53 protein-coding genes and 1 other annotated feature (1 of these 54 running past the window's edge) are annotated in these 57671 nt (G+C 38.1%); of the genes, 38 read left to right on the top strand and 15 right to left on the bottom strand.

Annotated features, from left to right (window positions below):
* The 16 genes from M3600_RS17900 to M3600_RS17825 all read left to right on the top strand — a co-directional run.
* A protein-coding gene (locus M3600_RS17900) for an alpha-mannosidase (RefSeq protein ID WP_251646946.1) crosses the window boundary here: on the top strand, nt 1-965 show its 3' end. The gene continues 2146 nt to the left of window position 1, outside the view; the window shows 965 of its 3111 coding nt (coding positions 2147-3111); its start codon lies beyond the left edge, outside the window; its stop codon occupies nt 963-965.
* 183 nt (nt 966-1148) lie between these two features.
* A complete protein-coding gene (locus M3600_RS17895) occupies nt 1149-2078 on the top strand; it encodes an ABC transporter permease (RefSeq protein WP_233315549.1) in 930 nt (309 codons plus the stop codon).
* 48 nt (nt 2079-2126) lie between these two features.
* A complete protein-coding gene (locus tag M3600_RS17890) occupies nt 2127-3116 on the top strand; it encodes a carbohydrate ABC transporter permease (RefSeq protein WP_233315548.1) in 990 nt (329 codons plus the stop codon).
* 23 nt (nt 3117-3139) lie between these two features.
* The gene (locus tag M3600_RS17885; RefSeq protein WP_233315547.1) at nt 3140-4594 is read left to right on the top strand and encodes an ABC transporter substrate-binding protein; all 1455 of its coding nucleotides are present in this window, start codon (nt 3140-3142) and stop codon (nt 4592-4594) included.
* 209 nt (nt 4595-4803) lie between these two features.
* Nucleotides 4804-6258, top strand: a complete 1455-nt coding sequence (locus tag M3600_RS17880; RefSeq protein WP_233315546.1) for an ABC transporter substrate-binding protein — start codon at nt 4804-4806, stop codon at nt 6256-6258.
* A gap of 96 nt (nt 6259-6354) precedes the next feature.
* Nucleotides 6355-8139, top strand: a complete 1785-nt coding sequence (locus M3600_RS17875; protein ID WP_233315545.1) for a sensor histidine kinase — start codon at nt 6355-6357, stop codon at nt 8137-8139.
* The gene (locus M3600_RS17870) at nt 8132-9640 is read left to right on the top strand and encodes a response regulator transcription factor (RefSeq protein ID WP_251646944.1); all 1509 of its coding nucleotides are present in this window, start codon (nt 8132-8134) and stop codon (nt 9638-9640) included. Before M3600_RS17875 ends, M3600_RS17870 begins: the two co-directional genes overlap by 8 nt.
* Nucleotides 9641-9660: 20 nt before the next feature.
* Nucleotides 9661-11046: a glycoside hydrolase family 1 protein gene (locus tag M3600_RS17865; RefSeq protein ID WP_251646943.1), complete on the top strand. Its 1386-nt coding sequence runs from the start codon at nt 9661-9663 to the stop codon at nt 11044-11046.
* Nucleotides 11047-11050: 4 nt separating this feature from the next.
* Nucleotides 11051-11965 carry an ROK family protein gene (locus M3600_RS17860; RefSeq protein WP_233315542.1) on the top strand — a complete coding sequence of 305 codons (915 nt, stop codon included), beginning with the start codon at nt 11051-11053 and terminating at the stop codon, nt 11963-11965.
* A 444-nt stretch (nt 11966-12409) separates the two neighbouring features.
* Nucleotides 12410-15406 carry an endo-beta-N-acetylglucosaminidase gene (locus tag M3600_RS17855; protein ID WP_251646941.1) on the top strand — a complete coding sequence of 999 codons (2997 nt, stop codon included), beginning with the start codon at nt 12410-12412 and terminating at the stop codon, nt 15404-15406.
* 26 nt (nt 15407-15432) lie between these two features.
* The gene (locus tag M3600_RS17850; RefSeq protein ID WP_251646938.1) at nt 15433-18558 is read left to right on the top strand and encodes an alpha-mannosidase; all 3126 of its coding nucleotides are present in this window, start codon (nt 15433-15435) and stop codon (nt 18556-18558) included.
* A 14-nt stretch (nt 18559-18572) separates the two neighbouring features.
* Entirely contained in the window at nt 18573-20855 is a 2283-nt protein-coding gene (locus M3600_RS17845) for a glycoside hydrolase family 3 N-terminal domain-containing protein (protein WP_251646936.1), read from the top strand.
* A 377-nt stretch (nt 20856-21232) separates the two neighbouring features.
* Nucleotides 21233-22474, top strand: a complete 1242-nt coding sequence (locus M3600_RS17840) for an MFS transporter (protein ID WP_233315538.1) — start codon at nt 21233-21235, stop codon at nt 22472-22474.
* Between the two features lie 174 nt (nt 22475-22648).
* On the top strand, nt 22649-23233 hold the full coding sequence (locus M3600_RS17835; protein ID WP_251646933.1) for an AAA family ATPase: 585 nt from the start codon (nt 22649-22651) through the stop codon (nt 23231-23233).
* Nucleotides 23234-23246: 13 nt separating this feature from the next.
* A complete protein-coding gene (locus tag M3600_RS17830) occupies nt 23247-23759 on the top strand; it encodes a GrpB family protein (protein WP_251646931.1) in 513 nt (170 codons plus the stop codon).
* Nucleotides 23760-23801: 42 nt separating this feature from the next.
* Nucleotides 23802-24404 carry a hypothetical protein gene (locus M3600_RS17825; protein ID WP_251646930.1) on the top strand — a complete coding sequence of 201 codons (603 nt, stop codon included), beginning with the start codon at nt 23802-23804 and terminating at the stop codon, nt 24402-24404.
* Nucleotides 24405-24472: 68 nt separating this feature from the next.
* Here the strand turns inward: M3600_RS17825 and M3600_RS17820 are convergent, their stop codons facing one another.
* Complete coding sequence (locus M3600_RS17820) at nt 24473-26107, bottom strand: alkaline phosphatase (protein WP_251646927.1); 1635 nt, start codon at nt 26105-26107, stop codon at nt 24473-24475.
* A 210-nt stretch (nt 26108-26317) separates the two neighbouring features.
* A complete protein-coding gene (locus tag M3600_RS17815) occupies nt 26318-26668 on the bottom strand; it encodes an avidin-fold protein (RefSeq protein ID WP_237944073.1) in 351 nt (116 codons plus the stop codon).
* A gap of 170 nt (nt 26669-26838) precedes the next feature.
* On the opposite strand from M3600_RS17815, the gene M3600_RS17810 reads away from it, so the two are divergent.
* The 5 genes from M3600_RS17810 to M3600_RS17790 all read left to right on the top strand — a co-directional run bounded on the left by M3600_RS17810 (nt 26839) and on the right by M3600_RS17790 (nt 29691).
* Nucleotides 26839-26985 (top strand): hypothetical protein, encoded by a 147-nt coding sequence (locus tag M3600_RS17810; protein WP_233315532.1) that lies wholly within the window; start codon nt 26839-26841, stop codon nt 26983-26985.
* 122 nt (nt 26986-27107) lie between these two features.
* Nucleotides 27108-28067 (top strand): LacI family DNA-binding transcriptional regulator, encoded by a 960-nt coding sequence (locus tag M3600_RS17805; RefSeq protein ID WP_251646925.1) that lies wholly within the window; start codon nt 27108-27110, stop codon nt 28065-28067.
* 120 nt (nt 28068-28187) lie between these two features.
* Nucleotides 28188-28646, top strand: a complete 459-nt coding sequence (locus M3600_RS17800) for a YrvL family regulatory protein (RefSeq protein ID WP_233315530.1) — start codon at nt 28188-28190, stop codon at nt 28644-28646.
* A gap of 84 nt (nt 28647-28730) precedes the next feature.
* Complete coding sequence (locus M3600_RS17795) at nt 28731-28982, top strand: hypothetical protein (protein ID WP_233315529.1); 252 nt, start codon at nt 28731-28733, stop codon at nt 28980-28982.
* A 250-nt stretch (nt 28983-29232) separates the two neighbouring features.
* Nucleotides 29233-29691, top strand: coding sequence for a hypothetical protein (locus M3600_RS17790; RefSeq protein WP_233315528.1), 459 nt, complete (start codon nt 29233-29235; stop codon nt 29689-29691).
* Nucleotides 29692-29976: 285 nt separating this feature from the next.
* Here M3600_RS17790 and M3600_RS17785 read toward each other — a convergent pair whose 3' ends face one another.
* Together M3600_RS17785 and M3600_RS17780 are read right to left on the bottom strand one after the other, a co-directional pair.
* A complete protein-coding gene (locus tag M3600_RS17785) occupies nt 29977-30345 on the bottom strand; it encodes an MmcQ/YjbR family DNA-binding protein (protein WP_251646923.1) in 369 nt (122 codons plus the stop codon).
* Nucleotides 30346-30477: 132 nt separating this feature from the next.
* Nucleotides 30478-31239 carry an MBL fold metallo-hydrolase gene (locus tag M3600_RS17780; protein ID WP_233315526.1) on the bottom strand — a complete coding sequence of 254 codons (762 nt, stop codon included), beginning with the start codon at nt 31237-31239 and terminating at the stop codon, nt 30478-30480.
* A 127-nt stretch (nt 31240-31366) separates the two neighbouring features.
* Here M3600_RS17780 and M3600_RS17775 point away from each other — a divergent pair, with 127 nt between their 5' ends.
* The 3 genes from M3600_RS17775 to M3600_RS17765 are packed head-to-tail and all read left to right on the top strand — an operon-like array spanning nt 31367 to nt 32276.
* On the top strand, nt 31367-31780 hold the full coding sequence (locus tag M3600_RS17775; protein ID WP_251646921.1) for an Lrp/AsnC family transcriptional regulator: 414 nt from the start codon (nt 31367-31369) through the stop codon (nt 31778-31780).
* 36 nt (nt 31781-31816) lie between these two features.
* Nucleotides 31817-31975, top strand: a complete 159-nt coding sequence (locus M3600_RS17770; protein WP_251646919.1) for a DUF2691 family protein — start codon at nt 31817-31819, stop codon at nt 31973-31975.
* A gap of 4 nt (nt 31976-31979) precedes the next feature.
* On the top strand, nt 31980-32276 hold the full coding sequence (locus M3600_RS17765; RefSeq protein WP_251646971.1) for a DUF2691 family protein: 297 nt from the start codon (nt 31980-31982) through the stop codon (nt 32274-32276).
* Between the two features lie 75 nt (nt 32277-32351).
* Here M3600_RS17765 and M3600_RS17760 read toward each other — a convergent pair whose 3' ends face one another.
* The gene (locus M3600_RS17760) at nt 32352-34070 is read right to left on the bottom strand and encodes a glycoside hydrolase family 2 protein (protein WP_251646917.1); all 1719 of its coding nucleotides are present in this window, start codon (nt 34068-34070) and stop codon (nt 32352-32354) included.
* A 157-nt stretch (nt 34071-34227) separates the two neighbouring features.
* On the opposite strand from M3600_RS17760, the gene M3600_RS17755 reads away from it, so the two are divergent.
* From M3600_RS17755 to M3600_RS17735, 5 genes are all read left to right on the top strand, one after another.
* Nucleotides 34228-35064, top strand: coding sequence for an AraC family transcriptional regulator (locus M3600_RS17755; RefSeq protein ID WP_251646969.1), 837 nt, complete (start codon nt 34228-34230; stop codon nt 35062-35064).
* 107 nt (nt 35065-35171) lie between these two features.
* Nucleotides 35172-35765, top strand: a complete 594-nt coding sequence (locus M3600_RS17750; protein WP_251646915.1) for a hypothetical protein — start codon at nt 35172-35174, stop codon at nt 35763-35765.
* A 59-nt stretch (nt 35766-35824) separates the two neighbouring features.
* On the top strand, nt 35825-36007 hold the full coding sequence (locus M3600_RS17745) for a hypothetical protein (RefSeq protein WP_251646913.1): 183 nt from the start codon (nt 35825-35827) through the stop codon (nt 36005-36007).
* Between the two features lie 55 nt (nt 36008-36062).
* Nucleotides 36063-36563: an NUDIX hydrolase gene (locus tag M3600_RS17740; RefSeq protein ID WP_251646911.1), complete on the top strand. Its 501-nt coding sequence runs from the start codon at nt 36063-36065 to the stop codon at nt 36561-36563.
* 51 nt (nt 36564-36614) lie between these two features.
* A complete protein-coding gene (locus M3600_RS17735; protein ID WP_237942405.1) occupies nt 36615-37040 on the top strand; it encodes a stage III sporulation protein AH in 426 nt (141 codons plus the stop codon).
* A 25-nt stretch (nt 37041-37065) separates the two neighbouring features.
* Here M3600_RS17735 and M3600_RS17730 read toward each other — a convergent pair whose 3' ends face one another.
* On the bottom strand, nt 37066-37938 hold the full coding sequence (locus M3600_RS17730) for an AraC family transcriptional regulator (protein ID WP_251646910.1): 873 nt from the start codon (nt 37936-37938) through the stop codon (nt 37066-37068).
* 167 nt (nt 37939-38105) lie between these two features.
* On the opposite strand from M3600_RS17730, the gene M3600_RS17725 reads away from it, so the two are divergent.
* Both M3600_RS17725 and M3600_RS17720 read left to right on the top strand, forming a co-directional pair.
* Nucleotides 38106-39257: a DUF2264 domain-containing protein gene (locus tag M3600_RS17725; RefSeq protein WP_282581455.1), complete on the top strand. Its 1152-nt coding sequence runs from the start codon at nt 38106-38108 to the stop codon at nt 39255-39257.
* Nucleotides 39258-39305: 48 nt separating this feature from the next.
* Nucleotides 39306-40484 (top strand): glycoside hydrolase family 88 protein, encoded by a 1179-nt coding sequence (locus tag M3600_RS17720; protein ID WP_251646909.1) that lies wholly within the window; start codon nt 39306-39308, stop codon nt 40482-40484.
* Nucleotides 40485-40528: 44 nt separating this feature from the next.
* On the opposite strand, the gene M3600_RS17715 is transcribed toward M3600_RS17720, so the two are convergent.
* Genes M3600_RS17715 through M3600_RS17705 form a run of 3 tightly spaced genes read right to left on the bottom strand, consistent with a single transcriptional unit; the run spans nt 40529 to nt 41567 of the window.
* Nucleotides 40529-40801 (bottom strand): hypothetical protein, encoded by a 273-nt coding sequence (locus M3600_RS17715; RefSeq protein WP_233315517.1) that lies wholly within the window; start codon nt 40799-40801, stop codon nt 40529-40531.
* Between the two features lies 1 nt (nt 40802).
* Nucleotides 40803-41192, bottom strand: coding sequence for an SHOCT-like domain-containing protein (locus tag M3600_RS17710; protein ID WP_233315516.1), 390 nt, complete (start codon nt 41190-41192; stop codon nt 40803-40805).
* Nucleotides 41193-41567: a DUF2089 domain-containing protein gene (locus M3600_RS17705; protein ID WP_233315515.1), complete on the bottom strand. Its 375-nt coding sequence runs from the start codon at nt 41565-41567 to the stop codon at nt 41193-41195.
* Between the two features lie 274 nt (nt 41568-41841).
* On the opposite strand from M3600_RS17705, the gene M3600_RS17700 reads away from it, so the two are divergent.
* Complete coding sequence (locus tag M3600_RS17700; RefSeq protein WP_251646908.1) at nt 41842-42333, top strand: HIT family protein; 492 nt, start codon at nt 41842-41844, stop codon at nt 42331-42333.
* A gap of 72 nt (nt 42334-42405) precedes the next feature.
* Nucleotides 42406-42537, top strand: coding sequence for a YuzL family protein (locus M3600_RS17695; protein ID WP_233315513.1), 132 nt, complete (start codon nt 42406-42408; stop codon nt 42535-42537).
* Between the two features lie 39 nt (nt 42538-42576).
* On the opposite strand, the gene M3600_RS17690 is transcribed toward M3600_RS17695, so the two are convergent.
* The gene (locus M3600_RS17690) at nt 42577-43413 is read right to left on the bottom strand and encodes an STAS domain-containing protein (RefSeq protein WP_233315512.1); all 837 of its coding nucleotides are present in this window, start codon (nt 43411-43413) and stop codon (nt 42577-42579) included.
* Between the two features lie 146 nt (nt 43414-43559).
* Entirely contained in the window at nt 43560-44381 is an 822-nt protein-coding gene (locus M3600_RS17685) for an STAS domain-containing protein (RefSeq protein WP_233315511.1), read from the bottom strand.
* 189 nt (nt 44382-44570) lie between these two features.
* Here M3600_RS17685 and M3600_RS17680 point away from each other — a divergent pair, with 189 nt between their 5' ends.
* Nucleotides 44571-46496: a beta-glucoside-specific PTS transporter subunit IIABC gene (locus M3600_RS17680; protein ID WP_251646907.1), complete on the top strand. Its 1926-nt coding sequence runs from the start codon at nt 44571-44573 to the stop codon at nt 46494-46496.
* A gap of 22 nt (nt 46497-46518) precedes the next feature.
* Nucleotides 46519-47928, top strand: a complete 1410-nt coding sequence (bglH, locus tag M3600_RS17675) for an aryl-phospho-beta-d-glucosidase (protein WP_251646906.1) — start codon at nt 46519-46521, stop codon at nt 47926-47928.
* Nucleotides 47929-47973: 45 nt separating this feature from the next.
* On the opposite strand, the gene M3600_RS17670 is transcribed toward bglH, so the two are convergent.
* Nucleotides 47974-49080, bottom strand: coding sequence for a GGDEF domain-containing protein (locus tag M3600_RS17670; protein ID WP_233315508.1), 1107 nt, complete (start codon nt 49078-49080; stop codon nt 47974-47976).
* Between the two features lie 505 nt (nt 49081-49585).
* Nucleotides 49586-49810 (top strand) — a binding site (T-box leader).
* 40 nt (nt 49811-49850) lie between these two features.
* On the opposite strand from M3600_RS17670, the gene argS reads away from it, so the two are divergent.
* The 3 genes from argS (at nt 49851) to M3600_RS17655 (ending at nt 52607) form a co-directional block, all read left to right on the top strand.
* Nucleotides 49851-51533, top strand: coding sequence for an arginine--tRNA ligase (gene argS / locus M3600_RS17665; RefSeq protein WP_251646905.1), 1683 nt, complete (start codon nt 49851-49853; stop codon nt 51531-51533).
* A 109-nt stretch (nt 51534-51642) separates the two neighbouring features.
* Entirely contained in the window at nt 51643-51942 is a 300-nt protein-coding gene (locus M3600_RS17660; RefSeq protein WP_251646903.1) for a hypothetical protein, read from the top strand.
* 338 nt (nt 51943-52280) lie between these two features.
* Nucleotides 52281-52607 carry a hypothetical protein gene (locus M3600_RS17655; RefSeq protein WP_233315505.1) on the top strand — a complete coding sequence of 109 codons (327 nt, stop codon included), beginning with the start codon at nt 52281-52283 and terminating at the stop codon, nt 52605-52607.
* Between the two features lie 143 nt (nt 52608-52750).
* On the opposite strand, the gene M3600_RS17650 is transcribed toward M3600_RS17655, so the two are convergent.
* The 3 genes from M3600_RS17650 to M3600_RS17640 all read right to left on the bottom strand — a co-directional run.
* Complete coding sequence (locus M3600_RS17650; protein ID WP_251646901.1) at nt 52751-54232, bottom strand: glycoside hydrolase family 30 protein; 1482 nt, start codon at nt 54230-54232, stop codon at nt 52751-52753.
* A gap of 93 nt (nt 54233-54325) precedes the next feature.
* The gene (locus M3600_RS17645) at nt 54326-57034 is read right to left on the bottom strand and encodes a beta-glucosidase (protein ID WP_251646898.1); all 2709 of its coding nucleotides are present in this window, start codon (nt 57032-57034) and stop codon (nt 54326-54328) included.
* Between the two features lie 469 nt (nt 57035-57503).
* Nucleotides 57504-57671 (bottom strand): IS3 family transposase (locus M3600_RS17640; RefSeq protein ID WP_251646968.1); only part of this gene is annotated, 168 nt, incomplete at its 5' end.

Genomic DNA, 57671 nt, shown 5'->3' with positions numbered 1-57671 from the left:
GCCAAATGACGTCCATATTTGACAAGGAAGCAGGTCGTCAAGTGCTCAGCAGCAGGCAAAACGGGAACGTACTGCAAATTTTTGAGGATAAGCCGCTTGCTCATGATGCGTGGGATATCGATATCTTCTATCAAGAAAAAATGGAAGAAATCCGGAATTTATGCTCATTTGAAGTCGTGGAAAATGGCGAATTGGTATTTACGATTCTGGCGAAGTGGACCTATCATCATTCGGAAATTTCCCAGCGCATCATCTTTTATCATAATGATCGCAGAATAGATTTCGATACAACGGTCGATTGGCATGAAAAGCATAAGCTGCTTAAAAGCGCCTTTCCTGTCGAAATCCGTGCAACGGAGGCAACATATGATATTCAATATGGAAATGTGAAGCGTCCGACCCATTGGAATACTAGCTGGGATATGGCTAAGTTTGAAGGTGTTGCCCACCAGTGGGCTGACTTGTCAGAACCAGATTACGGGGTGAGCTTGCTGAATGATTCCAAATACGGCTATGATATTAAAGATAAAACAATGCGAATCTCCTTATTAAAAGCAGCGACACATCCTGACCCGCAAGCAGATCAAGGAAGACATTCGTTTACTTATTCTCTTTATCCGCATATGGGTGATTGGCGCCAAGCTGGTACAGTGGAGAAAGCATGGGATTTGAACGACCCTGTTGCCGTTTTTAAAGGAGGATGGACAAAGGCAGCGTCCTTCCTAGAAATTGACTCAGACCATGTTTGGGTAGACGCGATTAAACCAAGCTTCGACGGCAACGGAATTATTATCCGCTTGCATGAATATGAAGGCCGAAGAGGAAAGGTGAATCTTTCTGTCTTAAAGGATAGCACATCATGGGTGGAAACCAATTTGATGGAGGAACCGCTTGGAGAAGAGTCTGCCTCACCGATTCAGTTTGAAATAAAACCATATGAGATAAAAACCTTTAGAGTTTTGTAGAATAAAGATGACCGGAGAGCAACACTTTCCGGTCTTTTTTGCGCTTTGTTGACTAATTTCCGCTAATTTTTTATAATTCTAAGATTTTTGCACTTAATCCTAAATTAGTCAACTATAAATAGGGGGCGTTTTACTATAAGATAGATGTATGGAAGCGCTAACATTAATGAGAGGAGGAGAATAATGAAAAGGGTAGTAAAGGATCTTTATAAAAATCGAATTTGGCTGCTGATGGTTTTACCTGGAACAATCTGGTTGCTGTTATTTTCCTATCTGCCGATGTTCGGACAAGTGCTGGCCTTTAAGAAATTCCGGATTGATCCTGATGGTTTTTTTGCCAGCGTAATAAACAGTGAATGGGTTGGCTTTGATAACTTTAAATATTTGTTTAGTACGAATGACGCGTGGGTCATCACAAGAAACACGATTCTTTATAATCTAATTTTTATCGTACTAGGTCTTGTTACAGCAGTCGCAACAGCTGTTTTGCTTAATGAGTTAATCAATAAGAAGCTGTCAAAGGTTTATCAGACATCTATCTTGTTTCCTCACTTTATTTCATGGGTAATTGGCAGCTACTTTGTGTTTACGTTTTTAAGTACAGAACATGGTTTGTTAAATCTAATTCTTGGCTGGTTTCATGTTGACTCTATTTCCTGGTATAACGAATCAAAATATTGGCCGTTTATTCTCGTCCTTATGAGTATTTGGAAGGGTGTAGGATATGGCAGCATCGTTTATTTAGCATCTATTGTCGGAATCGACCGAACATATTATGAAGCTGCCATGATTGACGGAGCTTCGAAATGGAAGCAGATTAAGCATGTTACGCTGCCAATGCTTAAGCCACTGATGATTATCTTAACCATCATGAATATCGGGCGCATATTTAACTCCGATTTCGGCTTATTCTATCAAGTGCCTAGAGATTCAGGTGCTTTGTATGGCGTAACAAATGTTATTGATACATTTGTTTACCGCGGACTAATGAATTTAGGAGACATCGGCATGAGCACTGCAGCAGGGCTGTATCAATCAGCTGTTGGCTTTATCCTAGTTATCATCACAAACTATGTTGTGAGAAAAGTAGATGAGGAAAGTGCATTGTTTTAATGCCATTCCAATACGAAGGGAGGAAAAGTCGCCCGTGCGGCTAAGTGTATGCCAAATTTAGAACAACCGCAGCCAACACCTGCTGTTCCAAACCCAATCGATAAAGTTAAAGAGGGGAAGACGAAAACCTCCAGAAAAAAGTATCGGGATCCCCAACATTTGCATCCAGCCGCAAATGCTGTTATTAGCATACTGCTTGGGGTCCTTGCGTTTACGTGTATCTTTCCTTTTATCTATGTCATTATCATCTCCTTTACAAATGAAGAAAGTATTGTCAGGAATGGTTTTGAACTAATCCCAAAGGAATGGAGCATTGATGCTTATAAGTATTTATGGAGTATGAAGGAGACTTTATTCCGCTCCTATGGTGTCACCATTTTAATCACCATTTTGGGGACTGTTATCAGTGTGTTTATGATTACCTTTTACGCATATGCAATTTCAAGACCGCAATTTAAATATCGTCGATTTTTCACCTTTTTAGCATTTTTCACAATGCTGTTTAGCGGAGGTCTGGTGCCGACTTATATCGTTGTTACTCAATTTTTACATTTGAAGAATTCGATTTGGGCTTTAATCCTGCCTCTAGCGATGAATGCATTTTACATCATCATAATGAGAACCTTCTTTCTGAAGTCTGTTTCTGAATCTATTTTAGAATCAGCAAGAATGGATGGAGCCAGTGAATGGCGAATCTTTTTTCAGATTATCTTTCCACTTTCCTTACCGGGAATTGCCACAATTGCCTTGTTTAGCACACTCGGTTATTGGAACGACTGGTTTGCAGCATTGCTGTATATCGATAATCCCAATCTCGTGCCGCTTCAAGCATTGCTGATGAAAATAGAAGCAAATCTTGAATTTATGAGAAAGAATATGGATGTTGCTATCTTGCAGAAGAGCTTATTCGATACGATTCCGCAAGAATCAGCCAAAATGGCCATGGTAGTAATCGCCACATTGCCGATTGCAGTTTCTTATCCGTTTTTTCAAAAGTACTTTATTAGCGGACTGACAATTGGCGGCGTTAAAGAATAACTAATAGAAAGAGGAGAAAAGGTATGAAGAAAAAGAAGCTAAGTGTTATTCTCGCAGCTGCTTTGGCAGCAGGTACTCTTCTGTCTGCCTGCAGCAAAGACAGCTCCACATCAGAAAACGGCGGCAAAGATGGTCAACCATATGAAATTAAATGGTACACGATTGGAACGCCGCAAAAAGATACAGATAAGGTTTTTGAAGAGGTTAATAAGTATACAAAGGAAAAAATCAACGCCACTGTAAAGATGACACAGATTGACTGGGGCGATTGGGACCAAAAATCTCAAGTGATGATCAATTCAGGGGAAGCAATTGATATTATCTTTACAAATGGCACGTCATATGTTCAAAATGCCCAAAAAGGTGCATTCCTGGCTATAGATGATTTGTTAGATAAGGAAGGTAAAGCACTTAAAGAGGTTATTAACCCTGACCTGCTGGAAGGAAATAAGGTGGACGGAAAACTTTATGGTATCCCTTCAAACAAAGAGGTTGCCAGACAGGATGTTTATACGTTTAACAAACGCCTTGCAGATAAATATAAATTTGACCTTTCAAAAGTGAAAACATTGCAGGACCTTGAACCTATGCTAAAAACAATTAAAGAAAATGAATCTGGAATTACTCCAATGGCAACATTTAAAGCACCTTTACGCTACGACTATGTGTTCAATAATGAAATGCCGTTTGCCTTCCCGTTTGAAGGAGAGACAGACAAAGTCATTAATCCATTTGACACAGAGGATGCTATGAAACAATACACAACGATGCGAGAATACTATAAAGCAGGCTATCTGAAGGAAGATGCCGCAACAAGCAAAGACAGCTGGCCGATGGATGTGGAAAACTGGTTTGTCCGCATGGGGGGTTCCCAGCCGTATGCAGATTTATTATGGTCTCGCTCTGCTAAGTACGAAGTAGTGTCAGTTCCTGCTGAGCAGCCGACCATTATTAATGATTCTGTATCTGGTTCCATTCAGGCGATTTCTGCCACATCACAAAATCCGGAAAAAGCCATGGAATTTTTAACACTGCTTAATACAGATCCATATCTTCGCAATCTTGTCGATAAAGGGATTGAAGGAACGCATTATAAGAAAAATGATGATGGCACTATCGAGGACCTTCCAGCTCGTATTGACGGATACAATATGCCATCCTACTCTTTAGGAAACCACTTTATTTTAGATTTGTATAAAGATGATCCAAAGGATAAATGGGAAAAATTCAAAGAGTTTAATGCCTCAGCAGTAAAAGCACCATCACTTGGCTTTAAGTTTAACAGTGATCCTGTCCGCTCTGAGCTTGCGGCCATTACGAATATTTCTCAGGAATTCTACCCAGCTTTGGCAACAGGTTCTGTTGATCCAGAAGAATATTTGCCAAAATTCAATGAAAAGCTGAAAGAGGCTGGTGTGGATAAGGTATTAACCGAAATTCAAAAACAATTTGATGACTGGAAAAGCGCCCAGCAATAAGCAACCAAGTCAAGCTGGATCTTCTCTTCCAGCTTGACATTAACTATATTTTTTTCGATCTCTTCCATTGAATAGACTTAAAACGGTAAACATTGCATACCGAAGGGATTGAAATTGGTAATACAGTCTTATATAAGTTTTCCAAACTTATATGTCGGTCTGACAATTGTTGATCGTTTAAAGTAATCAATAAAGAAGAGGAGAAAAAAATGAAGAAAGCGAAGTTAAGTCTTATTCTCGTAACTATTCTCGTCCTTGGAACGATATTGTCTGCTTGCAGCAAAAACAGTGCCACACAAAGTAACGATGGTAAGGATGAAAAGCCTTATGAAATCAAATGGTACACACTTGGAACACCACAAAAGGATACGGATAAAGTCTTTGCAGAAGTGAACAAATATACAAAGGAAAAAATTAACGCGACCGTGACAATGACACAAATTGACTGGGGAGATTGGGACCAGAAGTCTCAAGTGATGATCAATTCAGGCGAAGAATTTGATATTATCTTCACCTTTGGGAACCCATATGTTCAAAATGCCCAAAAGGGTGCATTTATCGCGGTAGATGATCTGTTAGAAAAGGAAGGGAAAGCACTTAAAGAGCTGATTAACCCTGTTCTGCTGGAAGGAAATAAGGTCGATGGAAAACTTTATGGTATTCCTGCAAATAAAGAGATTGCCAAACAAAATGTTTATACATTTAACAAACGCCTTGTGGACAAATATAACTTTGATCTTTCAAAGGTAAAAACATTGCAGGATCTCGAGCCAATGCTGAAAACAATTAAAGAAAATGAGCCTTCAATAACACCGATTGCTTCATTTAAGGCACCTTTACGCTTTGACATTGTCTTTAATGGTGAAATGCCCTTTGCATTTCCATTTGAAGGGGAAACAGACAAGGTGATTAACCATTTTGAAACAGATACTGCGATGCAACAATTCAAAACGATGCATAAGTACTATAAATCAGGATTTCTTAAAGAAGATGCGGCCACAAGCAGCGAAAACTGGCCATTGGAAGTAGAAAACTGGTTTGTGCGCATGAACTATTACCAGCCGTATGCAGATTTATTATGGTCTCGTTCAGCTAAATATGAGGTAGTATCCATTCCTGCCGAACCGGCTGCGATTGTCAATGATTCTATATCTGGATCGATTCAAGCAATTTCCGCTACCTCAAAAAATCCACAAAAAGCCATGGAATTTCTGACACTCCTTAACACAGATCCATATCTTCGCAATCTTATCGATAAAGGGATTGAAGGAACTCACTACAAAAAGAATGATGATGGTATGATTGAGGATTTGCCTGCGCGTATTGACGGCTATAATATCCCATCCTACACATTAGGCAACAACTATATCCTCGATTTATACAAAGGTGACCCAGAAGATAAATGGGAAAAGTTCGAGGAATTTAATGAATCTGCAGTAAGGGGACCTTCACTAGGCTTTAAATTTAGCAGTGACCCAGTTCGTTCAGAACTCGCAGCCATCACTAACATTACGAAAGAATTCTACCCTGCTCTTGCAACAGGCTCTGTTGACCCAGAAGAATATTTGCCGAAGTTCAATCAGAAATTGAAAGAGGCGGGAGTTGATAAGGTATTAAAGGAGATTCAAAGTCAATTTGACGAGTGGAAAAGCGCTCAAAAATAAGAGTACTAGTAACTTACAAGGTATATTAGCTCATCTTCGATCCTTTCCATTGTGTTAAACTAAAAAAGGTAAACTATCATATTTGAGGGATTGAAAATGAAATTAAAACAAACAGGCCGCTTTCAGCAAAAGATGTTTAATAAGCTTTTTTTAACGTCCTCTATTACGATAATTGTAACCGTTATCATTTTGATTGTAACTATTACAAACTATTATTCTGAAATCATCATTCAGAAGGAAGTGAATGTGAATACAAGGACGATAGAACGGGTAGAGGATTATTTTTCTGCCAAGGATTCAGATGTAAATAAAGCAATTAGAGATATTTATGTTCAAGGAGATCTCATTGATGATATCTCCTTTGCCCTTCATAACGGATATGGAAAATATTTGGAGTATCGCCTTAATCGCTTTACAGAGGACCATTCTTATTTTCCTAGCAATCTAGATACTTATTTTAATGGTTTTTTTAGTCAAGATAGTGATATTAATGCAATCAGTCTCCGCTCATTGGATAGTCACAGTGTAGAATATTTGCTTATCAATAATTATCTTCGCTGGAATGAAAGCATGAAGAACGCAGAAGTAACGGAGAACAAACCTGAAGCAAATTTAAGGAGTGCCGGCCTGCCGAAAGGGCGGAGATTAAAGGATACCATCACCAAAAAGGTGGTCATAAATAATCCTGTCACACTGGAGAAAATAGGTGAAATTTCCATCTTTTACTCGACTGAACATTTAGATAAGATGGTCCAAAAGGATGAAGGCGCACCAGCCTCTTTCTTTTTATTGGATGCTGAAGGCAAAACCATTTATTCTCATAATGAAGGTGTGCCATCAGCAATAATCCAGCAATTTAAACAAGAAACGAATGAAACGAAGCTAAGTTATAAATCAAAAAAATTTTACATTAATACAGTTGCCAATAAGGGTGATTATACATTTGTCAGTGTCATAACGAATGAAGGCTGGCAGAAGCTATCGATTGTCAGGGGAACGATGTGGGTCGTCATAATTCTCCTTATAGTCGCAGCCATTTTGATGTCTTATACATTTATGCAAAATTACTCACGCCGCATTAACAAAATAGTATCGACCATTCGTCAAGTGGAAAAGGGAAACCTGGCTGCACGGATTCCTGCATCTGATGAAGAGGATGAATTAGCGAAGATTGCCTTTAATATAAATTCCATGCTCGATGAATTAAATAATTATATTGCCCAATTTTATTTACTTAACTTAAAGCAGCAGCAGGCAGAATTGAAGGCGCTTCAAGCACAGATTAATCCGCATTTTTTATTTAATACGCTTGAAGCCATCAGAATGGTGGCAATGTTGGAGGGTTCTAAAACTTCCAGTAAGATGACCTTTCATTTATCAAAACTGTTCCGCTATTCACTGGAATCGAAAGATATTGTCCCATTATATACCGAGATTGAATATGTTAAACAATATTTAACATTAATGCAGTTTAAACATCCCGATAAGCTGGAGGTTCAGTTTCATTTAGCAGAGGAAGTAGAGCAAACACCTGTGCAAAAATTAATCCTTCAGCCGATTATTGAAAATTACTTTGTACATGGCTTTAAAAAGGATCGAACTGACAATCTCTTAACAATTAGCGGCGTTAAACTTGGCGAAAAAATTGAAATCAGGATTGACGATAATGGGAAGGGCATGTCAGAAGAAAAACTGTCCCAAATTGTTCATCATATTAATTGTGAAGAGGGCGATGAAATGAAATCAATTGGATTAAGAAATATTCATCAGCGTTTAAAGCTAAAATATGGAGACCAATACGGGCTCTCGGTAAAAAGCAGTCCAGCAGTAGGAACAACCGTTATTTTAACCATTCCAGTTCAGGGGATTTACCATGTTTAAAGTACTGTTGGCAGATGACGAACCGATTATTACAAAAGGACTTTCAGCGATTTTGGATTGGGAAGATTACGGATTTGAGATAGTACATACAGCAGAAAGTGGCGAGGAGGCACTCTCTTATATAAAAGAGAATCCGATTGATATTCTCATTTCGGATATTTTAATGGGAGAAATGTCCGGTCTTGATTTAATCCAAGAGGTTAAAAGCATTCGGTCTGACACAAAGAGTATTGTTTTAACAGGTTATCAGGAGTTTGACTATATAAAACGAGGGTTGTTATTAGGGATTGAAAATTATTTAGTTAAGCCTGTTGATGAAGAGGAATTATTAAAAACACTGCAATCTGTCGGACAGAAATTAAAGGTTGCAACTGCTGGCAGCCACCAGACAAAAGACTCAACTACCATGCTGGATAATACATTATGGGGCTTTCTGACAGGGGAAGTTAGCCAGCATGATTGCTTGGAAAGATTAGCATTGTATAACATTGAATTTAATAAGCCGTTTTATAATGTTTCTATCTTAAATATTGAACATTTTCAGCAGTCTGAAGTTGTAAATCACATCCGTCATTATATTGAAACAAAGTACTCTGCCTTATGTCTCCATAATCCGAATCAAGAGATCATCATTATATTTGACGGTTCAAGTGAAGAGGAACTAATAAAGCAAAACCAGCGTCTAGTGACTGACCTCTGCAATGAACAAAAAAGAATAGGCTTATTTTATTTGGCAATGGGCAAACCAGTTCAAATGCTGGATGAATTAAATGAAAGCTTTACGATGGCAAGAGACTGCAGCGCCATGCAGTTATATTTAGAACCTAATGTGCTGATTACAGATAAACAGGCATTAGATCGGCATGATGAACAGAAACAGCAGCAGGAATTCAAAGATTGCCTTGTGAAAATGCTTATGAATGCGGAGGAAGAATCGCTAGCTCTAGTTGATTTATTTTTTAAGAATTTAACAGAAAAAGACAATCTTATCTCGCCGCAAGTAGCGAAAAAATATACATTTGATTTAATCTCTTATATTCATTATTCAGTGCGTCCAGATGATCTTTGTCTTTATACAGCTGTTGTGGAACGGATTGTCTATAGTTCGGATATTGAGCAGATGAGGGACATTTTGACTGAATATTGCTATGAACTGATTCTGACTGTTCATAATCATGTTCATTTGCGAAGTCCAATTGTCCAAAATGTTCTTACCTTTATTCATGCTCACTTTGACCAAGGCTTGTCCTTAAAAACACTAGGGCAGCAATTTCATGTTAATGCTATTTACTTAGGTCAGTTATTCCAAAAGGAAGTAGGAGTTGTCTTTTCAGAATACCTTAATCGTTATCGCTTGGAAAAAGCGAAGGAATTATTGAAAGCCACTCATTACAGGGCAGGCGATATTGGGAAAAAAGTAGGTTATTCTGATACGACTTATTTTTATAAGCAATTTAAGAAAATGGTTGGCACAACTCCGAGTGAGTGGCGGAAAATTTAAAAAAGGAAGCGGTGATAAATTTGAAATATCTTTTTCCTGAAAAATTTTGGTGGGGAAGTGCGGCATCTGGTCCGCAAACAGAAGGAGCAGCTATGATTGATGGCAGAAAGGAAAGTATGTGGGATTTTTGGTATAGCCAAAATCCTGAATGCTTTCATCATGGCGTCGGACCGACCCATACATCAGATTTCTATCATCGATTTAAAGAAGATATTCAGTTAATGAAAGAAACGGGTCATAACTCTTTTCGCACATCTATCCAATGGTCACGGTTAATCCCAAATGGAACCGGGGAAGTAAACGAGAAGGCTGTTGATTTCTACAATCAGGTCATTGATGAGCTGCTGGCCAATGATATCGAACCATTTATTAATTTATACCACTTTGATATGCCAATGTGCATGCAGGAAATAGGCGGCTGGGAGAACCGAAACGTGATTGATGCCTATGTGAACTATGCTACTACCTGTTTTCGGTTATTTGGAGGTCGTGTGAAGTATTGGTTTACCTTCAATGAACCAATTGTGCCTGTCGAGGCTAGTTATTTATATGATTTGCATTATCCTAATGTAATTGATTTTAAGCGGGCGGCCATCGTTGCCCATCATACCATTGTCGCTCATGCAAAAGCCGTCGAGGCATTTAGGAAATTAGAGTTAGCTGGGAAAATCGGCATTATTCTTAACTTAACACCCTCTTATCCAAGAAGCGAGGACAAAGAGGATAGGGCAGCAGCTCATATTGCAGATGTATTCTTTAACCGCAGTTTTCTCGACCCAGTCACAAAGGGGGTATATCCTCGTGAATTGGTTGAAATTTTACAAGCAAGAGAGTTGCTTCCGCCTGTTGAGGCCGATGATTTGGAGGTAATCCGCAATAATCCGATTGATATTTTAGGAGTGAACTACTATCAGCCTCGCCGCGTAAAAGCGAAAGAAACCCAAGAATCAGAAAATGCTCCGTTTATGCCTGAACATCTATTTGATCCTTATATTATGCCAGGCCGAAAAATCAATCCCCACCGCGGCTGGGAGATTGCAGAGGAAGTAATTTACGATATTATGATTGATATTCGTGATAATTATGATAATATACCTTTTTTCATCTCAGAAAATGGTATGGGGGTTGAAGGGGAGGAAAAGTTCCGCAATGACGCAGGATATATTGAGGACGATTACCGAATTGAGTTTGTGAGAGAGCATTTGCAATGGGTGCATAAAGGTATACAGGAAGGAGCCAATTGCCTTGGATACCATATGTGGACATTTATGGATAACTGGTCATGGACAAACGCTTATAAGAACCGCTACGGATTTGTAGAGGTAGATTTAAAGAATAGCCTGAAACGTACTGTGAAAAAATCAGGGCGATGGTACAAGCAGCTGGCAGAAAATAACGGATTTTAACAGAATGGAGAGTGAAATTCTGATGGAAGCCTATATGGTATTCGATATTGGCGGCACCTTTATCAAATACGCAGTAATGGATGAGTCTGCCAGAAAACTAAGAAGTGGCAAGCTGGCAACACCTAAGGATGGACTGGACAGTTTCTTGCAGACCATACAAAGAGTAGCAGAGGAAAATGCTGCTGACTTTGAGTTGCAAGGAATAGCAGTAAGCTCACCAGGGGCGGTCGATATAAAAACAGGTTATATTGGCGGAGCGAGCGCTATCCCCTATATACATGGGGTAAACATGACAGCACTCATCAGAGAAAAGACCGGACTTCGGACAGTAATAGAAAATGACGCGAATTGTGCAGCCTTGGCAGAAGGCTGGTTAGGAGCAGCCAAAGCAACAGATTACTATATTTGTATTGTAATAGGAACAGGAATAGGCGGCAGTATCGTCCTCAATCAAACCATTTTACGCGGCGCCACTCTTCACGGCGGAGAGTTCGGCTGCATGATAATGGGAGCACCAGCACAAGAGCCACTACAAGGCACATGGAGCCTTGCAGCTTCCACGAATGCTCTAGTAGAGGAAGTAAAAAAGAGAAAACAGCTAGAAGAAGGAACATTCGATGGAGAAGCTGTATTCCGCTTAGCAAAAGAAGGCGATTCGATTGCCAAAGAATGCATTGCTGAATTTTATAAAAGGCTTGCCATCGGTATATATAATTTGAAATATGCCCTCGACCCTGAAAAAATCCTAATTGGCGGCGGAGTCAGCAGCCGTCCAGAAGTAATAGAGGGAATTAACCGTGAATTACAGCAGCTGCGAAATGATGTTTCTACATTACAAATAGAAGTGGAAGCTTGTCAGTTTGGAAATGATGCAAATTTAGTCGGAGCGTTGTTTCATTTTCTTAATACCAAGTATTGATAATTGCCCACCTATATTAAGTGCTGAAATGCACTTGAATATAGGTGGGTTTTATTTTTTATGGAGATATTTAGATAATGAACCTATTAGTTAACCAAAAATAAAGGAAGAGAAAGGGAATCTAGAACACGATAGTGCGTGCAGTGACTTTTCCGGTTGGCATGTTGCCTACTGCTCCCAGCAAAAACAGTTCTTTATTTTAACCAATGAATCTATGCTTTTACCAATAGGATGAGAAGTATAGTCCTGATAAAATTATGTAAGGGTTTACATTTTATTTAGGCATCTATTGAAAATAACGTCACAAAAGGGGGGAGAGTAGCACTTATTCCAAACATGGACGAAATACGTGGTGAGTACTTTGCAGAAATGGTTAAACAAAAAAGCGTTCACTTAACTTCTTTTGTTATCACATACAGTAGTAAAAATAAAGGAGGACAATGGATGTTTTCGCGATTCGGAAAAACTAAAAAAACACTAATCGTCACAGTTTCGTTGCTTTTTACTTTGCAAACAGGCTTGTCTACAGCTTTGGCGGGAGATACTTTGCCATACACAGGTGACAGTGCAACTGGATTAAATCAGCCAACTCAACACGGTTATACAGCGAATGACATTTTAGAATGGACACCTGAAGCGGATAAAAATGCGGAAATGCTGCGGTCACGAGTTCCTTTACAAGAACGTAATCAGGCATTTTCTGCTACACAGGCTAACCCAAATGTAAGCTCTGAGACACAAATGTTAAATCTTGCTGGTGATTATGGCAATGCTTTTATGGACAGCACAGCGTATACGAATAAATTCGGTCAATATACATTCCCGTACTGGCAGTATATTGACTATTATTCTTATTGGCATGGTACAGCGTCAGCTGATGTGCCGAATTACTTATATAATCCGAGCCTGCCATGGTATGAAAGATGGTTTGAATTTGGAGTACTTAATATTCCGAATCCTGCTTATACAAATGCCGCACATAAAAACGGGGTTAAATCTCTGGCGGTTATTTTTTTCTCGAGCAATGACAGGGGACCGCAAACGTATACACAAATGCTGGTAAAGGATAAGAAAGGTAACTTTCCTGTTGCTGAAAAGCTGATAGAGATGGCTCAATATTATGGTTATGACGGTTATTTCTTTAACCAGGAAGAAGCTAGCTCAGGGGTAGCTGTGAAGGATATACCTGTTTATAAAGAGTTTTTAAAGGTGTTAAGAGACAAAGGATTGTATGTGCAATGGTACGATTCTGTTCATAATACTACTGGCAAAACGAGGTATGAAAATGAATTTACGGCAGTTAATAGTCCGTTTGTAAAGGATGAGCAGTATGGTGATTTGGCTAACTCGATTTTCTTAAATTACTTATGGAACAAACAAAAAATGGTGAATTCTAAAGCACACGCCGAAAGTCTAGGGTTAGATTCATTGAAGACAGTGTTTGCTGGAATTGAAGCGGGCGGCGACAGGTTTAATAAACAGCGTAATGATTTGCGAAATAATTTGGACAGCAACGGAAAGCCGTTAAATAGTATTGCTATGCTGGGGTCTGATTTTACGCATCACGGCTTGGATGAAGATCTTGGCGGGGAAGATACAAATCGACGCAATGACAGTGATTATCAATGGATGTCATTTATCCGTGATCGTGCTTGGTGGTCAGGACCAAATTTGGACCCGACGAAAACGGGAAGAAACGCAAATGCACAGCTTTCAGATGTAGCAGCCAAAGGCGATAACTGGGATGGTGTTGCGGCATATATCGCTGAGCGCAGCGTGATTCAAGGTGCCAATTTTGTGTCTGATTTTAATATGGGCCGCGGTCAGGCTTATTATGTCAATGGCAAGGTAAGCAATGCAGAAGAATGGTCCAATATTAATATTCAAGATATTCCAGTGACATGGCAGTGGTGGCTGGAAACAACAGGTACGCCGCTTCAGGCTGATTTTGATTTTGGTCCTGAGTATAATGCAGGTTCAAGATACAGCTATGAAAAAGTCGGTGCCTTTAATGGCGGCAGCTCGCTAGTCGTAAATGGCGCACTAGATGCGGATAACTTCTTACACCTTTATAAGACTGATTTGCAAGTTAAACAGGGCTCAGAATTTTCCCTTACTTATAATAAAACATCGCCAGACGATTCGTCTGAAATGAGTGCCGGCTTCATTTTCAAGGACAATCCAGACAAGGTTGTGAAAGTAAAAGTTCCTGATTCCGGCAAGAAAACAGCAGGATGGGTAACCGCTAAGCTTGATTTAGCTGATTTTGCTGGCAAAGAAATTGCAGCCTTTGGCATCCATTTTGCTAACGGCGATAAAAAAATCGATGATTATCAAATGAATATTGGGCAAGTGAAAATAAGTGACGGTTCTATTAAGAAACCGCAGGCACCAACAGGGCTAAAAATTACAAAAGCTTTACGGGACTCCAATGAAATGAATATTTCATGGGATATGGAAGCTTACGATAATGTGAAGCAATACAATGTCTATAATAATGGAGTTTATGTCGGCGGCATATACGATGAAGTCTTTTACATGAAGAATTTGCAAAGTCTATCTGGTGAAATTACGTTGACGGCTGTGAGTCAGGACGGTCAAGAAAGCGACCCTGCAGCAGTGCATTACGACTTAACAAAAGGTGTAAGTAATATTAAAACCGTGCAATCAGATAACGGCGATATGGTAGTGTCCTGGAAAAATCCAATGGACATAGACGGTAAGATTTCTATCAATATTGCTACAGAGTACGACTATGCGAAGAAAGTAAACGAAACAGTCACTGTGAAAAACGGCAAAACAGAAGTGAAACTGCCTGACATGCCAATTAACGGTGATAAATATCTTATTAAAATAAAAGTCGGCAGCAATGACTGGATTAGCTACAGAGGCACGTTCTTTGATAAATCCATTGAAGCTTATTCAGCAGAAAAAGTGACGATAGAAGGGAATTCTGTTACATGGGGACTACCTGAATCAAGGGATTGGCACTATCTGTATGTCTATGAAAATGGTGAAGCGAAAACATTTGATACTACCTACAGTCAAGGACACAAACCTTATATTGTCCGCGGCCGCACACATACGAAAGAGCTCACCTTTGAAACGGAAGCAACAGACAGCAGTTTAGAATTTGTGCTGGAAGATTATTCTGGCAACAAAGCCAGTACTGTTATTAGAACCACATTAGATAATCTTTACAGTATGATTAATGATCTTGTTGAAAGTGGAGAATTGAATAATAAGTCAGGTGAGCAGCTGACAAAAACCTTAACTGCTGCAAAGAAACATTATGACGGCGGCCGTTTAAAGCAGGCAGCAACCAGCCTTAATAAGTTTAAGGATGAATTAAACGATAAAGAAATGAAAAATGTTTCAGAAGACACGAAGAATAGGTTAAAAGCTAATGCTGATTATTTCCTAAGAAATTGGAAGAAGTAAGAGTGATAGATTAGGAGGGAAAGATTTTGACATTACAAAGGGTTCAGCGTTTTATTCAACATTTATCGAATTATGTGCTTTTGGAATCTATTTCGATCAATGATTGGCAAGCAAAGCGCGGCATCTATGTTAAGCCGGGAGAGTATGAATTTGAATCAGACGATACTGTTCTTATAAATGAAGGTGACTGGTTGATTAATGCAGGCGCCACAATGCTTTTGGAAAAGGAGATAACCATTCCAGCTGATTGGCAGAATCGGCCGTTTGGACTTACATTCCTTTCTGGTGCAAAGGACCGCCGGACTCTTCATGAAGGGTTAGTTTCATTAAACGGCATGCCACATCACGGTATTGACCGCAACCGATGCTATGTTCCGTTTCCAGAGGAGGTTCGCGGGAAAGAAAAGGTTAACATAAAAATTGAACTATATAATTACGCTGGCCAAACACTCGATGAGTTAAATTATCAAAATGAACCAGCAGAATTCGACCCGCCGCCCTTGAATCTTTTAAAAGCCAGCCTTAGTTTAATAAATACAGGTGTTCAAAGTTTACTGGCTACTGTGAAATGCTACTATGAAACTGCAAAATTACTGCCGGAAGATGATAGTGATCGAGTTAAAATCATCGAGGCATTGCAGGAAGCTGAAAAAAGAATTCTGTCAGAAAAGCCGGAAGCATTTACGAATCAGTTATTAATTGCTGACATGGAGGCTGACTTACAGAAAAAGTTAAATATGTTGACGAGCAGTACGGCAGGTCAAATGCTGATGGTAGGTCAGTCTCATATTGATTTGGCATGGCTATGGCCTGTGAAGGAAGCGATTCGTAAATGCAGCAGAACATTTTCAACAATGAGCACCTTGCTTGATGAGAATCCGAGCTTTACTTATGCTCAAAGCCAGCCTCAAGCCTATGCTTTCGTAAAGGAGCATTACCCTGAAATCTATGAAAGGGTTAAAAAGCAAATTGCTGATGGGCGCTGGGAAGTCGTCGGCGGGATGTGGGTAGAGCCTGATTTAAATATGCCGTCTGGTGAATCATTAGTTCGTCAGCTTCTCTATGGAATGAAGTTTTACAAGGAAGAATTCAGCAAACAGCCAAGAATTGAGTGGCTCCCAGATACATTTGGCTATTGTGCATCACTGCCGCAATTGTTAAAAAGTGCTGGCATTGACTATTTCATGACATCCAAGATGAATTGGAATGATACCAATCCATTTCCTTTCGATTTATTTTACTGGGAAGGAATTGATGGGACGCGCATCCTTTCCTTCTTAAATCATGGCTTAAATGAATATACCCATCCTGAAGAAATCAAGACACATTGGGATAGTTATAAGCAAAAAAATCTCCATTCAAAGCAGATGCTGCTATACGGCCATGGAGATGGGGGCGGCGGTGTTACCCAAGAAATGATTGATTATATTGATCGGTCTTCGTCTTTGCCTGGCTTGCCAGCCGTCGTAAACAGCACAGCCCATGAATTTTTCGATGAAATAACGAAGTCCAATCCGTCCTTGCCGACATGGGTTGGTGATATGTATTTGGAGCTCCATCGCGGAACATACACGACCCATGCCAGAAATAAGAAATGGAACCGAAAGGCAGAGGTGCTGTACCGGGATGCGGAAATTTGGGGAAGCGCAGCTATAAACTTCGCCGGAGTGAAGCTAGCTTCGTCATTGGAACAAGGCTGGAAGCAGCTTCTTTTCAATCAATTTCATGATATTATCCCTGGATCTTCCATTCCTGAGGTGTATGTTGATTCTGAGGCTGACTATAAGGAAATCTTTGCCTGTGGTGAAAAGGTGCAACAAGAAGCTATCCATGTGCTGGAACAGCAAATAGACACAGAAGGTGATGGAATACCAGTTATTCTCTTTAACAGCTTGTCCTGGAAAAGGTCGGAGACAGTGAAAATATCAGGTGGACTAGAATTGGCAGGAAAGGGAGCAGTAACTCGGGATGGTGAAGAGCTGCCCACAGACATTATTCTATTAGAAGATGGTCGCATAGAGTTATCTGTTTACGTTCCAGAAATCCCAGAAATGGGTTATCAAGTGATTTGGTTAAAAGATTTGGAGAAACAGGGAAGTAAAGTAGAAGAGGCGAACGTTCGCCAATGGGAGACGGAATATTATCATATAGAGTGGAATGAGCAAGGAGAAATTTCCCGTTTATACGATAAAAAGGTCAAGCGTGAAATCTTGCCTAATGGTGCTTTCGCCAATCAATTGCAGCTGTTCCATGACCGCCCGATGCTTTGGGATGCTTGGGATATCGACCCTGAATTTGCAAATCAGCCGGCAGAAACGGTTACTCTGTTAGAACAAAGCATCCGAAAAGGAGCAACAAAGGATATCATTCACTTTAAATGGCAGCTTTCACAGTCAACTATTGAACAAGAGCTGATTTTATATCACCACAATCAACGAATCGATTTTCAAACTAGGGTCGATTGGCAGGAGCAGCACAAATTATTAAAGGTTGCATTCCCTGTTGATGTAATGAGTAACAAAGCTACGTTTGAAATTCCGTTCGGCTCAGTAGAAAGAGCCACACATACTAATACAAGCTGGGAGAAAGCCCAGTTTGAGGTGTGCGGCCATCGCTTTGCCGATCTCTCCGAATCTGGTTATGGTGTCAGTTTGCTGAATGACTGCAAGTACGGCTATGATGTAAAGCAAAATGTGTTGCGTCTGTCCTTGCTGCGGGCACCTAAATGGCCAGATAAAGGGGCAGACATTGGTTATCATGAATTCACTTATTCGTTTTTCCCACATAAAGGCGACTGGAGAGAAGGGGCCGTTGTTAAGGAAGGATATGAGCTGAATCACCCTGCTGTTATTTACCGTGCTTCTGCCCATCCAGGAACTTTGCCTAGTTGCTCTTCTTTTATAAAAACAGAATCCAGCCACGTCATCCTTGATACAGTTAAACAGTCAGAGGACGGCAAGAGTCTCACTTTAAGAATGTATGAGTCAAGCGGCGGCAGAGGGGAGATTCATGTATCATTTGCTCGGAATATTCTCTCGGCATATGAAACAAATCTGCTGGAAGAGAAACAGACAGAAATCTTTGTACAAGAGAACAGGCTGTCTTTAAACTTAAAGCCATTTGAAGTAAAAACGATCGTCGTTAATTTATAACGGTATTGAGGGGGATGAGTCATTCTAATATGGAGAATGAGACAATCAATCATGAAATAGAAGCATTGTTAGCAAACATGAGTTTAAAGGAGAAGGTCGGTCAGGTTAATCAGAAGCTGTATGGCTGGGAAGTATACGAGAAAACTGACACAGGTTATATCCTCACAGAGAAGTTTAAAGAGCATGTTCGCATATGGGATGGAGTCGGAGTGCTTTATGGGTTATTCCGATCCGACCCTTGGTCAGCTGTCCATTTTGACAATGGCATTACAAAGGATGCAAGTGCTGATGTAGCCAATATGATTCAGAAATATGTAAAGGAGCATACAAGGCTGGGCATTCCTGTCCTGCTTTCGGAGGAATGCTCCCACGGCCATCAAGGCTTAGACAGTCTGATTACGCCTGTTAATTTAGGAATAGGTGCGACATGGAACTCAGAGCTGCATGAAAAATTAATGGCAGCAGTGGCAGAGGAAGTTCGGGCAAAAGGCGCCCATTTAGCTTTAGTTTCCACATTAGATATTATTCGTGACCCAAGATGGGGCAGATCTGAAGAGTGCTTCAGTGAAGATCCTTATCTTGCATCCCGGTTAACAGAGGCCGTTGTATCAGGGATGCAAGGAGAGAAAAGTGAATTTATTCCCGCTGGAAAAATGGCTGTTGTTTTAAAGCATTTTGCCGCACAAGGTAACGGACTAGGTGGGAAGAACGCTGCTCCGGCATCAATCGGTGAAAGAGAATTACGAGAAATTCATCTGCCGCCAATGATAGCTGCCATAAAGTATGGAGCTCTAGCCTGTATGGCAGCTTACAATGAAATTGATGGAATTCCCTGTCATGCCAATGGCTATCTCCTCAATCAGATTCTGCGCAAGGAATTTGGATTTAAAGGAGCGGTAATGGCGGATGGCTGTGCTCTTGACAATTTAGTCTCATTAACGGAAAGCAAAGAAAAAGCAGCTGCTTTAGCACTTGAAAATGGAGTGGATATAAGTCTTTGGGATGATGTGTATCCCACTTTAGAAGCTGCCGTTCAAAGGGGGCTAGTCAGTGAAGAAAAGCTGAATGATGCGGTAAGAAGGGTTTTAACTCTCAAATTTAAAATGGGGTTATTTGATAAACCTTATATGAATCGTGCACAAAGCAAGACGAAGGAGAATAATGAGAGAATTAACCTGGAATCTGCTCGGCAGTCGATTGTGCTGTTAAAAAATGAGGGAATTCTGCCTTTTAAAAAGAATATTAGTAAAATTGCTGTAATCGGCCCTAACGCAGATTCTGTCTATAATCAGCTTGGCGATTACACACCGTTTCAACGAGAAGGCAGTGTGATAACAGTCCTGAAAGGAATAACTGCGCTAATGAAAGAGGCAGAGGTTGTTTATGAACAAGGCTGCGGTATTCGTTCTCATGATGAGGAAGGAATAGAAAGAGCAGTTGATTTAGCGAAAGCTTCAGATGTAGCAATAGTTGTTGTAGGCGGATCAAGTGCAAGAAATTTTGATGCCCAATTTGACGTAAACGGAGCGGTTATCGATACAACTGGCGAGGAAGAAATGGATTGCGGAGAAAATGTGGATACAGCTGATTTAGAGCTGGGAGGGCAGCAGATGCAGCTCCTCAAAAAAGTGATGGAAACAGGCACACCGGTTGCGGTGGTGCTCGTTCAAGGCAGGCCTCATGCTATTTCCTGGATAGCAGAACACGCTAAGGCAGTCATAAGTGCTTGGTACCCTGGACAAATGGGTGGTCAGGCGATTGCAGAGATTTTATTTGGGGATGTCAATCCGAGCGGTCGTTTACCTGTTTCTATCCCAAGGTCGTCTAAACAGCTGCCAGTTTTTTATAACTACAAAGAAGGAGGATACAAGAAAGACTATTTTGATATGTCTGGCAGTGCCTTGTATCCCTTTGGCTTTGGCTTATCTTACACACAATTCGACTACAAAAATCTGCAAGCAGAAAGACAAATGCTGTCAGTCAGTCAATTATCAGCAGGGGAGAAATTCTCCCTAACTGTAGACGTCACTAATAAAGGAGAACGAGCCGGATATGACGTAATACAGCTTTATATAAAGGGAAAGGGCTCTAGTATTACGCGAAGGGTAAAGGAATTAAAAGGCTTTAAGAAGGTCTGGGTTGACGCTGGGGAAACAAAAGAAGTTACGTTTGAACTTGGGAAGGAAGAATTACAAGTTTTCAGCAGTCAAAACATCTATAAATTGGAACAAGGATCATGTGAAATTGAGGTTGGCAATCCTGTTACTTGCTTAAGTTTAGACTTGAGTATCTGCTGATTGAACAGATATAAAAGAGGACTGACATTAACTGGTTAGTCCTCTTATTTCAGTAATGGAAGCGCTTGAAAGGGGTGGCTGTATTTGGTATGATTGAATAACTACATAGGAAATGGAGGTTTTTCTTTTGACAGCATCCATGAGATTAAGATAAGGGAAGTTCATTCGTTAATGGAATACGTTTGAATGCTAAAACCTATGTTTATAGCTAAAGGATTGGTCTGTCTATTTTTAAGAAAACCTTATTTAACGGTTGTTTGAAAAAGGGGATATGTCTGTCCTCTTTTTCATTTGTCTTCGAACCAATATATATAGAAAAAAACGAATTTTAGTAAATGTAGGTGAAGCATAATAAAGGGAAGAAATGAGTGAAATAAATGAACAATGTTAATGATCAACAGAAGTCGTGGTTAAGAAATATTATTCTTTTCTTAAGCAGTCAGACGATTTCTCTATTTGGTTCGTCACTTGTGCAATATGCGATTATGTGGCATATCACCTTAACGACAGAATCAGGTCTAATGATGACACTTTATATTATTTGCGGCTTCATTCCGACCTTTATTCTGTCGCCAATCGCAGGAGTGTGGGCAGACAGGTATAATCGAAAAATGCTGATTATCGTGTCAGACGGATTAATCGCCTTTTCGACTTTAATACTGGCGATTCTCTTTATGATGGGATTTGATTCGATTTGGCTCCTCTTTGTGATGGCGGCGATTCGTGCATTTGGAACAGGAATTCAAACGCCTTCTGTTGCAGCGATTTTGCCTCAAGTGGTTCCAAAGGAAAAGCTTACAAAAGTAAATGGAGCAAATGGCAGCATTCAAGCTGTTATTATGTTCATATCACCGATGGTCAGTGCTGCACTGTTAGCTAATACGACAATTGAGATAATCTTTTTTATCGATGTTATTACTGCCGCAATTGCAATTTTTACGATGCTGACATTTGTGAAAATTGCTGTTCATGAAAAAGCTGCTGTAAAGCAGACGACAAGTTATTTTGCTGATTTTAAAGAAGGCTTGCAATATATAAACAACAACAGTTTTCTTAAATCCTTCTTTTTATTCTTTGCCATCTTCTTCGTGTTAATGGCACCAGCCGCATTCTTAACACCGCTTCAGGTAACGCGAAGCTTTGGCGGTGATGTTTGGCAGCTGACTGCGATTGAACTTGCTTTTTCAATCGGCATGATTGCCGGCGGAGGAATCATTGCTGCATGGGGCGGTTTTTCCAACAAAATCAGTACAATGACACTCGCAAGCGTTATTATGGGAGCATGTACATTGGCACTTGGCATTGCTCCGGCATTTTGGCTGTATTTAATCTTCATGGGAGTGTTTGGGGCAGCAATGCCAATCTTTAATACTCCTACAACAGTACTATTACAAGAAAAAATTTCTGAAGAGTATTTAGGCAGGGTCTTTGGTGTAATGGGAATGATTTCTACTTCTATGATGCCAATCGGCATGCTTATTTTCGGACCACTCGCAGATGTTGTTGATATCGAATGGCTGTTGGTAGGCACTGGTTTATTCATCTTGATTCTCACAATATTCTTAAGCCGCAACAAGGCATTGATTGAAGCAGGGCAGCCTGCTGTAACAGAATCTTAATTAGAAGGGCGAAGAATGAATCTTCGCCCTTTTCATGTTATAACAGTAAGGAAGTATATATTTAACACTAATGTTATTTTTAGATATAATCTAATCAGAATTCTAAATTTGCAGTCAAACATCAGCAGGTTTTCATAAAAATTTTTCTAGTAAAATATAGGACAGGGTGGCAGGATGATAATTTGGATAAACGGAGCATTTGGAGCTGGGAAAACACAAACTGCACACGAGTTACATAGAAGAATACCAAACTCATGTATCTATGACCCAGAAAATGCCGGTTATTTTTTGCGGGAAAATTTGCCTGCATCTACTTTTAAAGGGGATTTTCAAGACATGCCAATGTGGCGTACCATTAATCATTCTCTATTATCTTATATTAATAAGGAATATAAGGGAGTCATCATCGTGCCGATGACGATAGTAAATCCTGTCTACTTTTCTGAAATTATTGGTGAATTAAGAAAAGAAGGTGTCACCATTCATCACTATGTATTGTGGGCTTCCAAGCCCACCTTAGTTAGTCGGCTAAAGGGGAGGGGCGAAAGAAAAGCTTCCTGGGCAATAAATCAAATTGACCGCTGTATGGAAGGCCTTTCTAATAGTGTATTTGAAAATCGGATTAATACAGATAATATCACAGTAGCTGTAGCAGCTAAAACAATTGCGGCATTGTCAGATGTTCAACTGCTGCCTGATAATCGCAGCTTCTTAAGAAAAAAATGGGATCATTTTAAGTTGAGATTACGAGATAGATAGGAGGGATAAAAATATGACAGTATCAGTCGTCGAGCTTCAACCTTACAATCCTGATTGGGAACAACAATTTGAATGGGAGAAAAAAAGAATCTGTGACGCGATAGATGGTGTAATAGAAGTTGAACATATTGGCAGCACCTCTATAAAAGGATTAACAGCCAAGCCCATCATTGATATCATGGCAGGGGTACCTAATTTAGAGCAAGTGGATAAATGGGTACCAACCTTAATGGAAATAGAATATGAATATGTGCCTAAACCAGAGTTTACAGATAGAAAATTCTTTAGAAAAGGACCGTGGGGACAAGGGATTTGCCATCTTCATATTTGTGAATACGGCAGTACAGAATGGCGAGATAAATTACTTTTTCGTAATTATCTCCGCCAACATTCGCAAGCACTTAGGGAGTATGCTTCCCTCAAAGAAGAACTGGCACATATACATAAATTTGACCGCCATGCTTATACAGACCGAAAAGGACCGTTTATTAGGAAAATAATTGAATTGGCAGCAACGAAAGATTAAGTAGTACAATAGCAGTCTATAAAGTGTAAAGGAATAATCACAATGAAGATGGAATTAGGTATCCTTATAATAGAAGAAGGAACTTTTCTTACAAACAATAGGAAAAAAGCGAAAGTGCAAATCGTAGCAGGAAAGTATCCTATATACGCAAATATTAGTGATAGTAACACAACTCCCATGACTTGTGGCAGTTTTGTTGAGGCATATGTTGATTTAGTTCAAATGAACAACACCAAAACAGTACAGTTTCATTATATAATGGATCAAAAAGAGCTGGTTGAGAAAATCTTGAAAAAAGATGAAAATATCATTCTTCATGATACATTTCATATAAGACAGGATTATTATGTTTATGACGCAAAATTATTTAAAACAGATGGTCTGTATTTCAAAGCATGGGACTCTGTCTATGAAATACAGAAACTTGCCGGGGACGATTATATAGTGCTGTATGGAAATAATGAATGGGAAAAACCATTAGCGATAGCTGTAACGGAAGGCTTGGATAAATACCATTTGTTGAAAGTAGATCACGGAAAAGCGATATCCCTAAAGACTTTTAATATACATGAAGATTTGTTTACAGATGAATTCCTAGATGCAATGGACGCACTTAAATCCATCGTTTACTTTAATAGATTATAAGAAAAAACGTTGACTCGGACGACAAGTTAAAAGGCTCTCGAAATATGAGAGCCTTTTAACATATAAGCTTATTTACCTTTTTTAACGATATTCACCGCTTCTTTTGAAACATAGAATTTGCCATTAGTTTGAACTGTAACTGTTTTAAGTTCTTTATCTTTGCCTTTGATTGTGACAATATTCTTATTTACTGGAATTTCTGCAGTTGTTTTGCCTTTTGTGACAATAAGAACAGGGTTGTTTTTGTCAGATGAGTCGATGCTGACTTTTGCGCCAATTTTTTTGAAAGCAGCTTCTGCTTCAACGAAAACTTCTTTGTCCAGCTCACCTAAATTGAATCCTAAAGCTTTTGCGGCAGACTTAGCGACATCTGTGTTTTCAATTAAACCAGTCGGTTTGCCTGGGCCGTAAGAATACATGAATAGATCCTCACCTGTATGGCCGCCTGTTGTAAAGCCAAGATTAGCTCTGTTTGCAAGCAGCTGAACAAGCGTTTTGCTTAAGTCTGCAGATGAATTTAATGCTTTTGTTTCTTCTGCAGTTGGATTGTCAATCCCGTACAATGCCGCAACTTCCAGCACATTTGATTTATCTTTATTAAGCTGCTTTAATGCACCTTCTAAAGTCATTTCAGCCTTTTTTAATGGGTCAATATAGCTTGAGACTGGAGTAGAAGGGTAAGTAGAGTTTGTGTTTTGGTTTCCGATAGAAATACCGCTGTTGCCATGATCAGATACGGCAATAACTAACGTGTTTTTATCTCTCTTCGCAAAAGCCACTGCTTCTTTTACCGCTTCGTCAAAAGCAAGTGTATCACTGATCATCCCAATTGGATCATTAGCATGAGCTGCCCAGTCCGGCTTGCTTCCTTCCACAAACAGGAAGAATCCATCTTTGTCTTTAGAAAGCGCGGAAATACCTTTTTTCGTCATTTCAGCAAGAGTTGGCTCTTCAGGATTTGTCTGCGGGCGGTCCATATCATAAGCTAAAGCTGCTGGCGCGAATGTTCCCCACAATTTTTTTGATTTAGAATTTAAGAGCTCGTCACGTGTCTCGACTATATCGTAGCCATTGTCCTCAATGACATCAACTAAATTTTCGCCGTCCTTGCGGTTTTTTGCTTCAAGAGACGTTTTACCGCCACCTAAAACTACATCCATGTTTTGGTAAACCTGCTGTTCAGCAATACTGTCATAATCAGTCCGGTGTGTTGCATGTGATGAGAATGCAGCTGGTGTGGCATGCTGGATTTCGGATGTCGAGATAATTCCAGTAGATTTCCCTTCAAGCTTAGCTCCTTCCAATACATTCGCCACCGGTTTATACGGATTATCGGCAAGGGAAGAATCTACACCAGGTGACGCAACCTTTTCAGGCAGAACCCCAACAAACTTGTCATTGGACTTATTGCCAGTTGCCATGGCCGTTCCAGCTGGTGCAGAGTCTGTGACAGCCGATTCAGCAGAATACGTGCGGACACCTCCAGACAGAATTTCGTCCATTGCAAGAGGTTCACCCTTATACCATCTAGATAGGGTAGTAGTAGTAGAGCTTACTCCATCCTTTACAAGCACAATGACATTTTTTGCCTGCTCTGATTCTTTTTTTGCTTCTACCTTTTCGTTTGCTGATGTGTAGGCAAGCGTCCCAAGTGCTAACGAGCTTGCTAGAGTAATTCCCATGACTTTTTTGTTTATCTTCATGTTAAAGTTTCCCCTTTCATACTATGAACTAATTTTTTTTGGATGGTATAGAACGGTTAATCTATTAAACTATGTAATCACCCCTAAAAAGAATATAATCAATTGCTTATGAGTATAAAGCAGTTAAGTTAATAGATTGTAAAGGAAATGTAAATTATTGATAATAACAGGAAAAATAGGAATATTTACTTACTTGATTTAAAAGCGTTTTCATTTTGTGTTAATTCTTATTTCCTGCAATTTAATTTCTTTAGTGTTTTGATTCTCACAAGCAATAGTAAGCTTGCCACATAAAATAAAACAATCAGCGACCCTGCTTTCAACAAAATCACAAGTACCGCTGTGAAAGGTTGAATCTTTACAGAAAAAGTTGAATATTACATGGAGAATGCCAGTTTTGTTTACTAATCCTACAAGCTCTCCGTAACAAATGCTTTTGCTGTAAAAGGTAGCTGTCACGATATCCTTATCTTGCGTATAGTGAAAAATAGAGTCATTTAAATAATACAGGCTGCTATCCTGAGCTGATAATAAAAAAACTTTGCCGTTTAAGTTCTCCATACGAAATCCCTTCCTTTTCTTGATTTTTATTGCAAAATAACTTCTTTCATAAAGGTAAAGTATGGAACGCATTTCAAGTCAAGGCTGTCTTGCATATAAAAAATTATTTGACCTGGGAAGCGTTTCATAATTTACGATAAAAGCAAATAAGAAGAAAGTGAGGAGAACTTATGCTGTCACTCATCTTACTTTGCTTTATAATACTTTGCGGCACATATGCTTGTATAAAAACAGCAGGAGAATCAACAGACATCACACCGATTGAAACATTTGATGACTATTTTATTGATTCACAACCAAAATCCAGAAAAAGATAAGTGAACTTTTTATAGAGAGGACCAGTAGCGGTCCTTTTTTTAGTGGATTGACCTGGTACCCGTTTCATACATTAAAATGTTTTCAATAAGTGCAGACTATTCAGGCTGAAAAAGGTGAGGATATGACCAATATTAGAGATTTGGCAAAAATGTCGGGAGTTTCCGTTTCGACAGTATCTCGTGTCTTGAACAATCATCCATATGTAAGTGAAGAAAAAAAACTAGCTGTTTTAGCAGCAATTGAATCCACGAACTACAACAGAAATATTAATGCTGTGCATTTGAGCAGGGGAAAAACACAGCTGATGGGTGTCGTGCTGCCATTTACCGATACGCCATATTTTGCGTTGCTGCTTAAGGGGATTGCTCAAAAGGCGTTAGAATATGATTATAAGCTTGTGTTGTTTCAAACAGATTATGCGGAAGAAAAAGAAATGGAAGCGTTACAAATGCTTAAGCAAAAGCAGATTGATTCATTAATTATCTGTTCAAGAAAATCCGATTTATCCCTGATTCAAGAGCATATCCAATATGGAACAATTGTCCTTTGTGAAAAAATGAAGAAAGAAAGCCTCCCTTCAACTTTTATTGATCATTATAAAGTTTTCTTCCAAGCGTTAGAGTATTTGTATCAAAAGGGTCATAAAGAAATAGGTTATTGTGTCGGTAGGAAAACTGGTGCAAACAGCTTCTTGCGAGAACAGGCTTATATGGACTTTTTAAAAAAATATGAGCTGCCGTTTAATGCTGACTACATTATGGATGATTGCCTGTATTTCGAAGATGGGGAAAAGGTAATAGAAAAGATGAAGAGACTTGATACACGACCAACTGCACTGTTAGTCACTAGTGATCAAGTGGCTGCAGGTATAATGATAGCATGTCAGAAGGAGCAACTATCCATTCCGAAACAGCTTGCGATTATCGGATTCAATAATGAGCCTATTGCAAAGATGATGAATATTACCACTATTGATATACCGCTTGTTGAGTTAGGAAACAATCTATTTCTCCAAGCAATGGGCGAAGATGTATCTAGTAAAGAAATTTCAGTTAAATTAATAGAAAGAGGAACCGTTTAAAACTTTAGGGTGATTGCATCCTAAAGTTTTTTAAATTAATGTAAAGCTTGTTTTAACCATGAAACCTTTCTGTGTAAGTAACCGTAAACTAACCATTCAAGCAAAATGGAGGTGGTAACAGTGAGTGCTGATAAACCATTTAAAGAAGAAAGCCTTCGTACAAAAATATTCATCATCACTGCAATAGTGTTACTATTCTTGGCTTCATTTGGAGTAATTACGGCAGGATATTTCTTTGGAATTATCGGGTTGTTTAAGCTGCTAGGTGTACACTATGACTCCTTTGCAGCCTTATCTTGGTTTATTGCTGGCTATATAGTATTCGGAGCAGTAGGTGAATTGTTGACAAATATCATGCGGATTTTTATGCGAAAGGCAAATAAATGGTCTGACAAGCAAATTAATGCTGGATTTCTATTCTTATCGTTTCTTGTAAGTTTGACTATTATTTCAACTTTAGATAATATGATGCACACTATTGAAATGGAAGCCGTCACAAGAGTAATAGTTTCCATTGTTTTAGCATTAGTCGATTATATAATGGATGCAAAACTAGAGAGTAAACAGGAAGACAAATAATATAATACATAGCTAGCTATTATTTGCCATTTTTCTTCATAATAAATAGAATTAAATGGAAGCATATAAATATTGGAGGTTACTATGTCTATTAAACAAGTAAAGCTTGCCTATAAGTGGAACCTTATCTTTCATGAAAAATATTCATTATTCGCTGAAATCGACTCTAAGAATAAATACAGCATTATTGACGGAGAGAATGACTTAATTGCGATCTTCTCATTAGATCAATCATCAATAGCCTTTCAATACAGTGTTTACAACCTCCAGCACAAAATTGATTTCAGCACGAAAACGATTGATATTCAACATAAACCTTATGAGGAAGAAGAATAAAAAATCTTCCTGTCTCTTCATAATAGTATAAAGAATTAGGGAACGCCCTTCAGAATGAAGGAGGGGTTTGTTCTATAGGAATGATAATTCTTGGATGCCTTCCTTAGATGAACGTAAATGAATTAGAAGAAACATTACTCAAAATAGACAAATTAACAGGAACAGATGCAAAAGCATTTCTAAAAAATCATTTATGGTTATAGAGATGGCACATTTACAGAAAGATAGGAAAGGAAGATTGGAGAAATAAATGGCATTAGAACATGAATTTTATTTAATACCGAAAACTGCGAATATCCAAGAATATTGGCAGTATACACATGAAGAAAGGACATACCTTGACTGTGTAGTCCTTCATGATGATTTAATTTTATATATCATGGATTCTTTAAAGTGGATACCAACAAAAAATCCAGGCATTCGGAATATGCCAGCGGGATATGGTATCAACTATCATGGCTTAACGCTTTTTGATAACCAATCAGCTATCACACTCAGAAATGTTTTTTCTGCATGGAGAGATTTATTTGAAAATGCACCTAAGGTAATGAAGCTTACAGGCAGCTTTGTCTGGAGCGACAAGGAAGAAGGGGAGTACGAAAGGTTAATCCTCAACCGTAATCTAGTAATCATGCAGCTTGAAAGAATGATTACAATGGCTGAGAAGTTGTTAGACGGCGAAGTTTATATATATCATAGCGGAATTTAAGGGATTGCTTTAGGGGAAAGGATAAAGGTGATGCGTTTATTAGATAGACTGCTAGACAAAAAGTCTGATGGAATAATGGGAACTTAACATTGGGCATAGGAAAATAAACAAAACATCGGCAGATTAGAAAAGGCTACTGCAAAAATAAGCTGCAGCTGTTGCAGAAAATGGACACAACAAGGACGAAAAGATGTGCAATTTCTTCGTTGATTTAAAAACTTAACGACTATTTTTGCATACAAGTAGCAATCCTAGGCCAAAGGAAAGCTAAAGCACTAATGTATTTCAAATAATACTATCATTTCGTAGCTCATTCTGCAGTTTCTTTGTTAAATTCCTGAAAATTAACTGATGGGAATTTCCTATTAGATAATGAAGAAATTCAACCGATAAATCTGACTCATAGTAAACAGTAATCCAGTGCGTTTTGTTCATATAATATCCTGGAATGATAACATCTTTATATGTTTCTTGTAATTCTTCTGATTCGGCTGGATTACATTTTAAAGTTATGTATTTTTGTCCTTTTTCATTGGTGCTTAGCATGGCAAATATTTTCCCGCCTACATGGAAACGATTTGCATTCCATTCTCCTTGAAAATCATCTGTTGCACCTAACAAACTTTTACAATATTGCTTCAAAGTATCTTCCATAAAAAACTGCCTCCCTTTTTCTCTATTATCAGAGAAAGGTGGAGGAAGGACAATCTTTCCTTATCGACAATAAATGACAAGTAACGAGAAAGATCCCGGGCTGCTTCATAGACTCCGAGATCTTCATAACATTTATAATGTATAAGACTCACCATCATCAGGGACTAATACATTAGCTGAAAATCCTTTTTCTGTTACAAAGGATTTTAATTCCTCTCTCGATAAAGTCCAGTGATTAACTGCTTCCATATGAACGGCAATGATTGTAGCTTGCGGGGCTGTTTTGTAAACTTCATAAACATCCTTTTCATCCATCACTAGCGATCCGCCTTGCAAAAATTGATTATTGCCAGCATTAACAACAATAACTTCAGGCTTATGTGTATTGATTTCTGACTCGACTCCTTCATACCAGACGGTATCACCTGCAATATATAGTGTTTTTTCGCTTTCGTGCTTAAAGACAACACCGCATACAGAACCAACCATTTTAAGTATGTCGCCTCTGCCGTGCTCGCCTTGTGTTTTAATTAGCTGAATCTCTTCAAATGTAGTGGTTTCAGCTAATATTTCGAGATTTTGAAAACCTGCTTTTTTAACTTCTTCAGCATCCTCTGCACTTTGGACGTACATTTTTATATCCTTCGGAAGGACGTTTTTGGCTGCCTCATCCCAATGGTCCAAATGTAAATGTGTCACAATGACAGCATCAACATCTTTTACAATGTCTTCAAGTGAGATGGGCAGGCTTACTAACGGATTTTTTTGATCTTGTCGTAAGGAATTTGGAAAAGGGGGATATATGCCCTTTTCAGCAAGGAATGGGTCAATTAAAAACTTTTTACCTGCGTAATGAACGATAATTGTAGCGTTGCGAATTTGTTGGATATTCATTGTGGATACTCCTTTATTGTTTATTTAAAGTATGTATATAGTTTATACTATGAGCATCAACCACTTACACAGCTTAAATCAAGTCTTTTAGCTGTTTTGCTTGATTAATGAAAGGAGTTGGATTTGTTTGTTAGACAATACAGATCTGCTTATTTTAAATGAGCTGTCCGCGAACAGCCGTATTACAATGAAGGAGCTTGGCCAAAAGGTTCATTTAACAGGGCAAGCAGCTTCGACAAGGGTTGGCAGGCTAGAGGATAATGGAATAATCGAAGGATATACCATTAAAGTCAATGAAGTAAAATTAGGCTATTATATTCACGCCTTTCTCAATATTTTCACCAAAAGCACCCACCACGAACCATATTTATCCTTTGTTAGGACGCAAGAGAAATTTATATTAAATAATTATAAGATTAGTGGAGACAGCTGTTACATACTTGAATGTAAGTTCTCCTCTAACGAACAGTTAGACGAGTTTTTAGTCAGGCTTAACAAGCATGCTAATTATAAATTATCCCTTGTCATTAAGAAGGCGTGAACTATTTAAATAAATCGAGTTAGACAGGAGAAAAGGATGAAGCGAGGAGTAAGTTTCGAAATTCCAAATTCACATGGGAATTATCTAGGGGAAATATTAAGAACAATTGATATTTCTTCCTATAATTGGCGTATGGATGGAGAAGACTATCTTGTGGAAAACGGAGAGCTAAAGGAGCCGCTGCTGCAGAGCTAATGTGATGGACGGGTTGGGGTTTTCTGAAAGGTTAGAAGACAATCTATATTATTGCATATTTGCTGATTTAAAAGCTTTTCCAAGAGGAAAGGTAATAAAAGAGATTCATACATATGACGATTTTCTAAAGAGTGATTGTCAAGTAGTGCTGTTATTAGTGGATGGCAGTTTTGTTGCAATTTATGTGAAGGATAGCCGCGCACTTGAACATCTTTATAAGCATGCAATATCACAGGGCTATGGGGGAATTGAATATATTACAGAGGAAAATGATGAAAGAATAAGGTTATCTGTTTGGTGATCTAGCTTTTCAGCTTTCTATTTTCTATAACGAAAGAAAAAACCACAATAGTAACTTGTGGTTTTTTTGATATATTCAAAGTTTGCCAGATGACCAAGAATGGTAGATGCGTTTCACTTCTCGGAACGATAATTTTGGCTTGCGATATTCATTAACGATTCCTTTGTTGTTAAAGCTCCGAGCTCTATCTCGGAAATGGGCACCATTGCTTTGCAAATCTGCTCGCGTATCTGCAAACTGCCATATATATGTTCCGCTAATCTTAGGATCATTGCGAAAGATTGTCAGTGCTTCAGTGAGGATTTTCGCTTGATAATCCTCACTGAACAGCCTCGGTTCCCAACCGGTATCACCATAGATACCTGCTCCTCCGAACTCGGTCATAATGACCGGTGTATCACCAGCTCCCATGTCTTCTGCACGCTTATGGAACTGCTGCAGCATTTCTTTAAAGCCGCCTACATTGCCTTCATACCAGCCAAAGTATTTATTAATGCCAATCACATCAAAAAGCGGGAGAAGAATATCCTCTAGAGGATGCATGGTAGCGTATGTAATCAGTCTTGAGTTGTCGAGTTGTTTCGTCTTTTGTATCAGTTGCTCAGTCATTTTGTAAGCACTGTTTGTACGTGTATCAATCTCATTATGAATCGACCAAAAGATAATGGAAGGATGGTGATAATGCATAGTAATCATTTCAGCCATCATCGTCTGTGCACGCTCCTGGAACAACGGATTACTGACGGTTTCGTCTGGCAAGAGAGCACCCCAAATGGGAATTTCGCTCCAGAACAGGATGCCGTTTTCGTCAAGTAAATCAAGCCAATACGAACTTTGAGGATAATGAGATCCGCGTACAGTATTGCACCCCATTTCTTGAATGATTTGAAGATCTTTATACATCAGCTTAGGTGGAAAAGCAAATCCCCATTCAGGATGTTCTTCGTGGCGATTGACGCCTTTAAGAAAAATAGGCGAGTCATTAATAAGAATCTGGTGATCCTTCGTTTCGATTTTCCGGAATCCAATGCGTTCCACTTTATCATCCTGTTCAAGGCATGCTTGAATCGTATACAACTCTGGCTCGCCAACATTCCATAACCGCACTTCGTTCCAATTCAGCTTTATTGTATGGTCTACAGTTTGATTTGCACAAACAGCTACATGGTCAGAATATAAGCTTTGGCCATCTTCATGAAGTGATAATGCTGTAATCATATCGGTTTGAGCGAGTGAGCTAATTCGTACTTGGAAAATGACGGCGGCATCGGCTCCTTCTAATTCATAGTCAATCTTAAGTTTCTCAATGTATAAGTCTGGTAAAAATTGCATCTCCACAGATCGAATGATACCACCATAGTGAAACCAGTCCACAAGTCTTGTCGGAATGGTAAGGTCATCAAGAGTACTATCTGTTCGAACAATAAGTTCATGCTCTCCTGCTGAAAGGGATGGGATAATGAATTCAAACGGTGTATATCCACCAAAGTGATAACCGAGATGTTGGCCGTCTAGATAGACATCGGCAGCACCGAGCACAGCATGAAAAACTAATCGGACATGGTTAGTATCCTCTATTCTTATTGTTCTTCTAAACCATGCAACACCTTCATAGTCGTACATATGCAACCCGTTATTCCAGCAAGAGGGAACATAAATGGACTTAACAGGCTGTGGAAAACGAGCAAACCATTTTTCTTTAAGACCGACATTTTCAGGATCTAACACAAAGTCCCATGGTCCATCTAAAAGACTTGTCTTACGGATATGATGTTCTTGAAAGGTTCTTAGCACAGCTATTCCTCCTTAATTTTTAATACTTGCATAGCCATCTTGGTGAGGGATTGATAATATGAATAGTATCATGATAAATTCTCGTTCTGAATGGAAAAAAAACGGCGTCTACTTGTAAAAATCGAGCTTAATTATAAGGGGAGATAGAAACTTGAAAATGCCAAAATATGATTTGAATCAGTTCGTCTTGCATATTCATTTTACGCTCGACAAAGTTACATATCCTGGTTGGAAGGATGTCCGCAATCTGGTGAATGTTCATAGTTTATATTGGATTCATGAAGGAGAAGGGAGTTTTTATACTAATACTGAACATAAGGTGAAGGAAGGAATGATGGTTTACTTAAGACCTGGTCTGCAGATGTCGATGCGTTCAGAAATACATGCGCCGCTACGCATGACAATGGTGCTGTTTGATTGTGCGGAGCTTAACTACGATGTAGTTTGGAAGGACGTTAAGAGAATTGCGAAACTGAGTCTGCCTTTTTTAAATCAGTACAATTGCAAACAGGCAGAGGAATTAGGCATGCTCTTTGAGGAAATTCATCAAGAATGGGTGCCTGGAGTTGCACATGGTGCTGCAGTTTCCCAAGGTAAACTAAAAATAATGCTTCATAAGCTCCACAACATGGAGCAGCCCGATTGGAGCATAAATGAATCAAGTACATTAAGCGCCTTTAATAAGATAAAAAAATATATGGAAAACGGATACCAGGATAACATTAAAGTCGAACAGTTAGCGGAGCAATACAGCATTTCAGCAACCTATCTTCGCAAGCTCTTCCTTAAGTACACAGGAATGGGACCAAAAGAGTATCTTAGTTATATCCGTAACGAGCGAGCGTGCAGTTATTTAATATATACAGACTATCAAATTAAAGAGATTGCAAGATTATGCGGTTATTTTGAAGAATATCATTTTAGTAAGATGTTTAAACAATTAAATGACCTATCACCAAGTTCATATCGGAAGATTCATAAAAAGATAGAGTGAGCTTTTAAAAGGCATGGAACCTCTTTAAGAAATGGCACGTATATAATTTAGTTTAAATAGGTGGAAGTTTGATTTATATAAAAGGTAATAAGGGGGAGGGATTCTTTATGAATTTTTCTAACAAACAGTTGCAAGATTTAATTCAAGGAAAGATTGTTGGCGATAGCTTTCCTTATTGTACAAAAAATGAGGAAGAAATTGAGGCACATATCCGAAGGTTATTTCATCGAATAAATCGAATACCTAATATCGTTTGTGAAGCAGAATGGAATCATTTTGGCAGTGGCTATGCCTCCTTTATTGAATTTTTTTGTTATCAAAAAGAGGATGTTACTGTCGTTAAGGAAATTAACAACATTAAAGAGTTACAGACAGAAGGAATTATTATTGATATTTGTCGTTTAGCACCTGTAGCAATTATGGGGGAAGATACTAGATATAAGACAATGCGGACAGATACGAACGAAATAATTGGCGGTGGATACGGTTGTTTATTTGGTGGTCCACATCTGTTAAATATTAGTGAGAAATACGAGACTATTGTGAGAAAACTGGAGTATGCGCTAAAAGAATTTGAATATGAACGGTTAGAAACAGAAAAAATACACCAGCCTTTATCCTTTCAAGCAAAAATCCCAACTATATATAGTAATTCTAACGATTATGTAATTATGGACGCTATCTTTTATTGGGAAGATTAGATTTTCTTGTATTCCAAAAAAACTATGTATGGATAAATAACTTAAGGTGGCGACATGTTATGGCTTTTCCTATCAAGGTTATGGCATGCTCATGTAAGATAATAGATGGATTCATGCTTGAGTTGCCAGAGAGTCCTGATATCAATCAAGTGGGTAAAGCTGACAGAATTAAAGGATATGGCTCTTTATTCAAATATAAAGGACCATATCATCAACTATACAAACAACAAGATAAATATTGAGTTATTGTAATAGCTGACTTTAGAAGATAACTTTACGAGAGATGGTGGCTTGTGAATGGGGATGTCAGAATACTATAAAAATATACGTTCGAAAATTGGTAACGAGCTAATATTAATGCCAAGTGTTGCTGCCATTATCAGGAATGATTCTGGAGAAATCTTATTACAAAACAAGGGGAATGGGGAAAAGTGGAGTCTTCCTGCTGGTGCAATAGAGCCAGGAGAAGCACCTGCCGAAGCAATGGTTCGTGAAGTATGGGAAGAGACCGGATTAATTGTTTTGCCGAGAAAGTTAGTAGGAGTGTTTGGCGGAAAAGAATTTCGTTATCAATATCCAAATGGCCATCAAGTCGAATATAACGTTTTTATGTTTCAGTGCGAAATTACCAGCGGCAATCTGAATCCTCATGATCAAGAAACGGCAGAGCTTCAATACTTTAGACCAGATAGGATTCCGGAACTTGCATTACCTTATCCAAAAGACATATTTTTACAAAAAAGGGATGAGCTTTATTTTCAGTGGAATAAACATTGGCTAGAGAAGCTTCCAGAGTAGGATTGTTCGATTTCTAACGTAAAAAAGCAGTGTAACTGAGGAGAAATAAACATGCTGATAATAACAGAAAATGTAAAAGGGAAACGGTATAACCATTTAATGGATTTGCTTACCAGACATTGTAATAAGTTTGCCTTCGTTGAGAATGAGATGGAGGAAGAGAGCCATGCTGCAATTGATGCCAGGATTGTTTATATAAAGGAACACTTGCTGGAAAGGAAAATTCAACGAGAATGGGAAACAACGAAACTTCCTGAGGCCACCGCATATGTTTCTTATTTTCAATTAAATAATGCCACAAGGGATTTCCTGAAGGAAAACAGCAATTCCCTTTTTAGCTGGCTCCATCCAAAATTGCCGGAAGACTTAATGTTTTATCAGAATGATAAATGTATATTAGCTGGATGTTCACACGAGGGCTACTTTATAGTGGAAGAGACCTTGTGGGGAGAATTTCTATTAAATACAGAGCGGTGATTTGCCAGCTCTGTATTTAATTTTTTTAGTTATGCGACCTTCTGTGGGAGAGTCTATACTGGTGAGGAGTCGTTCCAACGAGTTTTTTGAATAACTGGATAAAATAAGATACACTTTTGAAGCCTAAGCTTTCACCAATTAATTCAATAGATTTATTTGTCATTTCTAGCAATTGACAAGCTTCTTTTATTCTCCGAATGGTAAGATACTCTGTTAAACTACTTCCCGTTTCACGCTTGAAACTTCTTGATATATATGATTTTGATAAATGAAGCTCATTTGATAAATGTTCTAAGTCAAAGGGCTCCTTATAATGTGCTTCTATCCAATTCATTATCTTTTCAGAGTAGAATAATGGCCGTAATTTATTGTTTGAGGTTGAATCAGGATTAGCATCGGTGCTGTTTATACGGATACATGAGAGCAATTGCATTAAAAAAAGCTGGCTGTCTTCTTCCCAGTTGTTTGTTTGCAGTGATTTATTAAATTGTTCATACAGCTCATACATATAGTTATAATCATTTTCTAAATCAAAAGCTTGAAGTTCGTTTACTCCAAACTGTAATTTTTTTAACAAGGCACTCAGTCCTGGGAAAAAATTTAGGTTTTTCTCTCCGAATGACATTGTATCAAAGTGAAGAATACTTCTCTCATAAGGAGATTGGGGGGATACTTCTACATATACCTTATGTAATTGAAATGGCTGGAAAAAGAAAAGCATTCCTTTTTTTAACTCATAAGTCTGTTGGTTAACTATTACGCGCCCTTGTCCACGATATACAAATAAAAGTTCGCAACCTTGATGCCAGTGATAATATCCTTGGAAATTCTGCTCAGAAACCCTGCGATAAACCCAGTTAAATGGTTTAAGATCTATTTGTTCAAATAAATTCTTCATATAATTCCTCCATATAGTATTCAAACATTGAAAAACTTATTATTTAAGGTTCAAGAACAATAGAGCGACATTTTTGGTTATTTAACAAACACTTTTAGAATAATACGTAAGTTATAATTTAGTAAAGAATTTGGTGATAAAAAGAAAGGAAATCGGAGGAGGAAAATGTGAGCGTCTCAAATGATAACGATCGAGAGTATTGGCTGCAATCCATGCTGAAAATTGCAAGTCCGGTGCTTCAAAACTTAAAAAATAAATCATTAAAAAAAGTAATGCCAGTCGAGATGAAGGAAGGCACAAATCGTCAACAATTCACTCATTTGGAAGCGCTGTCCCGACTGCTCGTTGGGATGGCTCCATGGCTGGAAAGGAAAAGTGAAAATAAGGAGGAAGAAGCACTTCGTATGGAATATGGTGAGCTGGCACGCATAGCTATTGATGCAGGCACAGATCCGCACTCTCCTGATTATATGAATTTTTCAACAGATTTTCAGCCGATTGTTGATACTGCTTTTTTAGCGCATGCATTTCTTAGAGCTCCTGATGAACTATGGAAAAAACTAAGTGGTAGGGTTAAAAACAATGTGATACTTGCAATGAAAGCTACCCGAACAAAAAAACCAATCTTTTCTAACTGGCTTTTATTTTCTGCATTAATTGAAGCCTTTTTATATAAAGTGGGAGAAAAGGATTGGGATCCGATGCGTATTGATTTTGCTGTAAAGCAATTTGATCAATGGTATTTGGGAGATGGTGTATACAGTGATGGACCTGAGTTTCATTATGATTATTATAATAGCTTTGTTATCCATCCTATGCTTGTAGATTTATTAGAAACTGTTGGTGAAGAGTACACAGATTGGCTGGGAAAAAAGGAAACCTTTATGGAAAGATCAAAAAGATATGCAGTTATTCAAGAGCGCATGATTTCTCCGGAGGGAACATTTCCGCCAGTGGGAAGATCTATTGCTTACCGTTTTGGTGTTTTTCAAACTTTAGCTCACCATGCACTTCGCAAGGATTTACCTAAGACACTTGCTCCAGAACAAGTTAGAAGTGCACTGACTCAAGTTATAAAACGGACACTGGAAGCTCCGGGCACATTTACAGAGTCAGGGTGGCTGACTATTGGTTTTTGCGGCCATCAACCAGGGATTGGGGAAGGATATATTTCTACAGGCAGTGTTTATTTGTGTGCGGCCGTTTTCTTGCCATTAGGTTTGGCCGAATCAGATCCATTTTGGAGTAATTCTTCAATGGAATGGACGGCAAAAAGAGCTTGGTCAGGGAATAACTTTCCAATTGATCATTGTTTATAATACTAGAACGAATCTGATGAAGTCCATATCTGAAAGGGGAAAGTAGAGATGAGTACGATTCACGAAGAAATGAAGCATGATAAATTTAAAGCCAAAGCTGTTTTAGATTCAAAATGGCTTGAAGAGGAAATTCAGTATGTTTTGCAAAAAATCGATGAAAATCTAGACCTATTTACGGAGAAGGTACCATCGGCTGCATCAACAAATTTAATGTATATTCCTGAAGATAATAATGATTGGACTGCTAGCTTTTGGATTGGAATGCTTTATTTAGCTTACGAATATACAGGGAATGATAAATATCTTGATGTAATAAAAACCCAGCTTGAAAGCTTTAGTGAACGCTTAACGAAGAATATTCAGTTAGAAACACATGATATTGGTTTTTTATACTCTTTATCCTGTGTGGCGGGCTACCAAGTGCTGAAAGATGAAACCGCAAAAGAAATAGCGATAAAAGCAGCTGATAAGCTGATTACTCGGTATCATCAAAAGGCGAAGATTATTCAAGCATGGGGCGATTTATCTGACCCAGAACAGCTTGGAAGGATGATTATAGATTGTAATATGAATTTGCCGTTATTATATTTTGCTTCCAGAGAAACAGGTAATCAGAAGTATTATAATATTGCCGTAAATCATGCTAAACAAGCAGCCAAGTATATTGTGAGAGAAGACGCATCAACATACCATACCTTTTATATGGATACAGAGAATGGTGAACCGCTTTATGGAAAGACTGCGCAAGGATATACCGATCAATCGTGCTGGGCCCGTGGCCAGGCATGGGGAGTATACGGTTTTGCATTAAGCTACGTACATACAGGGGATAGAGAGTTTCTTGATATTGCTGAAAAACTGGCAAACTACTTTTTAAATCGTCTTCCTGATGATAATATTTGCTATTGGGACTTAGTCTTTACAGAAGGAAAGGAGGAACGTGACAGTTCTGCTGCAGCCATCATGGCTTGTGGACTACTCGAATTAAGCAAGCACTTGCCAGTTTCCCATCAATATAAGGAAGTCTATGAAAATGCAGCCATAAAAATGATTAAGTCACTAGCTGAAAGCTATACTACTAAAAAAGCTCACTCCAATGGTATTTTGTTGCATGCAGTCTACTCTAAGCCTGACAATAATGGGGTAGACGAGTGCTGTATCTGGGGAGATTACTATTATTTAGAAGCATTAATACGAACAGTCATGAGCTGGAAGATGTACTGGTAAAAAAAAGAAAAAAAGCATAATTCCATGGATAAAGGAATTGTGCTTTATAACCTTATAGAAACTTCTGTTCCATCTTTAAGGCTTGTTTCAACCAGCAGTAAACCGCTTTGGCTGGAAAGCTCTCTTAGCAAAGGCTTTAAGTCATACCTGCTAATATAAGGGATTTGAAATTTTGTTTTTCCGGATTTTTCGATTGCACCATTCACAAGCACGAGAATTCTCTTTGAAGTTAGAATTCTAATGACAAGATGTAAAATAGCATATGGAACTGGAATAATAAAGCGTTTCCCATTTACTTTAACTTTTACCTTCATCATATTACTCAACTGTAACCAATACTTTGTCACCATTTGCTGCTGTAACATCTACAATTTGTCCGTCCAATTCATTATCAATTGCATCTATTAACAGTGCAATGTCAATATCCTTCACATATTTTTCGGATTGGGGAATTCTCTCCGCAATACTAGAGCCTACATTTAAGACAGCTTTTATAAGTTTAATTGGCAGATTAACGTTGACATTATCCCCGTTTTCCGAAGTAACACGGATCTTTAGCATTTTGTTTAAATAGGAGGCTGAGGTATGTTTTTGTAGATTGACCTTGTTGTCTTTTCCTTGCAGGGCATCAATTAATTCAGCAGCTTTGTCTTTACTCAGCTTACCTTCTTCAACCATTGTTAAAACTCTTGAAATTTCTTCGCTCATTTAGGATTCCTCCCCATTTAATAATTCAATTGCTTCTTCAGCAGTTATTTCGCCTTTTTCCAGCATTAAGATTACTTTTTTACGATCAATTTTATCTGCTTTCTTAGTGGTAGAATAACCAAGAGAAGAGATAATATCATCTAATTTCCCGCGGACAGTTGGATAAGAAATACCAAGGTCTTTTTCAACCTCTTTTATATTTCCGCGGCATTTTAAGAAAGTCTCGATAAAGCTGAGCTGTTCTTTGTTAAGATTTGCAAAATTAGAAAGTTCGAATTCATTTTCGATAGTGGTATGACAATGAGTACACTGTAGCCGGGTAATTTTTAATTGCTTTGCACAAACAGGGCACTCTGAAATAAGAGGATAAGCCATAATTCCCTCCTTTTTTTATTTATAATGCAATCATACATTAATAATTAAATAAAATAAACAATAAAATTAAATAAACAAAAAAAATAACTTAATTAGTTTAATATATTCAATTTAAATATTAAATAATTTTATTTTAGTGTGTGGATTTTAATTTTAACTTGGGTTGTTTTATTTGAATTGGTAAATTTAGTGAAAGGAGAAGGGGTTATAGGAAGGAATCTAGAAATAATCTTTATCCGGTGAAATAGAAGGTTATCATAATAGGGGGATTCTAATGAAGAATATAACCTTATCTAACGGCACCACTGTTGAAGTTGAATGTTTAAGCTGTGCCTTAACAAGCGGAATAATTGAACCAGATGGTGGTGCAGTATATGAAACTGAACATTTTCACGCACATCAAGATGTTGCTTATCCAATTAAAGGGTTAATGATATTAGCTTCTAAGCGGCATATAAAATGCTTCGATGAACTAACGGACCAAGAGCAGTTAGATTATATAAAGACCTTGTCAAAGATTAGGCATGCTCAAAGGAAAGTTTTGGGAATAGAGTATGTTTATTATTTTTATAATGATGACACAGCACATCATTTTCATACTTGGATGGTCCCAAGGTATGATTGGATGGCGGGCTTTGGAAGTTCCATTGAATCAGTAAGACCAATCTTACTTTATGCTAGAAACGAAATGAATAATAAAGAAAATATAGATGAGGTAATGGCTGCAATTAATTCTCTCAGGAAAGAGCTAAATAATGATGTTTAGGAATTAGTACATTACGAAACAAATCTCATAACATACACGATTTGCGGAACAATATAGTTGGAGGTGAATACAGTGTCTAACAGAAAAGCTGATCCATCAACAATTGGTTTAGGTTCTACAAATGTTCAAGGACAAGGTACTACAATGAAAGAAACGGGGAACAGAAAGTCTGATTCTTCGCGAAAGAAGCAAAAACAATCTTAATATTGGATGAAGAAAAAACAGACGGACTCCGTCTGTTTTTTAGATATTCGCCAACTTGATGGCATTTGCGAGAGAGGAATTGACTGAGATATTATCGAATTTTAAACCGAGCTGAATAGCGGTTTGAGCAACTTCAGGACGAATGCCAGAAAGGTCGGTTTTAACGCCGATTAATGATAATGCTTCGATTAGTTGAAAGATTTGATGTGCAACCATTGTATCAATAATGACTACACCGGAAAGGTCAAGAAGCAATCTGTTTACTCCTAAACGGTTGCATTGCTCTAACGTTTTCTCAAGTAGGATTTTCGCACGTGCTGTGTCAATCTCCCCAACTAATGGCAATAATGCTGTTTGGTTATTTAAGGCAATAACAGGTGTGCTGAGTTCAAGAATTAACTCCTGCTGAGCATGCAGTCTTTTTTCGGAGTTGCGATTATACTCTTTTGTAAACCATTCAATCACATTAGCCATTGTTTCTGTAACAACCTGATATATTGTATGTATTTCGCTTACGGCAAGATTATCTTTATGTTCCTCGATAAATTCTGTCATTAAATCAAGGTACTGCTTTTGCGTTCTGTGAAATTCGCGGATGATAAAATGAATCGGGGTTTGCGAATGTTCCTGATCCTGCGCTACCTTAAGTATCCACTGTTCAAAATCAGCTGAAAATTTTCCTTCTTCCTTACGAAATACTTCTGCAAAGTTCTCGTGGAACTCATAGTTTTGTTGCTTCACGCCTTTAATGATTTCTGGATCATTAGAAGCATAAACTCCGCTGCTATTGGATTTATCTAGACTTTCATACCAGTCTTCTGTTATTTGCCATGTTTTTTTTACAAAAAAATGATAAAGTTCATTATTTGAATACATTTCAATCCTCCTGTTGGTGCAATTATAGGTTGTCCATAGAATTTTACACTATCTGAGTTCATCCGTCTAAAGTATTGGGTGGTGATCATGTATTTTTACTGCATTGTAAAACAAAATCCCCCTTAATGGGGGATGGTAAAATAATTTTACAAATAGGTTTTTAATGTATCTTGCAGTGTACCTCGTGTTTCCGCATCTTTTTCGAAGCGGATGCCTGCATGAACCATTTTTTTGACAAGTTCAGGTCTAAGTCCTGTAAGGATTGCCTTACAGCCCATCATGGAGATTCCAGCTAAAATCTTTTCAAAGTAATCAATCACATCCATTTCCATTCTCGCAATCCCGGAAAGGTCAATGATGAGTGTTTGAATTCTTGAATCTGCAATATCATTTAATACCTTTTCTTCAATCACTCTAATTCGATACGAATCAATTGCTCCAATAAGAGGTAATACTGAAACAGATTGCTTAACTGGAATGATTGGAACAGACAAATGTTCTACCATTTCTCTTTGTCTATATAGCATTTCATCTTTAAAGTTTGAGTAATTAAGAAAGAAGCTGTTTAAGAATTTATCCATTTTTTCATTTATGCTTTTTTCTAAGATATAAAAATTATTGCGGTCTGATATTATATTCTGCTGTTCATCAATAATATAGATAAAATGCCATATTGTTCTTCTAATTGCCTGCACCCACTCCAGTTTTAACTCTAAAGTTAATGAGTGCTTTGCCCAAGCAATTCCTTCGACTTTAGCAAAAGAAACCAATTCTTCCTCTTTTTCGTCCATAACGAAAAATGTCATTTTTTTGGCGTTTTTTAATAAATCGATGTTTCCCTTATTTAAGATATCCGTAATTTTTGTTGAGACATTAACTGCTTCCGTAAGCAATTTGCTTTCAAACTTATCCCCATTTTCATTAATAAATATCTTTACTTCATCTTTAATATTATTAATTGGATTCATTTTTAACTACTCCTCTTGGCTTTGTTAATTAATATGTACCCCTTTATCTATAAATCATTATATATAAAATACTGCTTGGAGAGCAATTATTGTTTCATTACCAAAATATTTTAGGGGAAGGATAGGCTTCCTATCTTTGCAACACAATAAATATATGAGTTACCCAATAAAGGAAAGTAGGTGGAATTAATGAAATATGAACAGTTGGCAAAGGATATTATTGCAAATGTTGGAGGTAAAGAAAATGTCAACAGCGTTGTTCATTGTATTACTCGCTTGCGCTTCAAGTTAAAAGATGAAAGCAAGGCTCAGACCGATATAATTAAAAATATGGAAGGTGTAGTAACTGTTATGAAAAGCGGTGGCCAGTATCAGGTGGTCATCGGAAATCACGTTCCAGACGTATATAAGGCGGTAGTGGAGGTTGGCGGGCTTAATACACAATCGTCGTCTGAAGATAACGGAGGCGGAGAAAAGCAAGGGATATTTAATCAATTCATTGATATTATTTCCAGCATCTTTACACCTGTACTAGGTGTTTTGGCAGCAACCGGGATGATCAAGGGGTTTAATGCGTTATTTTTAGCATTAGGCTGGCTTGAGGCAACATCTGGAACTTATCAAATATTAAATGCACTCGGTGATTCCTTATTTTATTTCTTCCCGATATTCCTAGGGTATACAGCCAGCAAAAAGTTTGGTGGCACAACTTTTATTGGGATGGTAATAGGTGCTTCCCTTGTTTATCCGACCTTAACAACGTTAACGACAGGTACACCGATTACTACATTATTTTCAGGCACTGTGTTTCAGTCACCAGTATTTATTACGTTTTTAGGGGTGCCTGTTATATTAATGAGCTATGCTTCTTCTGTAATACCGATCATCCTAGCCGCTTATTTTGGAGTGAAGCTGGAGAAGTTTTTTAAAAAAATTATTCCAGATGTTGTTAAAACCTTCTTAGTTCCATTCTTTACACTTTTAATCGCAGTGCCGATAACGTTTTTAGTGATTGGACCGATTGCCACTTGGGCAGGTGTATTAATTGGACAAGCTACACTTTGGCTATATAATCTCAGTCCAATTATTGCCGGTATTTTCGTCGGCGGATTATGGCAGGTTTTTGTTATTTTCGGCCTGCATTGGGGGCTTGTGCCGATTGCGATTAACAACCTGACTGTGCACGGAGCAGATCCGATACTCGGCACGATGTTTGCTGCATCTTTTGCACAAATTGGTGCTGTGCTTGGTGTATGGTTAAGAACAAAACAGCAAAAATATAAAACATTAAGCATTCCTGCATTCATTTCCGGCATATTCGGGGTTACAGAGCCTGCCATTTACGGAATAACGTTGCCATTAAAAAAACCATTTATTATCAGCTGTATTGCAGCGGCTGTCGGCGGAGGAATTCTTGGCTTTGCCAAGTCGCAAATATATATGGTCGGAGGGTTGGGAATCTTCGGAATTCCTACTTATATTGATCCAAAAGCTGGCATAACTTTTGCCTTCTGGGGTGCTGTTATTGCCATTATTGTCGGCTTTATCTTAGCATTCATTTTAACGTATTTGTTTGGCAATTCTAAAACAGAAACAGCAGATACGACGGCTAACAACCAGGCAAATAAAGAGGAACCGCCAGCAGTTAAGCTCGCTGATGAGGTTATATATAGTCCGATAAACGGCGAAGTCTTATCATTATCTTTGCTTAAAGATGAAGCATTTGCATCAGGAGCGTTAGGTCAAGGGGTTGCAATTGAACCTTCTGAAGGTAAAGTATATTCTCCAGTAGATGGTACTGTCACAGCGCTTTTTCCTACAAACCATGCAATTGGAATCACTTCTGACAATGGTTCAGAAATCTTAATCCATGTTGGGATGGATACGGTTGAATTAAATGGCAAGTTTTTTACCGCACATGTCAGCCATGGAACGAGAGTAAAAAAAGGTCAGCTGTTAATTGATTTCGACTTAACGGAAATCAAAAAAGCAGGCTATGTTGTTTCTACACCTGTGATTGTGACAAACCAAGGAGATTTTGAACAAATAACACCAACCGAACAAAAGCAAACAAAAGTTGGAGAACAATTAATAGAAACAAAAATAAAAGCTTAAATAATGAACAGAGGTGATGAAAATGAGCAGGTCTGTGCAATTTCCAGACGGTTTTTTGTGGGGCGGTGCTGTTGCTGCAAATCAGTTGGAGGGTGCTTATCAGGAGGATGGCAAAGGTTTATCGACAGCAGATGTTTCTCCTAATGGAATCATGAGTCCACCTGATTTCTCGATGGAAAAATTTAATTTATATCATGAAGGTATTGATTTTTATCATAAGTATAAAGAGGATATTGCTTTGTTTGCGGAAATGGGCTTTAAAGCATTTCGTTTTTCCATTGCATGGTCGCGGATATTTCCTAATGGAGATGACCAGCAGTCTAACGAAAACGGACTTCAATTCTATGATGACATGATTGATGAATTGCGAAGACATAATATAGAACCAGTTGTAACGATTTCCCACTATGAGATGCCGCTTAACCTTGTTGAAAAATATGGCGGCTGGAAAAACCGGCAAGTTGTAAGCTATTATGAAAAATTTGCGAAAACTATTTTCAAGCGGTACCGCAATAAGGTTAAATATTGGATGACTTTTAACGAAATCAATGTACTGCTGCATGCTCCATTTACTGGAGGCGGTCTATTGTTTAAGGATGGCGTTAAAAATGAACAAGACATTTACCAAGCGGCACACCATCAGTTTGTAGCAAGTGCCCTGGCTGTGAAAGCAGGTCATGAGGAAATTCCGGAATCGCAGATTGGCTGTATGATTGCTTCAATGATAACTTATCCATACAGTTCAAAACCAGAAGATATGTTTGCTGCTTTAACTCAAGACAGAAAGACATTGTTCTTTTCAGATGTTCAGTCTCGAGGATACTATCCAACTTATATGACGAATTATTTTGCTGATAATGGCATTAACATTGAAATGGATACAGGGGATTTGGAGCTTTTACAAGATTATACGGTTGATTATATCGGATTCAGCTATTATATGTCATTTGTAGCTAGCACAGACCCCGAACATCAAGCAGGCAAGGCATCTGGCAATTTATTTGAAGGCGTAAAAAACCCTTATTTAGAATCATCTGAATGGGGCTGGCAAATTGATCCGGTCGGATTAAGAACAGTCTGCAACCAGCTGTATGACCGCTATCAAAAGCCATTATTCATTGTTGAGAACGGACTTGGTGCAGTGGACAAGCTGGAGGAAGACGGTACCATTCAAGATGATTATCGAATTGACTACCTACGGAAGCATATTTATGAAATGAAAAATGCAATTGGTGATGGTGTAGAAATAATGGGTTATACCTCCTGGGGTCCAATTGATTTAGTCAGTGCCTCTACAGCAGAGCTGAAGAAGCGATATGGCTTTATTTATGTAGATAAAGACAGTGAAGGAAAAGGCTCGAATGAGCGACTAAGAAAAAAGAGCTTTTATTGGTATAAACAAGTGCTTGAATCGAATGGAGAAGTATTGTAACGCATAAAGATTAGGACCCTAGAATAGAGATAGGGTCCTGATTGTTTACACTGTTAAAACAGGAACAGTATTAACATCCTGATTGATGCAGACCTTGTTTCTTCCTGTTCTTTTTGCTTGATACAAGGCTTTATCCGCTTCTTCTATAAGGGAGCAAATATTATCCGTTGTTTCAGGGAAGCTTGCTGCACCGATTGACACTGTAATGTTTATGGTCTCATTCGAGCTAATAATAAATGGTGTATTTTCGACGATTTTCCTGATGCGCTCACCAATTTCGTAAGCCCTTTCGAGCGAACAATCTAATAAAATAACCGAAAATTCTTCTCCGCCATTTCTGCTCACGATGTCGAAAGAACGGGTTGTATTATGGAGGAGATTTCCTAATGCTTTTAATACGATATCTCCATCGCCATGTCCGTAATTGTCGTTAATATGCTTGAAGAAATCAATATCGATATACAAAAAAGAAAGCTTTTCTCCTTTTTGCCCAACACTTTCAGCGAGTGAATTAAAAACCTCATCAAATTTCCTAACGTTATTTAAGCCAGTCAGTCCATCAGTTGTTGACTCTAATTTATACTTCTCAAATAGTATTGTCTTTTTTCTTAATAGCTCCAGCATATAAAAGGCAAGGATGCCGGCAGCATAAGAGGCGATCCAATAAATAGGAAGGAGGACATACAGTGCTGCTGTGCTTTCAACTAGAAAAACAGCCGTAACTGACAAGATAATATTGTTAGTAGTTAAAAGAATTGCAATTTTCACCTGCAAGCTGCCTTTTGATTTAGGAGAAAACAGGACTGCAAATAATGACACAATCGTGATATACCCTATTGCTATTAAAGATGTCACACTTATTCCTATTAACAGCCTTCCGACAATAAAGAACAACAAAGATATGGTTACGGGAATAAAACCGCCATAGAAACCCACCAAAATAATAGGGATATGTCTCAAATCAAAGATGGAATCGCCAATATGGATACTGTAAAACATTAATATATCAGACGAGATACCGGCAACTATCCCAGCAAAAATTTTATAGTTCATATTAGAATTACGATTTAATGGTGTTTTCAAAAGTTGTGTATATAAAAAAATAAGTGATGTCAAAATGGCAAAATTTGCGAACAGTTCTTTTAATATCATAATTATCACCACAGCTAATTTACCATAACAAGAGCCGTTTTGTAACTAGTACTTTTCACCAAACTTTTTGGTAGTTTTAATGGTGCTTACATATCAATACGAGGAAGCTTACCTTTATGCTAAGCAAGAAAAAATCCCGGTGGAATTATCCATCGGGCTGACTCATTTAATAGTCTTTAATAAAACTTCAGGGAGGTCACTTAGGAACAGCCCTTCGCTTAAAAGCTTAATATCATGATGTATTTGTTGCTTGATTGCAGGATCTTCACATTTATAGTAATCGTCCATTAATCGTTTCAGTTCATGGCAAATCAGTTCAATTTGAATCATCCAACTATCCTTTCATTTGTAGACCTAATAATTATTATGCAATAACTGTAAGAATGATGGAAGAGCTTCGACAAAAGAAGTGAGATAGTGATGCAAATTATGTAAAGAATTTTTCGATTAGATGAAAAAAATGGTTGCTATTTCTTAATAATTGGATATAATAACCATAATATTAAGAAAATCGAAGATGAAGAGAGTAGTCAGTTGTGGAGAGTAAAGCGAGTCAAGAATGGTGGGAGCTTGGCATGAAGCAATTGATGAACCGCACTTTTGAGATGCATTCCTGAAAAATCAAATAGGGAATGCCGGGGAATGCCTCGTTAAAAACTGGAGTGGTTTTTCATTTTGGAAAACAATTAGAGTGGTACCACGGGATAATATTAAAGCTCCCGTCTCTTATTTATATAAGAGACGGGAGCTTTTTATTTGGAGGGAAAGAAATGGACATTAAAGGTGAATTTGCTGAAATTCTTTTTGAGGCTTTAGGTGGAGAAATTAATAAAGGCAAGCTAATTTTTATGATGGAAAACCCGAAGTTTGCAAATTTAGGAGACTTGGCTTTTCCTTGTTTTGAATTGGCAAAAGTATTCCGAAAATCGCCCCAAAGTATAGCTCAGGAATTAGTTCCAAAAATGAAGGCATCAAAGTTTGAAAAAGTGGAAGCTGTTGGCGGCTACTTAAATGTGTTTTTGAATAAAAACAAAGTGTCACAGGCAGTCTTGGAACAGGTGCTTAACAAAAAAGCGCAATACGGGGATTTAAGTATTGGCACAAACAAGGTAATGACAATTGATTTTTCTTCTCCCAATATTGCGAAGCCTTTTTCAATGGGACATTTACGTTCAACAGTAATTGGGAATGCTTTAGCATTAATTTCTGAAAAATGTGGATACCGCACAATTAGAATTAACCATTTAGGCGACTGGGGAACGCAATTTGGAAAATTAATACTTGCATATAAACTATGGGGCAATGAGGAAGAGGTAAAGCAGCAGCCCATAAGAGAGCTGTTGAAATTGTATGTGAAATTTCATGAAGAAGCGCTTCAATCCCCTGACTTAGAGAGTGATGCTCGGCATTGGTTTAAAAAATTAGAACAGGCTGATCCAGAAGCAGTGGCTTTGTGGGAATGGTTTCGGGCTGAATCCTTACAGGAATTCACAAAAATTTATGAATTAATGGGTATTCACTTTGATACCTTTGACGGGGAGGCGTTTTTTAATGACAAGATGGATAAGGTTATCCGAAAACTTGAAGAACTGAATCTGCTTCAAGAATCAGACGGAGCACAATTAGTTCCTCTTGAAGGCATGCCTCCATCCTTAATTAAAAAAAGGGACGGAGCAACACTGTATGCAACCCGTGATTTAGCAGCAGCGATTTACCGGCAGGAAACATATCACTTTGATCAAGCACTATATGTTGTCGGCAATGAACAAACATTGCATTTTAAGCAATTATTTGCTCTGTTAGATAAGATGGGAAACAAATGGCAGCAAGGAATGAAGCATGTTTCTTTTGGCATGATGCTTAAAGAGGGCAAAAAAATGTCAACGCGAAAAGGGAAGGTTGTTCTATTAGAAGAAGTGCTAAAATGTGCCATCTCCCTTGCATTGGAAGATATTAAACTGAAAAATCCTAATCTTAGCAACAAAGAGGAAATCGCTAAACAAGTTGGTACAGGTGCAGTTATCTTTCATGATTTAAAGAACTTCCGCCAAAACGACATTGAGTTTTCTCTCGAAGATATGTTGAAGTTTGAGGGAGAAACTGGGCCGTACGTACAATACAGCCATGCCCGGGCTGCTTCGTTGCTGAAAAAGGGTAATTTTAAAGCAGAGGCAGCAGCTTTAGGGACTCAAGAGGAAGAAGCATGGTCCATTATTATGACGTTAAATGCTTTTCCGGAAACAGTCAAAAAATCACTGGAAGATTATGATCCGTCTCAAATTGCTAAATATGTTGTGGAACTAGCGAGAGCTTTTAATAAGTATTACGGAACTGTACGCATTTTAGATGATGAAAACCTTAAGCAACAAAGATTAACACTTGTATATGCAGTGAGAATGGTTTTGAAAGAAGGTCTCCGGCTGTTAGGGTTAAAAGCACCAGAGGAAATGTAAGTGTATATTGGAGTACTTAAGGCAGGAGGCAGTGCAGCTTTCCTGCCTTTTATTTCGTTTTTTTCCTAATTTAAGGACCATACTAATTATCATTAAGGAGGTAAAAAACATGAGATTATCCTATATCATGGATCTAATAATTGCGATGATGGGTTCTATGTCTAATCAGAGAACTCTCGATACGAGAAGAGTTGATTCTCACATAGAGAAATTAAATCAACTGGTTTGGTTTCAACAACTATTTGCAGAGGAAAAATATCGGAAATTATTTATAACAAATTATAAGATACGCCACTATTTGGACAGTCCATTTCGCGTGAAAAGACTGGAGAACAGCACAAAAACGCAAGAAAGGTTTTTGAAACTGCTGAATAAGCAATTAGCAAAGGGAAGGAAACGTACTATCTAAAGAGATAAATTATACCCTATCAAAAAAAGGAAAATGATAGGGATATATGCTGCTAGACAGTTTCTTTATATGAATTAAATTTTATGTTCTTTTACTATTTTCAAAAAAATGGATGTGTCTATGGGGAAATGCGGTTTCTGCAAAGGGGGAGCGTTAATATACTGTAATTGTAAATAAGAATTCATTGGTGATAGGAAAGAACGCCGTGAAAATCAGTTTGATATAAGAAGGCTACATCTACATTTTAAAAGAATTTTTGTTAACTACAAAAAAATGGACAAGCCAATTTTACTAGTTTATAGCCTTCCACCATTTTTTATATAAAAGGAGAAGATATTATGGCTAAAATTAAAAAACCTGTATTCCCTGAACCTGAAGAGCCAGAAGTGCCAGAAGAAGAGGAAGAAACTGCAGAAGAAATGATGGTACTCGCTGCATATATTCCGATTGCAAAAATGGGCCGCTTTGCAGGTATTGCTATTGGCACACCTGTAACTGTTTATACAGACAATGCTTACTATGCTTCCATCTATGGTTATTTCCAAGGACTTGTGAAAGACAAAAAAGATATCCTTGCGTTAATCTTGTCTAACGGAGTGCTATTCCGCATTCCTGTTAAAGAAGCTAAATTTGTAGCTCCAGGTGCTTCATATCCAAAAGAGTAACATTTAAGAAAAATTAAGTAATTTGAATAAATGATGTTAGGAACTTTCCTTCCTAATGTTTTCTTCTTTACACCCTCAAATCTTATGAAATTCCTCTATTAAAAAGGTGCATTTCATGGAAATGCACCTTTTTCTATCTTCTATTAAGGTTGCCAAGAGAATGTGACAGCACTTTTGGGAGAAAGACTGTAAGTAAAGTAAGTGCCGTTAGTCTCGATTTGAAAGCTTTTCTCCTTATCCATAGGATTCAGTGCTAGGAGGATAATAGATTTGTCTGGATTTTGGTAAGCAACCGTTTCAATAGTGCCTGGAAAATTGGATGAATAAATTCTTACTGCATGAGGCTGGACAAATTTGCTGGCATGTCCAAGGGCATAGTATTCTGCATTTTTCGTTGTAGTCCCTGTTTTTTTGTCTATTGTTAACAACCCTGTACATATACTGCAGCCTCCGTTTACAGGACCGTTATTTTCATCTAGTGCGATATTCCACATTAGCACAGCTTTTGCCCAATTGCGCGGGCCGCCAATCATAAGATTGCTCATCTGCCAGCTGAAATTATCAGCAAAGCTTTCACTCCATTTACCTGAACTGCATTCAGTAAGATAAATATGTTTAGAAGGAAAATTTTCATGAATTTGTGCCATAGCAGCAGGAGTTCCTTCGTAGCAGTGGAAAGCAGTTCCATCGATATACTCTGCAGCTGTACTGTCTTCAAATAATGCACTTGTGTATTGGACAGCACTGTCCCAATTATGATCAAACCCTATGATTTTTGTCTCCAAGTTATTTGCCTGAAAAGCTGGACCTAAATACTGTCCAATGAATTTAGCCTGCTCCTCGGCACCCATACTCATAGAAGGGTAGTTAGCTGAAGTGAATTCTGGCTCATTTTGAATGGTAACGGCAGAAATATCTATTCCGTTGCTTTTATATGCTTTAACATAACGAACAAAGTAATCAGCATAAGCTTTATACACTTTGTCATTCGTATAATCTAAATACCAGCCATTCAACGTTTTTTCACCGAATTTCATCCAGGCAGGTGCACTCCAAGGCGTACCCAAGACTTGAATATCTTTATTTAATGTGAGAATATCTTGCAGACTCCCTACAACATCCTTGTCTTTTTTGATAGAAAAATAGTTCATATCATAATCTGGTTCACCGTTTGTGTCGTTATACGTATAACTGCTTGGATTTCCATTGACATCGACAGAAAAATCGGAAGAGCCAATAGTATGCCTGACTATTGATAGATTAATTCCCTTGCTTGTAAATAAGTCCGTTAAAATGCTGTTTCGCTCAGAATCATCTTCATTCTGTAGCAAATAGGCAGTTGATCCAGTTACAGCAGCACCAAACCCGTCCATTTGTTGATAGGCAGTATTCGGCTCAATTGCTACAGTAGGGAGAGAAGGGGAGTGCTGATTTGAAAAATACAGGGAATCCTTTTTCTCTAGTAAATCTGCCTGATCACCTGTCGTCTGCCAGACCAATACTTCTGTTTCGTCCACTGTCTTTTGGTTACTCGTCTTGTTAACAGGGTTCATATATGCAAAGATAAGCAGTGCTAGCAGGAGCATAAGCAGCAACAGGAACGTCCATATTTTGTATTTAATCATAAATTTAGTTCCTCCTGAAAAAAGATCCCCACAAAGCTTTTTTGTGGGGATTTTCTTTTCGATTATCTTTTTTATCTTTGTTGTTGTTTGTTATTAGTTTTTAGTATTGTTAGCTTTGTTTAACTGCTTGCTTGTTGATTTAGAAATAGTAACACTGCCTTTTAGACGAATGTCACTGGAAGAGCTGCCCACATAAACAGGCACATTACCTGAAGGAGTAACCCATTCGTTTTTCTTTTCATCATAATAAGAGAAGGCTTTTGCATCCAGTTTAATGGTCACTTTCTTCTCTTTTCCAGGTTTCAGCTCAACCTTACTGAAGCCTGCCAATTGTTTAGGAGCTGTCTCTACATTAGTAGGAAGCTTTCCAGTATAAACTTGGACAACCTCAGAGCCTGTAACATCACCTGTATTTTTTAAGTTTAATGTAACTTCAACTGTTGGTTCAGTAGATTTCTTTGTACCTTTCACCTTTGTTTTTAACTTGTTATACTTGAAATCTGTATAAGACAAGCCATGTCCAAAGGAGAAGGCTGCTTCAATGCCAGATTGCTCATAGCCGCGGTAGCCAACAAAAATATCCTCTGAATACTTAACAGCTTCGTCAATGCCAGGATATTGTTCCTCTGAAGAAACTGGTGTGGAATCTTCATCGACAGGGAATGTGACTGGCAGTTTTCCAGAAGGGTTTACATCGCCGAATAATACATCAGCAATCGCATTTCCTTGTTCTTGACCTGGATACCATGCTTGCACGATCGATTCGACCTTGTTTTTCCAGTCTCCCATTTTAACTGCAATGCCGCTTTCATTGACAACTACGACATTTTTATTTACCTTCGCTACTTCTTTAATTAACTGTTCTTGGTTATTAGGCAGTTCCATGTCCGAACGATCTACATAACCTTCACTATCATATGTTCTTGTTACAATAACAGCTGCATCTGATTTTTTCGCTAAGTCAACAGCATCAGCAATATTTTCGTCAACAATATTGTCTGCAGCTTCCCAGCCAAAGCGTAATTGACCGCCATTATCATTTCCAGACGCTTCTTTGTAGTCCGTTTTATACTCGATTTTTACATCATAATTTTTGTTTGCTTCCAGAGTAACTGTTTTTTCAATTGTATTCAATTGTTCTCCAGCGTTATCAATCACTAGAGTTCCATCAAGATACACTTTGCTTGAACCATAGCTTGTCGTAGAAAGGTTATACTCTCCAGACTTTGGAACATTGATTACACCAGTGTATCTTGCAGACATCATGCCGTTTAAGCTTGTTGGCAGGCTGTCCAATTTTGAAGATTGTGCATTAAAACCTTCATAGTTATAGAAACCAAGATTTAAGTTTACTTGTTTAGCAGTATGCTCATATTCTGGATTTCCTTCCATGTTCTTATTAGACCAGTATTCAGCTTTTAATCCATTTTCATCAGAATCAGCCTCTGGCATTAAGAAAGAAGATGGAACGGCATCAGGACCTGGTAAGATATCTCCAGCACTGATGGAATCTGTACCAGGCGCATATTCAACTTGTACATCTGCTCCTGCACGATTCTTAATACCTTCTAGCGGACTTACTGTATATGTTGGATTAACTAGGGAGCTTCCTCCGCCAGCTGCTGATGCAGTATCAGCATCAGGTCCAATAACAGCAATTGAATCCAGCTTATCTGTATTTAATGGCAAAATGTCCTTCTTATTTTGCAGTAACACCATCGTTTCTGCAGCTATTTGTCGGGCGATTTCGCCATGTGCGGCCACATCGATTGGGTTGTTTTGTGTTGGGTTATCGAATAATCCTTTATCAAACATTTGGTAAAGAATTCGGTATGCACTTTGATTAACTGTTTCTTCACTTACTTTTCCATCCTTCACAGCCTGCAAGAGCTCTTCGCCCCATACTCCAAAAGGCTCACCTGGTGTTTCTAAGTCGAGTCCTGCATTAATTGACTCAGCTGTGCTGACATTAGCTCCGTAGTCACTCATCACGAAACCTTCAAAGTTTAAGCTGTCTCTTAACAAATCAGTCAGTAAATCAGGATTTTCGCATGCATAAACGCCATTTACTTTATTGAAAGAGCACATAACACTTCCTAAATCAGCATTTTCAATGACGCTTGCAAAAGGGCTTGCATAGATTTCATTGATTGCTCGTTCACTAGCTTGAGAGTCGCTTGTAAAGCGGTCCTTTTCTTGATTGTTCAATAAGTAATGCTTGGCTGTTACCAAGACATTATTGCTTTGAATGGCATTTACATAACTAGATGCCATTTGTCCTTGTAAGTATGGATCCTCACCTAAAGATTCAAAGTTTCTTGCCCCGAAAGGATTGCGGGCAATATCTAGCCCAGGGCCAAGCATAACATTATGTGTTGTATTGAATGCTTCATTTCCAATCAAATCACCATATTCTTCTGCTGTCTCCGTATTCCATGTTGCTGCAAGGCCGATTGCGGAAGGCAAAGCAGTTGATTGTTTGTTTTGAATTTCAGGATTGGCAATGCGGACACCTAGAGGCCCATCTGCCATTTGTAAGGCAGGAATACCGTATTTCTCTAATCCTTCGTTATAAAATCCGTAATAGTTGTTAACATTGCCAGTAATAAAGTCTACTTTATCCTCCAATGTCATAGCTTCTACTAAAGTTTGAGTTCTTTCCTCAGCAGAAAGACTCTTGTCCATCCATGAAAACTCTTCAGCAGATGTTTCCAATGGAGGCGCTGCAAGACCGAGCACCATTGTAAATAAGATGCTAGCTTTTGTCAGTTTGCGTTTCCCCTCTGATAATAAAGCCATCATTTCACTCCTTTTTTTATATTGAGTAGGCCTTGTAATATTTGTCTCTAATTAGTTTGGCCTACCGCTTGAACACCTAACATCATAGCGGAGTGAGTCAGAAAGACCATAGAGAGAATGTTGTAATTTTTAAGAGAGGAAAAAGTGAGATTTTGGCTAAGAAAAGGAAGATTGTTGAAGGAACATCATCTGATTCTCCTGCGAAATTTGTAAATAAAGGAATGAGTGACGGTTACAGAGAAAATGACCAAATATCTATTGAAAAAAGTGAATTACATAATTATGACAAACTATTCTGAAATATTAGCAATAGCTTAGACAACAGAATGTAACAATAAAAAATAAGCGTCATTTTAAGAAATATTGGTGTTTAGATTTGTAATATTATTACGGAAAAATGGGAGAGATATAAAAAAGAGAACCAAGGTCAAGATTAAAGTGTACCCTTTGTAAAGGACATTTTATAAAAAGTCTATGCTGCTGTAAGAAGATGATCTCTGTATTGAACAGGGATCATCTTTTTTAAGTTCCATTGGTATCTATAGTAATTGTAATAAATCATATATTGTTTGATTTCCTTTTTTACTTCATCTAAACTTGTACATGTTTTAATAGAGGTTTCATCTTTAAGATGGCCAAA

Source organism: Niallia sp. MER 6 (genome assembly GCF_023714395.1).
Taxonomy (GTDB): domain Bacteria; phylum Bacillota; class Bacilli; order Bacillales; family Cytobacillaceae; genus Niallia.
The sequence above is the reverse complement of the archived record's forward strand: the minus strand, read 5'-3'. Positions and strand labels throughout refer to the sequence as shown.

Excerpts from the sequence above, each read along its gene's own strand:
- M3600_RS17895 (WP_233315549.1), top strand. The coding sequence starts at position 1,149 with ATGAAAAGGGTAGTAAAGGATCTTTATAAAAATCGAATTTGGCTGCTG.
- M3600_RS17890 (WP_233315548.1), top strand. The coding sequence starts at position 2,127 with ATGCCAAATTTAGAACAACCGCAGCCAACACCTGCTGTTCCAAACCCA.
- M3600_RS17885 (WP_233315547.1), top strand. The coding sequence starts at position 3,140 with ATGAAGAAAAAGAAGCTAAGTGTTATTCTCGCAGCTGCTTTGGCAGCA.
- M3600_RS17880 (WP_233315546.1), top strand. The coding sequence starts at position 4,804 with ATGAAGAAAGCGAAGTTAAGTCTTATTCTCGTAACTATTCTCGTCCTT.
- M3600_RS17875 (WP_233315545.1), top strand. The coding sequence starts at position 6,355 with ATGAAATTAAAACAAACAGGCCGCTTTCAGCAAAAGATGTTTAATAAG.
- M3600_RS17870 (WP_251646944.1), top strand. The coding sequence starts at position 8,132 with ATGTTTAAAGTACTGTTGGCAGATGACGAACCGATTATTACAAAAGGA.
- M3600_RS17860 (WP_233315542.1), top strand. The coding sequence starts at position 11,051 with ATGGAGAGTGAAATTCTGATGGAAGCCTATATGGTATTCGATATTGGC.
- M3600_RS17855 (WP_251646941.1), top strand. The coding sequence starts at position 12,410 with ATGTTTTCGCGATTCGGAAAAACTAAAAAAACACTAATCGTCACAGTT.
- M3600_RS17845 (WP_251646936.1), top strand. The coding sequence starts at position 18,573 with ATGAGTCATTCTAATATGGAGAATGAGACAATCAATCATGAAATAGAA.
- M3600_RS17840 (WP_233315538.1), top strand. The coding sequence starts at position 21,233 with ATGAACAATGTTAATGATCAACAGAAGTCGTGGTTAAGAAATATTATT.
- M3600_RS17835 (WP_251646933.1), top strand. The coding sequence starts at position 22,649 with ATGATAATTTGGATAAACGGAGCATTTGGAGCTGGGAAAACACAAACT.
- M3600_RS17830 (WP_251646931.1), top strand. The coding sequence starts at position 23,247 with ATGACAGTATCAGTCGTCGAGCTTCAACCTTACAATCCTGATTGGGAA.
- M3600_RS17825 (WP_251646930.1), top strand. The coding sequence starts at position 23,802 with ATGAAGATGGAATTAGGTATCCTTATAATAGAAGAAGGAACTTTTCTT.
- M3600_RS17820 (WP_251646927.1), bottom strand. The coding sequence starts at position 26,107 with ATGAAGATAAACAAAAAAGTCATGGGAATTACTCTAGCAAGCTCGTTA.
- M3600_RS17815 (WP_237944073.1), bottom strand. The coding sequence starts at position 26,668 with ATGGAGAACTTAAACGGCAAAGTTTTTTTATTATCAGCTCAGGATAGC.
- M3600_RS17810 (WP_233315532.1), top strand. The coding sequence starts at position 26,839 with ATGCTGTCACTCATCTTACTTTGCTTTATAATACTTTGCGGCACATAT.
- M3600_RS17805 (WP_251646925.1), top strand. The coding sequence starts at position 27,108 with ATGACCAATATTAGAGATTTGGCAAAAATGTCGGGAGTTTCCGTTTCG.
- M3600_RS17795 (WP_233315529.1), top strand. The coding sequence starts at position 28,731 with ATGTCTATTAAACAAGTAAAGCTTGCCTATAAGTGGAACCTTATCTTT.
- M3600_RS17790 (WP_233315528.1), top strand. The coding sequence starts at position 29,233 with ATGGCATTAGAACATGAATTTTATTTAATACCGAAAACTGCGAATATC.
- M3600_RS17785 (WP_251646923.1), bottom strand. The coding sequence starts at position 30,345 with ATGGAAGATACTTTGAAGCAATATTGTAAAAGTTTGTTAGGTGCAACA.
- M3600_RS17780 (WP_233315526.1), bottom strand. The coding sequence starts at position 31,239 with ATGAATATCCAACAAATTCGCAACGCTACAATTATCGTTCATTACGCA.
- M3600_RS17770 (WP_251646919.1), top strand. The coding sequence starts at position 31,817 with ATGAAGCGAGGAGTAAGTTTCGAAATTCCAAATTCACATGGGAATTAT.
- M3600_RS17765 (WP_251646971.1), top strand. The coding sequence starts at position 31,980 with ATGGACGGGTTGGGGTTTTCTGAAAGGTTAGAAGACAATCTATATTAT.
- M3600_RS17755 (WP_251646969.1), top strand. The coding sequence starts at position 34,228 with ATGCCAAAATATGATTTGAATCAGTTCGTCTTGCATATTCATTTTACG.
- M3600_RS17750 (WP_251646915.1), top strand. The coding sequence starts at position 35,172 with ATGAATTTTTCTAACAAACAGTTGCAAGATTTAATTCAAGGAAAGATT.
- M3600_RS17745 (WP_251646913.1), top strand. The coding sequence starts at position 35,825 with ATGGCTTTTCCTATCAAGGTTATGGCATGCTCATGTAAGATAATAGAT.
- M3600_RS17740 (WP_251646911.1), top strand. The coding sequence starts at position 36,063 with ATGGGGATGTCAGAATACTATAAAAATATACGTTCGAAAATTGGTAAC.
- M3600_RS17735 (WP_237942405.1), top strand. The coding sequence starts at position 36,615 with ATGCTGATAATAACAGAAAATGTAAAAGGGAAACGGTATAACCATTTA.
- M3600_RS17730 (WP_251646910.1), bottom strand. The coding sequence starts at position 37,938 with ATGAAGAATTTATTTGAACAAATAGATCTTAAACCATTTAACTGGGTT.
- M3600_RS17720 (WP_251646909.1), top strand. The coding sequence starts at position 39,306 with ATGAGTACGATTCACGAAGAAATGAAGCATGATAAATTTAAAGCCAAA.
- M3600_RS17715 (WP_233315517.1), bottom strand. The coding sequence starts at position 40,801 with ATGATGAAGGTAAAAGTTAAAGTAAATGGGAAACGCTTTATTATTCCA.
- M3600_RS17710 (WP_233315516.1), bottom strand. The coding sequence starts at position 41,192 with ATGAGCGAAGAAATTTCAAGAGTTTTAACAATGGTTGAAGAAGGTAAG.
- M3600_RS17705 (WP_233315515.1), bottom strand. The coding sequence starts at position 41,567 with ATGGCTTATCCTCTTATTTCAGAGTGCCCTGTTTGTGCAAAGCAATTA.
- M3600_RS17700 (WP_251646908.1), top strand. The coding sequence starts at position 41,842 with ATGAAGAATATAACCTTATCTAACGGCACCACTGTTGAAGTTGAATGT.
- M3600_RS17690 (WP_233315512.1), bottom strand. The coding sequence starts at position 43,413 with ATGTATTCAAATAATGAACTTTATCATTTTTTTGTAAAAAAAACATGG.
- M3600_RS17685 (WP_233315511.1), bottom strand. The coding sequence starts at position 44,381 with ATGAATCCAATTAATAATATTAAAGATGAAGTAAAGATATTTATTAAT.
- M3600_RS17680 (WP_251646907.1), top strand. The coding sequence starts at position 44,571 with ATGAAATATGAACAGTTGGCAAAGGATATTATTGCAAATGTTGGAGGT.
- bglH (WP_251646906.1), top strand. The coding sequence starts at position 46,519 with ATGAGCAGGTCTGTGCAATTTCCAGACGGTTTTTTGTGGGGCGGTGCT.
- M3600_RS17670 (WP_233315508.1), bottom strand. The coding sequence starts at position 49,080 with ATGATATTAAAAGAACTGTTCGCAAATTTTGCCATTTTGACATCACTT.
- argS (WP_251646905.1), top strand. The coding sequence starts at position 49,851 with ATGGACATTAAAGGTGAATTTGCTGAAATTCTTTTTGAGGCTTTAGGT.
- M3600_RS17660 (WP_251646903.1), top strand. The coding sequence starts at position 51,643 with ATGAGATTATCCTATATCATGGATCTAATAATTGCGATGATGGGTTCT.
- M3600_RS17655 (WP_233315505.1), top strand. The coding sequence starts at position 52,281 with ATGGCTAAAATTAAAAAACCTGTATTCCCTGAACCTGAAGAGCCAGAA.
- M3600_RS17650 (WP_251646901.1), bottom strand. The coding sequence starts at position 54,232 with ATGATTAAATACAAAATATGGACGTTCCTGTTGCTGCTTATGCTCCTG.
- M3600_RS17645 (WP_251646898.1), bottom strand. The coding sequence starts at position 57,034 with ATGATGGCTTTATTATCAGAGGGGAAACGCAAACTGACAAAAGCTAGC.